Raw genomic sequence first — 54,974 nt, forward strand, 5'->3', positions numbered from 1 at the left:
ACCGACAACGGCCGGCGGATTCCCAGCGAGAGCCACGAACGCCTGCTGCAGCACCTGATCGAAGTGTCCGGCGACCCGCTGTTCGGCCTGCACTCCGCGCATTTCGTCCAGCCGGGCTCCTGGAGCGTGCTGGGCTACATCACCATGAACTGCGCCACCCTGGGCGAAGCCATGAGCCGCATCATTCCCTACGAGAAATTGGTGGGGGACATGGGCACCAGCCAGATCGAAGCCGGCGCGGACCACATCCGCCTGAGCTGGAACTGCCGCCACGAAGCCCCGGAGATCCGCCGGCACATGGTGGAGAACGTGCTCGCCTCCTGGCTGCTCTACGCCCGCTGGATCGCCGACATGGAGCGCTCGCCCCGCGAGGTGTGGTTCGAGCACGCGCTGCCAACGGGCACGCGCCAGGAGGACTACGAAGCGGTATTCGGCTGCCCGGTGCACTTCGAGCAGCCCTGCAGCGCCCTGCTGGTGCCCCTGGAATACCTCGCCGTGCCCCTGCGCCAGGCCGATGCCAACCTCCTGCGCACCCTGGAGGAACACGCCCTGGCGATGATGGCCGGGCTGGACCAGGACGAGCCGCTGCCGCAACGGGTGAAGAACGCCCTGCGCCTGCTGCTCAAGGACGGCCTGCCGCGCAAGGAGCGGGTGGCGGAGAAATTCCACATGACGGTGCGTACCCTGCAGCGCCACCTGCAGCAGGCCGGCACCAGCTACCAGCAGATCCTCGACGAGTTGCGCCAGGAACTGGCCGAGCACTACCTGCTGCGCAGCGACCTGGCGATCCAGGACATCGCCGCCTACCTCGGCTTCACCGAATCACGCTCGTTCCACCGCAGCTTCAAGGCCTGGACCGGCCAGACGCCCGGCGAATACCGGGAGGCCAAGCGCCAGGGCTGAGCGCGCCATCCCGGACTGAAGTCCGGGCTACAAATGCCCCCGCAAACACCGCACCGTAGCCTGGGCTTCAGCCCAGGGCTCTTGATCCCCGAATTGAAGCCCGGGGCTACGGGCTCGCCAGATCAGGCCTGCAGTTCGCTGAGGGGGATGAAGCGCAGCAGGTCGCCCTCGGCCAGGGTGGTGCCTTCCAGCACTTCCACCAGACCGTCTGCCCAGGCAGCACTGCGCAGCACGCCGGAGCTCTGGTTGCGGTAGATCACAGCCCGGCCATTCTCCAGCCGTGCCCGCAGGTACTCGCGGCGGTTGCCCGGTTTGCTCCAGGTGAACCCGGCCGGCACCGGGAAGCCCAGCGGCTCGATGCGCTCCACGCCCAGGCGACGCAGCAGGTAGGGCCGCGCCAGCAGGCCGAAGGTCACCAGGGTCGAGGCCGGGTTGCCCGGCAGGCCGATCACCGGCACACCCCGGAAATGCCCGAAGGTCAGCGGCTTGCCCGGCTTGATCGCCAGCTTCCACAGCGCCAGCTCGCCCTCCTCGCGCAGCGCCTGGCCGAGGAAGTCCGCCTCGCCCACCGACACCCCGCCCGTGGAGAGGATCAGGTCCACATCGCTCAGCGCTCCCAGGGCCTGGCGAGTCAGTTCCAGGTCGTCGGCGAGGATGCCACCGTCCACCACCTCGCAGCCCAGGCGACGCAGCCAGGCGCAGAGCAGCGTGCGGTTGCTGTTGTAGATCTGCCCGGGGCCAAGGGCCTGGCCCGGCTCCACCAGCTCGTCACCGGTGGAGAGCACCGCCACCCGTGCACGGCGGCGCACCGGCAGCACGGCCACGCCGAGGGTCGCGGCCAGCCCCAGTTCGATGGGGCCGAGCAGGGTGCCGGCATCCAGCACCGTCTCGCCCACCCGCGTTTCCTGGCCACGGGGGCGCACGTTCTGCCGGGCCTTGAGCGGCTGCAGCAGGCGCACCCGGCCATCGGCCAGCACCTCGACGTTCTCCTGCATCTCCACGCAGTCGGCGCCATCGGGCAGCGGCGCCCCAGTGAAGATACGCGCGCAGGTGCCGGGCTGCAGCGGTGCCGGGGCACTGCCGGCGAGAATCCGCTGGCTCACCACCAGCGGCTCGCCCTGCCAGTCGTCCAGGCGCAGGGCATAGCCATCCATGGCGCTGTTGTCCCAGGGCGGCAGGTCCAGGCTGGCCACCAGAGGCTCGGCCAGCACGCGGCCATCGGCCTGGGCCAGCGGCAGGGCTTCCACGCCGGCGATCCGCGCCGCATCGGCCAGCGCCAGCAGGCGCGCCTGGGCCGCCTCGACCGGCAGCAGCCCGGGGTGGTCGCAGCCGCTCATCCGCGGCTCTCGCAGGGGGCGGCGGCCTTCAGGTGCGGCACGAAGTTGCAGGGGCGGTGGCGGTTGTCCAGCTGCTCGCCGAGGATGCCGTCCCAGGCGGTGCGGCAGGCATTGGTGGAACCCGGCAGGCAGCACACCAGGGTGCCGTTGGCCAGGCCCGCCAGGGCGCGGGATTGCAGGGTGGAGGTGCCGATGTCGGCCACCGATATCTGCCGGAAGTACTCGCCGAAGCCGTCGACGCGCTTGTCCAGCAGGCAGGCCACCGCCTCGGGGGTGCTGTCGCGGCCGGTGAAACCGGTGCCACCGGTGATCAGCACCACCTGCACGGTGTCCTCGGCGATCCAGGTGGCCACCTGGGCGCGGATCTTGTACAGGTCGTCCTTCAGCAGGACGCGCGCAGCCAGGTTGTGGCCGGCAGCGGTGAGGCGATCGACGAACAGCTGGCCGGAGGTGTCGGTCTCCAGGGAGCGGGTGTCGCTGACGGTGAGCACGGCGATATTGAGCGGCACGAACACCGCCTCGGCCTTGTGGTTCATGGCTGGCTTCCAGTTGTAGGACAGGGAGGCCGGTGTTATATCACAGCGCCCGTTCGCCGAGACCTCGCCCATGCCCGCCGTGCCTGCCCTGCCCTGCTCCGTCCTGCTGCTGTCCGGTGGCCGGGGGCAACGCCTGGGCGGCCGCGACAAGGGCCTGGTGGAATGGCGCGGCCGTCCGCTGATCGACTGGCTGCACGCCGTGGCCCGGCCGATCACCGACGACCTGATCATCTCCTGCAACCGCAACACCGAACGCTACGCCGCCTGGGCCGACCGCCTGGTGCAGGACGACAGCCCCGACTACCAGGGCCCCCTGGCCGGCATCCGCGCCGGCCTGGCCGCCGCCCGCCACCCGCACCTGCTGGTGCTGCCCTGCGACGCCCCGCTGGTGGACGACGAGCTGCTGCAGCGCCTGCTCGAAGCCGCCGGCGAGCGCCCGGCGATGCTGCACCGGGGCGGCTTCTGGGAGCCGCTGTTCTGCGTCCTGCCACGCAGCGTGCTGCCGGTGCTGGAAGCTGCCTGGCAGGCCGGCGAGCGCAGCCCCCAGCGCGCCCTGCGCCCGCTCGACCCGCTGGCCATCCCCTGCGCCGACGACGACCCGCGCCTGGCCAACCTGAACACCCCGGAACTGCTTGAAAGCACGCCCCCGACGGCATGACACTGGCCCGGTTCCGGAACTTTGGCCGCGCTTCGTCCGTCAGAGCCTCCAGAACAACCCGTTCATTCATCAAGGAGATGGCAGATGAACCAGCGGATCCTTCCCGCTTTTGCGCTTGTACTGGGCCTGGCCGCCCTCGCCGGCTGCTCCACCCCCAGCGTGATCACCCTCAACGACGGCCGCGAACTGCAGACCGTGGACAAGCCGGACTACGACGACGACACCGGCTTCTACGAGTTCGAGCAACTCGATGGCAAGCGCGCCAAGGTCAACAAGGACCAAGTCCGCACCATCAAGGAACTCTGATCGTCCCGCGCCTCACCCGCGCCCAGCCCGCCACGGGTCCTGCCCGTCGCGGGCTTTGTTTCATCTGCACCCCCGCCAGAGCGCGAAAACCGTCGCCCCGCAAAATTTTTTTCGCTAACCCCTTGTCGACCAAAAAGTTTTCTGTAGAATGCGCGCCATCTCACGGAGCGTAGCGCAGCTTGGTAGCGCGTCTCGTTCGGGACGAGAAGGTCGCTGGTTCGAATCCAGTCGCTCCGACCAAATCCCGAAAAAACCCGCCTAAACGGCGGGTTTTTTATTGCCTGCCGAAAACCCCAGACCCATCACCCCGCCCTTTCTTCCAGCGCAACGGCTGCAGAACGCAGACCGGTTCACATCCTCACCAACGAACCGGGACGGCCATTGGCCAGCATGGTAGAAAGCCGCCCCCTTTCCCCCCGTCTACACTTCTCCGGGCACACGCCCGGGATAGCCAGTTCATGCCGAGCTTCAAGCCACTTGCCTGCCTCATCGCCTGCCTCCTCTGCCTACCAGCCCGGGCGGACTCCAACGGTCCACTGGTGTTCTGCTACGAGGACCAGGATTCCTGGCCCTGGGTGATGCTCGATGGCAGCGGCCTCAACCAGGCCCTGCTCAACCAGCTCGGCAAGGACCTGCACCTGGACATCCGCCAGGTGCCGATGCCCTGGAAGCGCTGCCTCGACGGCCTGTCCCGAGGGCTCTACGACGGCGCCTTCGCCGCGTCCTTCAACCCGGAGCGCCTGGCGCTGGGCCTCTATCCCGGCCTCAAGGACGGCCGACCGGACCGCGACTACCGCCTGCACGACGCCAGCTACTCGCTCTACCGCATCAAGGGCAGCGCCGCCGACTGGGACGGCCAGGCCTTCCACGGCATCCAGGGGCAGGTAGGCTCCCTCGGCGGCTTTTCCATCATCCCGATGCTGCTCAAGCACGGCCTGCAGGTAGAAGAAACCAGCCGCGACCCGGTGGCGCTGATGCGCATGCTCCACGGCCACCGCTTCGACGTGGCGGCCATGCAGACGCTGCGGGCGGACAAGGTCCTGGCGGACCACCCGGACCTGTCAGTCGATATCGAAAAGCGCCCCATCCCGCTGGAGCAGAAGGACTACTACCTGATGCTCTCCCACCAGCGGGTTCAGGGCTCGCCCCAGCTGGCCCAGTCGATCTGGGAGGAAGTGCGCCGCCAGCGCGAATCGGACGCCTACCGCCAGCGCCTGCAGAGCACCCTAGGCAAAGCCCCCTGAACCGTCTTCGCTAGCCCAGCAACTGGCTCAGCACCGCCCGCAGCTTGCCCGGCTTCACCGGTTTGTTGAGCATCGGCGCACCCAGCCCCTGCAACTCGCGGCGGCACTCGTCGCTGCGGTCGGCCGTGATCATCACCGCCGGGATGGGCCGCTCGAACTGCTCCCGCAGGGCCCGCACCACCTCGCAGCCGGTCACCCCGTGGTCCAGGTGGAAGTCCGCCAGGATCGCCTCGGGCGCCTGCCCCTGCAGCACCGCCCGTGCGGCGTCCAGGTCAGGCGCCACCAGCACCTCACAGCCCCACTGCCCGAGCAGCGCCGCCATGCTGTGGAGGATGCTCACCTCGTTGTCCACCACCAGCAGGCGTCGTCCCGGCAGCGGGTCACCGGCCAGCGGGCGCGCCACTGCGCTATCACGGGCCGGCACCTCCGGTAGCGGCGCCAGCGGCACGCGGATGGCGAAGACAGAGCCCCGCCCCGGCTTGGAGCGCACCTCCACCGGGCAACCGAGGATGCCGGCGATGCGGTCGACGATGGCCAGGCCCAGACCCACGCCCTTGCGCTCGGCCGCCCGGCCCCGGTCCAGCTGGTTGAACTCCAGGAAGATCGCCCGCAGTTGGTCCGCCGGAATGCCCCGGCCGCTGTCCCACACCTCCAGGCGCACGGTATCGCCCTGCCGGCGGCACCCCAGCAGCACACGGCCACGCTCGGTGTAGCGGCAGGCATTGCTGAGGAAGTTGCGCAGGATGCGCGTCAGCAGGCGGAAATCGGTGCGCACCGCCAGGTGCCGGGGAATGCGCGCGCGCAACTGCAACCCGGCGGACTGCGCCACCCCTTCGAACTCCGACACCAGCGGCGCCAGCAGGTCCTGCACGCGGTAGGCCTCCACGTCCGGGCGGATGGCGCTCTGGTCCAGCTTGGAAATCTCCAGCAGGTCGGTGAGCAGGTCCTCCGCCCCTTCCAACGCCAGGTGAGTGCGCTCCACCAGTTGCTGCTCGGCGCTCGGCAGGCGGCGCTCGCGCAGGGTCGCCACCAGCAGCCGCGCCGCATTGAGCGGTTGCAGCAGGTCGTGGCTGGCCGCCGCCAGGTACTTGTCCTTGCTCAGGTTCGCCGCCATGGCGGCATCCCGCGCTTCGCGCAGCTGGCCGTTGAGCGCCTCCAGCTCGGCGGTGCGCGCCGCCACCCGCTGCTCCAGCTCATCGTTGAGGTGCTGCAGGCGCTGCTGGGCGAGGATGCGCTCGGTGATGTCGGCGACGAAGCCCTCCACCAGCCCCTCCTCGTCCGGCTTGAGCAGCAGGTTCATCAATACGTCCACATGGCTGCCATCGCGCCGCCGCAGGCGCGTCTCGTAGCCGAACAGCCCCGGCTTGCCGCGCAGGCGGGCGCGGATGCGCTCCAGTTCCGCCGCACCGTCGGCGAACAGCAGCGCCGCGAAATCCGCCGGCATCGCCAGCAGCTCGTCGGCCTGGGCGTAGCCCAGCATCCGCGCCAGCGCCGGGTTGGCCGCGCGCAGCCCGTCCTGCAGGCTGGCCTGGAAGATGCCGTGCACTGCGTGCTCGAACAACCACTTGTAGCGGTTGCGCTCGGTCTCCAGCTCCTCCAGGCGGCTCAGCAGCTCGGGGTAATGGCTCTTGCGCGCGGAGTGGCTGCCCAGGCCCAGCAGGGCCTGGCGCTGCTCCTCAGAGTGCCTCGGCATACACCACTTCCACGTCCCGCTGGCTGGACTCGCGGGGGTTGGTGAGGATGCACGGGTCCTCCATGGCGTGGCGCGACAGGAAGGGGATGTCCGACACCGACACCCCGTGCAGGCTCAGGGTGTCGGCAAAGCCCACCGAGCGCTTGAAGGCCACCAGGTGTTCCACCAGGCGCTGGCGGGTCTGCGTCTGGTTCAGCCCGCGCACGTCCAGCCCCAGGGTCTCGGCCACCACGCGGAAGCGCTCCGGCGCGGCGTTGTAGTTGAAGGCCACCACGTGCTCCACCAGTGCCGCGTTGCACATGCCGTGGGGCAGGTCGAGGAAGCCGCCCAGGCTGTGGGACATGGCATGCACCGCCCCGAGGATGGCGTTGGAGAAGGCCAGGCCCGCCTGCATGCTGCCGAGCATGATCTTCTCCCGGCGGCCGATGTCGTCGGGGTTGGCGATCATCTCCACCAGGTTGCCGCTGATCAGCCGCATCGCCTCCAGGGCATGGGGGTCGGTGAGCGGGCCGCTGCCGGTGGAGACGAACGCCTCGATGGCATGCACCAGCGCATCGATGCCGGTACAGGCCGAGAGGAACGGGTCCATGCTCAGGGTGGTTTCCGGGTCGATCAGCGACACATCGGGCACCACCGCCTTGCTGACGATGGAGAACTTCATCCGCTCGGTCTGGTTGGAAATGATCACGAACTGCGAGACGTCCGCCGAGGTCCCGGCGGTGGTGGGGATCAGGATCAGCGGCGGGCTGGGCACGCGGATGGTGTCCACCCCCTCGAACTCCAGGATGCTGCGCCCGTGGGCCACCACGATGCCGATGCCCTTGGCGCAATCCATCGGGCTGCCGCCGCCGACGGCGACGATCACGTTGCAGCCCTCGGCGCGGTAGACGTCCGCGCCCTGGTGCACCTCCTCCACCCGGGGGTTCGGCGACACCTGGGTGAACAGCCGGTAGTCGATGCCCTGGGCCGCCAGGCTGGCCTCCACATCGGCCACCCAGCCGGCGGCGACCACACCGGGGTCGGACACCACCAGCACCTTGCGCGCGCCGAAGGTGCTGGCGTAGTTGCCGACGTTATGCCGGCAGCCGGCACCGAAGATGATTTCCGGGGAGACGAATTTACGCAGTTGGCTGATGTCGTGGCGCATGAAACCGCCTGATTCTTGTTGTTATGGAATGGGCTAGCAGACTACTGCAAAAGATAACGTTTTCAATCCGACCATCGGGTGTTGTCCGACAGAAAAAACCGACCACCACGCTTGTGTTTCGCCAACCAACCTGCAGGCGACTCCGCGACATTCCGCCACACCCACCCCGCTGCCCGTTTTACAGGCTCGCACGGCACCCTGCTGCGGCAGGCCGTCGCAGTTGTTGAAGCCCGGCCCGCTGCCTAAGGTGCGCCTCACTTCAGGCCGGAAGATCGCTGAAAAATGGGTTTCCACGGTTAGGCCTGAAGCTTTTTGGATCGGTTTGATCATGGATGGCCCTTCCCCGCAAAGGGCCTCTCTTTCAGCCACCGGCGCCGTACTCGCCCGGGTTCCGATCCCGCCCCGGCGGCCATGCCGCCCTCCCCTCGCCCATCGGTATCGACGAGGTCAACGTGCCCGACACAGGCGCCACCCGCAGCGGGTGGACATTGAACATTCCACTGCTCCTGCTCTGCGCCTGCCTGCACGGCTGCGATGGCTCGCCCCAGGCCCGCCTGGAGCCTGGCGAGAGCCACCCGGGCGGGGCCACCACCACCGCCCAGCAGGATGCCAACGCCTTCTCCATGCCCAGCAACAACCTGCGCCCGATCCGGCGCATGGACTTCTTCGTCGGCAATGCCTTCTTCCGCTCCGACTGGAAACCTGCAGGCAACGGCGCACAGGGCAAGAGCGGCCTCGGGCCGCTGTTCAACACCGACGCCTGCCAGAGCTGCCACATCAAGGACGGCCGTGGCCATCCGCCCCACGAGCAGAGCCTGGCGCCGGCGCTCTCCGCCCTGGTGCGGCTGTCGATCCCGGCAAGCGAGGAGGATGCCGCGAGCCTGGTGCGCAACGGCGTGATCGCCGAGCCGGTCTATGGCGGACAGCTGCAGGACAACGCCCTCGAAGGCCACCGCCCCGAAGGCCGTGTGTGGCTGGAGTACACCCGCAGCAGCGTGACCCTGGCCGACGGCACCGACGTGCACCTGCGCCAACCGAAGATCGAGATCCGCGACCTCGGCTACGGCCCGCTCCACCCCGACACCCTGATGTCATTGCGTGTCGCCCCGCCGATGATCGGCCTCGGCCTGCTGGAGGCCATTCCCGACGCAGAGCTCGAAGCCAACGCGCGCGACCAGGCGAGCCACGGCCAGGTGAGCGGCCGCCTCAACCGGGTCTGGGACGAAGCCAGTGCCCGCACGGTCATCGGCCGCTTCGGCTGGAAGGCCGGGCAACCCAGCCTGCGCCAGCAGAACGCCGCCGCCTTCGCCGGCGACATGGGCCTGAGCAGCAGCGTGTTCGCCCATGACGACTGCACCGGCGCGCAGTCCGCCTGCCGGGAAGCGCCCCAGGGCAGCCAGCCCGAGGTCAGCGAATCGGTCCTCGACAGCGTGCTGTTCTATACCCGGCACCTCGCCGTGCCCATGCGTCGCGAGGCGGGCAGTCCAGACGTCCTGCGCGGCAAGGCCGTGTTCGGCGAGCTGGGGTGCGCCGCCTGCCACCGACCCTCCTACACCACCGGCGAGGCCGCCGAAGCGGAACTCACCCAGCAGCACATCTACCCCTACACCGACCTGCTGCTACACGACATGGGGCCAGGCCTGGCCGACGGTCGCCCCGAGTTCCTCGCCAGCGGCAGCGAATGGCGGACACCGCCGCTGTGGGGCATCGGCCTCACCGCCACCGTCAGCGGGCACACCCAGTACCTGCACGACGGCCGCGCCGAAAGCCTGCTGGAAGCCATCCTCTGGCACGGCGGCGAAGCCCAGGGCTCGCGCGACAGGGTCGTGGCCCTGGCCACCGACGACCGCCTGGCCCTGCTGCGCTTTCTCGAATCGCTCTGAACCCGGCCAGCGAACAGCACCGCACAACAAAAACCCAACAAGGAATCGCGGATGAACAGCCCCCTACTGCGTCACGCCATGACCCTGGCCCTCACCGGCATCAGCGGCCTCACCCAAGCCGCCGCCCTGGAGCTGGACACCACCCAGGTGGTGGACTCGCCGGTGATCGACCAGAACGAAACCGACCGCTTCGGCAGCCTCGCCACCGTGGTCGGCCAGGAGCAGATCCGCGACCTGAATGCCCTCGACCTGTCCTCCGCCCTGCGTCGAACCCCAGGCGTCACCGTCTCGCGCTTCAACCCGGTAGGCGCCTTCGGGGGCGCCGAAGGGGGTGCGGTCTACATCCGCGGCATGGGCGCCAGCCGCCCGGGCAGCGAAATCAAGACCTACATCGACGGCGTGCCGTTCTACATGCCGGTCTGGAACCACCCGCTCCTCGACCTGCTGCCCATCCATGGCATGCAAAGCGTCACCGTCTACAAAGGGCCGCAACCACAGCGCTTCGGCAACACCTTCGCCGCCATCGACCTGGCCCCGCGCCTGGCCGGACCGGGTGACAACCATCACGGCGAACTGCAAGTGGCCGGCGGCAGCTTCCGCACCGTCACCGAACAGGCCGCCCTCAGCGGGCGCAGCGGCGACTGGGACTACACCCTGGCCCAAGGCAGTGCCCACTCCGACGGCGACCGTGCCGATGGCGACGGCCGGCTCAACAACGGCCTCGGCCAACTGGGCTACCGCCTGAATGAAAACTGGTCGACCCGCCTGCTGCTGCTGCACGCCGACAACGAAGCCTCCGATCCCGGCCAGTTGCACAAGCCGGAAACCCGCAACGGACGCTTCCGCACCCGAGGAACCCTCGCCGCCCTGACCCTCGCGCATGACTACGAGCAGGCCCAGGGCAGCCTCAAGCTGTACCGCAACGAAGGTCGCGGCAGCGCCCTGGAGCAGACCGGACTGGACGGCGACACCATCACCGACTTCGTCCTCCAGGGGCTGCGCTGGGAAGAAACCCTGCAACCCTGGTCCCAGGGCGAGCTGGCGCTGGGCCTGGACATCGACGAAACCCGGGGCGACGTCACCTTCCGCCGCGTCGCACCCGCCCCGCAGGACCAGTTCGACACCCCGACCTTGCGCCTGGTCTCCCCGCATATCGCAATCAGCCAGGCCATCGACCTGGGGCCGGACTGGACCCTCACCCCCTCCGCCGGCATCCGCACCTACGACCACAATGTCTACGCCAGCGAGCAGGCGCCCCATGCCGGGGTGGTGCTCTCCACCCGCAACCTGGAGCTGCGAGCCAACGTCTCCCGAGGGGTGAACTACCCCGGGCTGGAAACCTCGGTGCTCTCCCACCTGATCCCCGCCCTCGGGCAGACCTGGCGCGAGCTGGACCCCGAGCGCCTGGACCACCGCGAACTGGGCGTGAAGTTCAACCCCACCGACAGCGCCACCCTCGACCTGGCCGTGTTCCAGGACAAGCTCGAGAACCGCTACCTCTTCGCCTTCCCGCCTGCCGTGTCGCAACCGACCTACATCAACCTCGGCGACTACGAAGTGCGCGGCAGCGAGGCCAGCTGGCAGCAGCGCTGGAACGCCAACTGGAGCAGCTTCCTCGGCCTCACCTGGCTGGACCCGACCCTCAAGACCCTGCCGTATGCCCCCGAACGCTCCGTCTCCCTGGGAGTCACCTACGCACAGGGCCCCTGGCGCGTCAGCACCGATGCCCAGTACCAGAGCCGGATGTACGTCCTGCAGGAAGAGCGGGTCAACGGCGCCAGCAACACCGAGCAGGTGGACGCCTTCACCGTGGTCAACCTGCGGGTCGGCCATGCCGTGCCGGCCCTCGGCGAAGTGGGCGAGGTCTTCCTCGCCGTGGAAAACCTGTTCGACCGCGACTACGCCTACCGCACCGGCTACCCCATGCCCGGCACCTCGGCCCAGGTCGGCGTGAAGATGGGCTTCTGAAGCCCCATGAAAGGAGACGCCCCATGACCACCCTGCGAACGCTGGCCCTTCTGGGCCTGTTGAGCCTGGGCAGCCCGCTTGCCCTGGCCGACGAGACCCAGCAGATCGAGCACCTGATGAAACACACCTGGGAAAAGCCCGGCGCGCCGCTGGATGTCGGGCCGGTCAGCACGGTCGAGGATTACGCCATCGCCGGCTGGACCCAGGGCGAGCGTGGCGGCCGGGCACTGCTGCAGCGCACTGCCGAGGGCTGGCGCGTGGTGCTCTGTGCCGGCGACAGCCTGCTGGACAGCGCCACCCTGCGCGATGCCGGCGTACCCGAAGCCCGGATCGGCACGCTGCAAGGCAAGGCCCGCGAGGCGGAAGCCCGGCAACCGGCCGCCCGCATCCGCCAGTTCGCCCTGTTCCAGGGGCAGGTGCGGGTGGACGCCGGGCACGCCCACGGCACGCACTGAGGCCTCACAACCACCGCCGATAGAACCCGTACTCCGCCTCCAGCGCATGGGCCAGGTTGGCGGCCTGGCGGAAGCCGTGGCCTTCCGCCGGGTAGAGGTGCACCTGGGCCTCGCGGCCGAGGCGCTGCAGGGCGTCGGCCATGGCCCGGGTCTGCTCCGGCACCACCACCACGTCGCGGCCGCCCTGGAAGAACAGCACCGGCGCACGGATCGTCTCCGGGTGCAGGGCCGGGCTGCGGGCGTGGTAGCGGGCGGCATCGCGCACGGGGTCGCCGATCAGCCAGTCGAGGTAATCGGCCTCGAACTTGTGGGTCACCCGGCGCAGCGCCAGGGGCTCGCTGACGCCGTAGAGGCTGGTGCCGGCGCGGAACGGCGTGTCCCCGGCCAGGGCCAGCAGGGTGGTGAAGCCGCCGGCGCTGGCGCCACGGATGAAGGCCCGCGCCGGGTCGATGCGCCCGAGCCCGGCCAGGTGGGCGACCACCGCCCGCGCATCCGCCACATCCACCTCCCCCCAACGCCCCTGCAACCCCTGCCGGTAGGCACGGCCATAACCGCTGCTGCCCCGGTAGTTGAGGTCGAACACGGCAAAACCACGCTGGGTCCAGAACAGGATGCGCGGGTCGAACTGCGGGTAGCAGGCCGAGGTCGGCCCGCCATGGACGAACACCAGCAGCGGCGGCCGCTCGCCCGCCGGGCCCTCGCAGGCCGGGTTGCACGGTGGGTAGAAGAAGCCGTGGGCCGGCTCGCCACCGCTGGCGAAGGTGATGGCCTCGGGCCTGGGCACGGCCTCGGCCGGCAAGGGCCGCTCGCCCCCGGCCAGCACCTGCACCTCGCCCCCGATTCGGTCCACCGCCAGCACCGCCGGTGACCGGTCCGGTGCATGGGCGATGCAGTAGAAGGCCCGTGCATCCGCCGCCAGGGCACGGAAGCGGGTCCACTCCAGGGCCAGGCGCCGCTCGGCGTGGCCCTGCTGCTCCACCAGGTGGCCGAAGCCGCCTTCGAAGCGGCTCAGCAGCAGGTGGCCGGGTGCCAGCGACAGCCAGGTGCACAGCCCCAGCTGCCAGGGTGCCGGTGCGTGGTCCAGCCGTGCGCAGCCCGGCAGCGGCAGCCAGCCATCGGCCGTCTCGCCCCAGGGGCGCCAGGCCCCGTCGCGGTCGCTGAGGCAGAGCAGGCGCCGCCGGGCGTCAAAGCGCGGTTGCTGCAGGGATTCGCCACCGCCCTCCCCCGCCACCACGCGCGGCGCCGACCAGCCGCCCGAGGCTTCGCGCCAGGCGCAGCACAGGCGGGTGCTGGTCCAGGGCTGGGCGGGCCGGTCCCACTCGATCCAGGCCAGGCGCAGGCCGTCCTCGGAGAGGGTCGGCGCGGCGTAGAAGTCGGCCCCCTCGGCCACCACCCGGCGCTGGCCGTCGCCCAGGTCGAGGCTGACCAGGCGATTGCGCACCGGCCCATCACCGTGCTGCTCCTCCACAGCCAGCACCGCCCGGCCCTGGCGGTCGAAGGCCAGGTCACCCAGGCGGCTGCCCGGCGCGCCGGCAAGGCACAGCGGGTCGCCATCGAGGGGCTGCAGCCAGAGCTGCTGGTCGGCCTCGTCGACGAAGGCCACGGCGCCGTCCAGCACACAGAAGGCGCCCCCGCCGTACTCGTGCACGCGGCTGCGCACCGACTGCTCCGGCGGGGTCAGGCAACGGGGCGCGCCGCCCTGCCACAACCACAGGGTGGTGCGCGCATCGCGCGGGTCGAAACGGCTCCACAGCAGCCCCTCGGGCGCGACGCGCAACTCGCCGAAGTCACAACTGGCGGTGGCCGCATCGATCGCGCTGAAGGTGCTCGGCCAGGTCCCGAAAGGCAGGGCAGTTGACGGCATGACGGCCTCCGTTCAGGGCCTCGGCAAGGATCACGCCTTGGCGATCAGCCGGGCGTTGGCCGGGTTGCGGAACACCAGCTCGTCCAGCCCGCCGGGCGCCTCCTCGGCCTGGCGGCGGGCGTCGAGGATGAGGCCGTGGTGCTTCGACTTGCTGCACACCGGATCGGCATTGGCCGCATCCCCGGTGAGCATGAAGGCCTGGCAACGGCAGCCGCCGAAGTCGCGGTCCTTCTCGTCGCAGGAACGGCACGGCTCGGGCATCCAGGCATCGCCGCGAAAGCGGTTGAAGCCGAAGGACTCCTGCCAGATGTGGCGGATGCTGTGTTCACGCACGTTGGGGAACTGCACCGGCAATTGCCGGGCGCTGTGGCAGGGCAGCGCGGTGCCGTCGGGGGTGATGTCGAGGAACAGGTTGCCCCAGCCGTTCATGCAGGCCTTGGGGCGCTCCTCGTAGTAGTCCGGGGTGACGAAGATCAGCTTGCAGGGGTGGTTCTCGGCCGCCAGTTTTTCCCGGTAGGCGTGGGTCACCGCCTCGGCACGGGCCAGTTGCTCACGGGTCGGCAGCAGGCCGGCGCGGTTCAGCTCGGCCCAGCCATAGAACTGGCAGGTGGCGAGTTCGACGTAGTCCGCCTCCAGCGCCAGGCACAGCTCGATGATGCGTTCGATGTGGTCGATGTTGTGCCGGTGGGTGACGAAGTTGAGCACCATCGGGTAGCCCGCCGCCTTCACCGCCCGGGCCATGGCCAGCTTCTGGGCGAAGGCCTTGCGCGAGCCGGCCAGCAGGTTGTTCACCGCCTCGTCGGCGGCCTGGAAGCTGACCTGGATATGGTCCAGCCCCGCCTCGGCGAATTCGGCGATGCGCGCCTCGGTGAGGCCGATGCCGGAGGTGATGAGGTTGGTGTAGTAGCCCAAGCCACGCGCCGCGCGGATCAGCTCGGCCAGGTCCTGGCGCACCAGCGGCTCGCCGCCGGAAAACCCCAGCTGTGCCGCGCCCAGCTCGCGCGCCTGGCGGAACACCTCGATCCACTCGGCGGTGCTCAGTTCCTCGCCCTGGCGGTCGAAGTCCAGGGGGTTGGAGCAATAGGGACATTGCAGCGGGCAGCGGTACGTCAGCTCCGCGAGCAGCCACAGGGGCGGGCCGGGCGGGCTGGCCGTGCCGAGCGATTCAACGCAGCTCGATCCAGAACTGAGCACTGGCCACCTCCATGAAGGCGAGGATGTCCTCGTCCAGCCCCGGCACGCCGGGGAAGCGCTCGGCGAGCTGGTCGATGATGGTGGCGACGCTGCGCTGGCCGTCCACCCGTTCGAGGATCAGCCCGGCGCTCTCGTTGAGCTTCACCATGCCTTCCGGGTAGAGCAGCACGTGGCAGCCCTGGGCCGGCTCGAACTGGAAGCGGAAGCCCCGGCGCAGGGCCGGTACGCGGATGCGCAGGTCCTCGCTCATAGCCCCAGCCCCCGGTGCCAGACCCGCTCGCGGGTCACCGTGTGGTAGGGCGGGCGCTCCAGCTCGTAGGCCATGCTCATGGCGTCGAGCATGCTCCACAGCACATCGAGCTTGAACTGCAGGATCTCCAGCATCCGCGCCTGCTGCTCCGCCGTGCGGTAGTGCGCGAGGGTGATGCGCAGGCCGTGCTCCACGTCGCGCCGGGCCTGGGACAGGCGCGAGCGGAAGTAGTCGTAGCCGGCCGGGTCGATCCACGGGTAATGGGTGGGCCAGGCGTCGAGGCGCGACTGGTGGATCTGCGGCGCGAAGAGTTCGGTCAGCGAGCTGCTCGCCGCCTCCTGCCAGCTGGCGCGGCGGGCGAAGTTGACGTAGGCGTCCACCGCGAAACGCACCCCCGGCAGCACCAGCTCCTGGGACAGCACCTGCTCGCGGTCCAGCCCCACCGCCTCGGCCAGGCGCAGCCAGGCCTCGATGCCGCCGGCTTCGCCCGGAGCGCCGTCGTGGTCCTGGATGCGCTGGATCCACTCGCGGCGGGTGTCGCGGTCCGGGCAGTTGGCGAGGATCGCCGCATCCTTCAGCGGGATGCACACCTGGTAGTAGAAGCGGTTGGCCACCCAGCCCTGGATCTGCTCGCGGCTGGCGCGGCCCTCGTACATGGCGACGTGGAACGGGTGGTGGATGTGGTAGCAGGCGCCCTTGGCGCGCAGGGCCTGCTCGAATGCCGCCGGGGTCATGGCGTGCTGGCTCATGGGCAAGGCTCCTATAGCCGGATGTCCATTCCGTCCCGCGCCACCTCGATGCCATGGCGGGCCAGTTCGGCCCGCTCGGCGGAGCCGGCGTCGAGGATGGGGTTGGTGTTGTTGATGTGGATGAGCACCTTGCGCGGGCCGGGGATGCCGTCCAGCACCTCGATCATGCCGCCCGGCCCGCTCTGGGACAGGTGGCCCATCTCGCTGCCGAGCTTGTCGCCCACCTCGCACAGGCGCATCTCGTCATCGCGCCAGAGCGTGCCGTCCACCAGCAGGCAGTCGGCACGGCGCATCCAGCCCAGCAGGGCCTCGTCCACCTGCCCCAGGCCCGGCGCGTAGAACAGCGAGCCGCCGCTGCGCAGGTCCTCGATGAACAGGCCGATGTTGTCCCCCGGGTGCGGGTTGCCCCGGTGCGGCGAATAGGGTGGCGCGCTGCTGCGCAGGGGGATGGCGGTGAAGCGCAGCCCCGGGCAGGCGGGGATGACGAAGGGCTCGCCGTCCAGCGCAATGGGGTTCCAGGCCAGCCCGCCGTTCCAGTGCCGGAGCATCTCGAACAGCGGGAAGCCCCGGGTCAGGTCCTGGTGGACCATCTCCGTGCACCAGACCGCGTGCGGGCAGCCCTCGCGCAGGCTGAGCAGGCCGGTGACGTGGTCGATCTGGCTGTCCATCAGCAGCACCGCCGCGATGCCGGTATCCCGCAGGCGGCGGGCCGGGCGCAGCGGCGCGAAGGACTCGATCTGCGCGCGGATGTCGGGCGAGGCGTTGCACAGCACCCAGTTCACCCCGTCGTCACTCAGGGCGATGGACGACTGGGTGCGCGCCTCGGCGTCGAGGGTGCCGGCGCGCAGGCCGGCGCAGTTGCGGCAGTGGCAGTTCCACTGCGGGAATCCGCCGCCAGCGGCGGACCCGAGAATGCGGATATGCATGGGAGAACCCCCAGGACGCCCCGGCGGACCGGGGCGCTTCGGATCAGCGGTTGGCGAAGTACAGCGTCACTTCGAAGCCAATGCGCAGGTCGGTAAAGGCGGGTTTGGTCCACATGGGTCGATCCTCTTCTTATTGGGGGCCGGAGCATTCCGGCGCCTCGAGTTAAACACCGGCCCGGAGGGCTCCGAATGCTACTTTCGACGGAGTTCCGGTCCTGATTTGGTAGGGGTCGGCGAGCCCCTGCGCACCGGCCGATCGGGTGACCGAACCCGCCACGGCAAGGCCCCGCGTGCCCTACCCGGGATTGGAGGGTCCGAGCCCGCCCCGGGTTCGAAGAAAACGGCGACTGGTGCCCAGCCCTCTCTCACCAGGCCCGACCCGCGGCCCGCCAAGCCCCGACAGATGGGGCCTTGCCGCGCCCCAACCGCCGACCACGGGGCCCCGCTCTACTACTTTGGTACTGCTTCAATCCGTAGAACGTAGGATTTGCAAGGCTCCCGCCCTGGCATGTAATGGGCCGACAAGAACAATGAGAACCTCGCCATGCGCCTCATCCAGAAGGCCCTGCTGCTCTGCCTGCTGTCCGTCCCTGCCTGGGCGGCGGACACCACCGCCCCGCTGTTCTCCCCGGACGGCTACCGCATCACCCAGTACCGCAGCCCCACCCCGGCCCGGCACGAGCAGGCCCGCACCCTCGATACCGAGGGCCTGCGCCAGTTGCTGGCCCGCGAGCCGCGTACCCGCCTGGTGGACGTCTACCGGCGCACCTGGCTGAACGAGCGCTTCATCCCCGACGAGGTCCACGCCAACCTGCCCGGCAGCCTGTGGCTGGCCAACACCGGCGACGGCGCCCTGGCCCCGGACTGGCAGGCCTACTTCAGCCGCAACCTCGAACGCATCAGCCAGGGCGACAAGGACTGGCCCCTGGTGTTCTACTGCCGCTCCGATTGCTGGCTGGGCTGGAACGCCGCCCGCCGCGCCCACGCACTGGGCTACCGCAACCTCTACTGGTACCGTGACGGCATCGACGCCTGGCAGCAGGCCGGCCTGCCGCTGACACCGGCCGAACCGCAGCCCTTCCCCTGATCGCCGTCCACCCACAACCACAACAACGAGGTGACCTGGCCATGTACAAGATCCTGATCGCCGACGATCACCCCCTGTTCCGCGAAGCCATCCACAACGTCATCAGCGACGGCTTCCCCGACAGCGAAGTCATGGAGACCGCCGACCTGGACAGCGCCCTCGGCCTGACCCAGGAGCACGACGACCTCGACCTCATCCTGCTCGACCTGAACATGCCCGGCATGCACGGCCTCAACGGCCTGATCAACCTGCGCAACGAGGCGCCGACCATCCCGGTGGTGATCGTCTCCGCCGAGCAGGACAAGCAGGTGGTGCTGCAGGCCATCACCTACGGCGCGGTGGGCTTCATCACCAAGTCCTCGCCGCGCGCGCAGATGACCGAGGCCATCGAGCAGATCCTCAACGGCAACGTCTACCTGCCCTCGGACATCATCCGCACCCAGAAGGCCGCGCCGCGCCGGGGCCAGGACGAGCACGCCATCCCGCCGGAGCTGCTGCAGGCGCTGACCCGCAAGCAGCTGCTGGTGCTGGAACGCATGACCAAGGGCGAATCCAACAAGCAGATCGCCTACAACCTGGACATCGCCGAGACCACGGTGAAGGCCCACGTCTCGGCCATCCTGCGCAAGCTCAACGTGCACAACCGGGTGCAGGCGATCCTCTGCGCCAGCGACATCGACTTCTCGGCCTACCTGCGCCGCTGACCACGGCGCCCACGCCCGGAGGCCCATGCCCGCTCCACGCATCCTGCTGCTCACCGCCCTGGCCATGCTGGCCTTTGCCGGCAACTCGCTGCTCTGTCGCCTGGCCCTCAAGCACACCGCCGTGGACGCGGTGAGCTTCACCGTGCTGCGCCTGGTGGCCGGTGCCCTGGTGCTCGGCCTGCTGCTGCGCCTGCGCCGCCCGCCCCTGGCCCCCAGCGGCAACTGGCGGGCCGCCACTGCGCTGTTCGTCTATGCCGCCGCCTTCTCCTACGCCTACCTGCAACTGGATGCGGGCAGCGGCGCACTGCTGCTGTTCGGCGCGGTGCAGCTGAGCATGGGCGCAGTGGGCCTGCTGCGTGGCGAACGCCTGGGGCCGCTGCAGAGCCTCGGCTTCCTGCTGGCCGGCGGCGGGCTGGTGGTCCTGTTGCTACCCGGCGCCAGTGCCCCGCCCCTGGGCGGCGCCCTGCTGATGCTGCTGGCAGGCCTGGCCTGGGGCACCTACACCCTGCTCGGCCGCCAGGCCGGCCCGCCGCTGGCGGCCACGGCGGGCAACTTCATCCGCGCCCTGCCCCTGGCCGGGCTGTTGCTGCTGCCCTTCCTCGGCCAGTTGAGCTGGGACGGCCCGGGCCTGGCCTATGCGCTGCTCTCCGGCGCGCTCACTTCCGGCATCGGCTACGCCATCTGGTACAGCGCCCTCCCCGGTCTGGGCGCCTTGCAGGCCGCCAGCGTGCAGCTGAGCGTCCCGGTCCTGGCCGCCCTCGGTGGCGCCCTGCTGCTGGGGGAAGCCATCAGCCTGCGCCTGGCGCTGGTGTCGGTGGCGGTGCTGGGTGGTATCGCACTGGTGCTGCGGGGGCGGTTCCAGGCGAAGCCGGCAGGGGCCTGAGCCGAACCGCGAGACGCACGCCGACGTCATGCGGGCCGACGGGACAGCGACAAGGCCCTCTGCAGAAAGAACCCATTCCATGATCCACCCCACATTGACGCGGCCTTTCATGCCGCTAGAATGCGCGACCATGAGTACGTTAACGATCCGCCTCGCGGCCGCCTATTACGCCTACCCGACTCCTGATTCCAGGCGGTAGCCGCGTGCTCATCCGATCCGCCTGAGGCGGCTCGGAATCCCCGGTCTCCTCGGGCCCAACCAAGGAGACACCATGAACACCACCCCCGACCTCCTCGCCCTGCTGCAAGCCCGTGGCTTCGTGCACCAGTGCACCGACCTGGAAGGCCTGCGCCAGCACCTCGCCCAGGGCCCGGTCAGCCTCTACCTGGGCTTCGACGCCACCGCGGACAGCCTCCACGTCGGCCACCTGCAGGGCCTGATGCTGATGCGCTGGATGCAGCGCTTCGGCCACCACCCGATCCTGCTGATCGGCGGCGCCACCACGCGCATCGGCGATCCCAGCTTCCGTGACGAGAGCCGGCCGATGCTGAGCGAGGCACAGATCCAGGCGAACATCGCCGGCATCACCTCCGCCTTCGGCCGCTACGTCGACCTCGACGCCCCCGGCGCGCGGGTGGTGGACAATGCCGAGTGGCTCGACGGCATCGGCTACCTGGCCTTCCTCAACCAGGTGGGGCGGCATTTCTCGGTCAACCGCCTGCTGACCTTCGACGCGGTGCGCCAGCGCCTGGACCGCGAGCACTCGCTGTCCTTCCAGGAGTTCGGCTACACCCTGCTGCAGGCCCACGACTTCACCGAGCTGGCACGCCGGCATGGCTGCACCCTGCAGCTGGGCGGTGCGGACCAGTGGGCGAACATCATCAACGGCGTGGAGCTGGGGCGCCGCCAGGGCACCGCGCCGCTCTATGGACTGACCATGCCGCTGCTGACCACCAGCGACGGGCGCAAGATGGGCAAGTCCGCCAATGGCGCGGTGTGGCTCAACGCCGATCGCCTGGCGCCCTATGCCTTCTGGCAGTTCTGGCGCAACTGCGACGACCGCGATGTGGCCCGCTTCCTGGCCCTGTTCACCGAACTGGAGCTGGACGAGATCGCCCGCCTGGCAGCGCTCAAGGGCGCCGAGCTGAACGCTGCCAAAGTGGTGCTGGCCAACCACGCCACCGCCCTGGCCCACGGCGAGGCGGCGGCCCGTGAGGCGGAGGCCACGGCAGCGGCGCTGTTCGGCGGCGGCCAGGGCGACCTGGCGGCGGTGCAGCTGGAGCTGTCGGCCGAGGCGCTGGCGCGGGGCGCGACGCTGATCGACCTGTTGCTGGATGCCGGCCTGCAGCCCTCCCGCGGCGCGGCCCGGCGCCTGGCCGCCGGCGGTGGCGTGCGCCTGGACGGGGTGGAAGTGCGCGACCTCGACGCGCCGCTGCCGGCCGATGCCCAGGGCTGGACCCTGAGCCTGGGCAAGAAGCGCCACTACGCGATCCGCGTGACCCGGGACTGAGGGTCAGGCCGGGGCGCTCTCCGGCGCCTCGGCCTCGCGGGCCTGGGCGTCGAGCATGGCCTGGATCTCCTGGGTGGCCTGGCGGGTGTTGCCGGCGAGCTTCTTCACCTCGTCGGCGACCACCGAGAAGCCCCGGCCGACATCGCCGGCCCGCGCGGCTTCGATAGCGGCATTCAGGGCCAGCAGGTTGGTCTGCTCGGCGATGCCCTTGATCACCCCCACCACCTGGGCGATCTGCCCGTAGGCCTGCTGGTTGCGCCGCTGGCGCTGCTCGTGGGCCAGGTGCAGGGCGCGCTCGTCGCTGATGTCGCGCACGGCGCCGATCACCCGGTACAGCCGGCCGCCTTCGTCGCGCACCGCCCGCCCGCGCTCGCGGCACCAGATGTAGCCGCGCTGGCGATGGCGCATGCGGTACTCCACCACGTATTCGCCGCTGCCGGCGGGGTCGGCGATCTCCCGCTCGAACAGCCCCAGCACCCGGGGCAGGTCCTCGGGGTGGGTGATGCCCACCTGGCTGTCCCAGCCATCGGGCAGTTCGTCCGGGCGGTAGCCGAGCACGGCGCGGAACTGGTTGGAGATGCGCATCAGGCTGTGGGGGTCATCGAGGCGCCCGTTGGCCACCTGCAGGTCCCAGCAGCCCTCGGTGAGGGTGGCGCGGGTCTGCTCCCAGACATGGGTTTCCAGCGCCCAGTCGCGCTGGGCCTGGGCCCAGTGCCGGCGTTCGGCGTCGAAGGCCTGGAGGGTCTCGGCCTGCTGCCCTTCGAGCTGGGCGAGCTGCCGCGCAAGATCGGCGAGGCGGGCCCGGTCGGCCGCGTGCTCGCGCTGGCAGCGCGTTAGGTCGGCACCCAGGCGCTGCGCCTCCAGCAGGGCCTGGCGCAGGTCCTCCAGGGGTTCGGCGAGTGCGCGGTCGTGGAGTTGGGCGGGCGTTTGGCCGGGGTCGGCGAGCACCTGCCGCAGCAAGGTGTCGAGTTGGCGGACCCAGTCCTTTCGGGTGTCGCGGAACAGCATGCATCCTCCCGGGCGCCGCCCCGGCGAGGAAGGGGGGAAGGGCGACGTGCCGGGCACTCTAGGAAAGCCGCCGGGCAGGGTCTTGCACGACCCTGCCCGGCGCTTGACCGAGCCTGCCGGCACGGATCAGGCAGCGATGATGGCCTTGAGCACGCTGCGGAAGGTCTCCACCTGTTCGGCGCTGAACTGGCTGAAGACGCTGTCCTGCTGCTCCTGGGCGATGCTCCAGAGCGCTTCGGCCTGCTCCACGCCCAGCGGCGTGAGGGCGTAGCTGCCGCCCTGCTCCACCACCATGTCCTTGCGCCGGAGGATGGCGGCCGCTTCCTCGATCTCGCGCCTGGGCATCGCCACTTCGCGCTGCAGGCCGCACTCGTCGAGGCCGGCGTCGTTCTCCAGCACCATCAACATGCGCGCCTCGCTGGTGCGCAGGCCGGTGGACAGCTGGCGCGGCTGGTAGACGGCCTGGTAGCTGCGCAGGGCCTGGGTCATGAGGTAGTAGAGGTTGTGCCGCAGGCGGCCCTGGAAGGCGCTGGTGGCGGGACGCTCCTCTTCCTTGCGGGTCATCCGCGCATGGGGCAGGACCATGGAATAGGCGCCCTGGTGGTAGAGCAGCGGGGAGCGGCCGAAGTCGTCGAAGGCCACCACCTTGCCGATCAGGATCCAGTGGTCGCCGCCCTCGATCTGCGCCCACTTCTCGCACTGGAAGCGCGCCGAGCAGTCGGCGAACAGCGGGGAGCCGCCAAGGCCGACCTCGTGCTCGAAGCCGGCGAACTTGTCGTCCTTGGAGCGGGCGAAGCGGTTGGACAGGTCGATCTGGTCGGCGGCCAGGATGTTCACCGCGAAGTGGCTGGCCGCCTCGAACACCGGCAGGCTGCCGGAGCGCTTGTCGATGCTCCAGAGGATCAGCGGCGGGTCGAGGGACACGGAGTTGAAGCTGTTGGCGGTGACGCCGGCCTTCTCGCCCGAGGCGGTGGCGGCGGTGACGATGGTCACGCCGGTGGCGAAGTTGCCCAGCGCGCGACGGAAGTCGCGCGGGTCGAAGCACGCTTGGGTAGTCATAGTCGTCTCGCTGGCCGCCCTGCTGGCGAGGGCGGCGTTCTTGTTATCGGGTGGCGGGGTCAGACCATGCTCGGGTCCGGCTCCAGCCCCATCAGCTCGCGGCCGAGGATCTGCGCGCAGACGTCGTAGTCGGTGTAGGCGTGGGCGCCGGTCATGTGGGAGTCACGGAACAGGCGCTGCATCTCGTTGCCTTCGAACCAGGCGGTGCCGCCGGCGGCTTCGAACAGACGGTCCACGGCCTGGATGCACATCTTCACGGCGTAGGCCTGGTTGGTGCGCCAGTAGGCCAGCGTCTCGCGGCTCGGGTACTCGTGGCGCTCGCCGTGGGCGGCGTGGTCCTGCCAGGTCTTCTCCAGGAAGGCGCGGGCGGCGGCCACCTGGTGGGTCGACTCGGCCAGGCGCATCAGTGCCGGGGTGGCGGTGCCGACGCTGGCGCCGGTGTAGGCCCGCACGCGGTTTCTGGTCTTCTCCTTGAAGGCCTCCAGCATGCGCTCGGCGATGCCCAGGCTGATGGAGGCGAAGCCGCTGGCGAAGTACGGGCGGTACGGGGTGTAGAAGATCTTGCTGTCGGGGTACAGGCCGAAGCCGGCGGAGCGGCCTTCCATCATGTCCTTGGCGGCCTGGATGCGGTGGTTGGGGACGAAGGCGTCCTTGATCACCAGGGTCTTGGTGCCGCTGCCGCGCATGCCGGCGGCGAACCAGTCGTCACGGATCTCGTAGTCGCTGCGCGGCAGCACAGCGAAGCAGTAGACCAGCTCACCCTCGGCGTTCTGCCGGCGGCAGCCGACGATGGCCCACTCGGCGTGGTCGCAACCGCTGCTCCAGCCCATCTCGCCGTTGAAGCGCACACCGCCGTCCACTTCCTCGATGCGGCCGAAGGGGGCGATGGAGCTGCTGGCGGTGGCGTCCGGGTCCTTGCCCCAGATTTCGTCCTGCAGTTGCTTGGGGAACATCGCCAGCTGGTGGCTGTGGGTGCACAGCAGGCTGAAGGCCCAGGCGGTGCTGGCACAGGCGCCGGCCAGGGCGATGACGCACTCGGTGAATTCCGGCAGGGAGATCTCCAGGCCGCCATAGGCACGGGGCTGGAAGGCGCGGTGCATGCCGATGCCCTTGAGCATGGCGATGTTCTCGGCGGGGACCATGCGATCACGCTCGGCCTGGGCGGCATTGGCGGCGATGGCGGGGAGGATTTCCCGCAGTGCGTCGAGCAGGGGATTTGTCTTTTTCATCTGGAGGCCCTGGTTATTGTTGGTCGCAGGCAGGCGCTACCGCGAACGCTCCGGAACACCCGGCATGCGTGACATGCGGTCTGACTACCCGGTGGGGTTCGGGCACATTATGAAGATATGAACGATCCCCCTGAATGGACGTTCCACAGGGTCGATTGTACTTTCCATGGGATTTCCGCGATTTCATGCCCGGCTTTCCAAGCGCTGCCGACGCCCGGCCCCGCCCGCGCCGGGAGGCACCCGTTGCGACAGATATGAATATGTTAATGAACGGCGTTTTTCATTAGCATGGGCGCCCCGCCCTCCCTTGCCGCCGCCCGACCATGACCTGGCCCACCGCCCTGCGTGCCCTGCGCCACCGCAACTTCCGCCTGTACTTCTTCGGCCATGCCGTTTCCACCCTGGGCACCTGGATCCAGCAGGTGGCGCTGGCCTGGCTGGTGTACCGCCTTACCGGCTCCTCGGCGCTGCTGGGGCTGGTGACCTTCGTGGCGCTGCTGCCGCAGTTGCTGGTGGGCCCGCTGGCCGGCGCCTGGATCGACCGGCACGACAAGCGCCGCCTGCTGATCGCGGTGGAGGCGCTGCTCGGGGTGCAGGCCGCCACCCTGGCGGCGCTGACCGCCAGCGGCCTGATAGGGCCGGGGCTGATCGTATTCATGGCCGGGCTGCTGGGGGTGCTCAACGCGGTGGACACGCCGCTGCGCCAGTCGCTGCTCAGCCGCTTCGTCGACGAGCGCGAGGACCTGGCCAACGCCCTGGCACTGAACGCCATGCTCTTCACCCTCGCCCGCTTCGTTGGCCCGCCCCTGGCCGGGCTGCTGCTGGGGGTGGTCAGCGAGGCGCTGTGCTTCGCCCTCAACGCCCTCTCCTACGGCGCGCTGATGCTGGGTCTGTGGCGGGTGCGCATGGGGCCGATCCCGCGGGCCAGCGGCTCGTTCCGCAACGTGTTCGGCGAAGGGGTGGCCTATGCACGGGGCACGCCGACGGTGAAGGCGATGATGCTCAGCGTGATGGCGGTCAACCTCACCGCCTCCAGCTACGTGGTGCTGCTGCCGGTGTTCGCCAAGGACATCTTCGCCGGTGATGCCACCACCCTCGGCTGGCTCTGGGGGGCGGCCGGGCTCGGCTCGCTGGCCTCCAGCGTGCTGCTGGCCAGCCACCGGGCGCCGAGCGCCCTGCCCCGGGTCATCCTCGCGTCGGCGGCGGCCAGCGGGCTGGCCATGCTGGTGTTCGCCTGGAGCACGCAGCTATGGCTGTCGCTGGTGGCGATGGCGGTATTGGGCTTCGGCATCTCCAGCAGCAACGTCGGCACCAACATCGTGCTGCAGAGTTCGGCACCGGAGACCCTGCGCGGGCGGGTGGTGTCGCTGTACACCTCGGTGCGCTTCGGCTTCGACGCCATCGGCGGGCTGCTTGCCGGCCTGCTGGCGGCGCAGCTGGGCGCGCCGCCGGTGCTGGCCGCAGCCGGCGTGCTGTTGCTGCTCTATTGCCTGTGGGATGCGCGCCGGGCCAGCCGGTAGGCCAGCAGGCAACCGATGCCGGTGGCGCCGATCACCAGGCACATGGGCAGCGGGGTGCCGTCGTACAGGGCGCTGACCAGCGCGCTGCAGGCGGTGCCCAGACCGAACTGGGTGGCCACCGCCAGCCCGGCCGCCGCACCGGCCTGCCCCGGATAGGCCGCCAGCAGGCAGGCCAGGCAGTTGGCGCCGAGCAACCCGGTGACGCTGACGTACGCCACCACGCAGGCCACCACCATCGGCAACCCGCCGACCCCGGCGAGCCCCACGCCGGCCAGGGCCAGCCCGGCCACGGCGGCCACGGCGGTGCCCCAGGCCAGCATGCGCTCGGGCGACACGCGCCCCACCAGCCGGGCATTCAGGAAGGTGGCGACGATGATGCCGGCGATGTTCAGCCCGAACAGCCAGGCATAGCCCAGGGGCGAGACGCCGAAGTAGCCGATGTAGACGAAGGGCGAGGCGGTGATGAAGGCGAACATGCCGGCGAAGCACAGGCCCATGCAGAAGATGTAGCCCAGCGCCAGCGGCTGCAGCGCCATGCGCCCGTAGGCGCGGAAGGCCTCGCCCAGGGTGCGGCCACGGGCCTCCGGCAGGTGCGTCTCGGGGATCTTCCAGGCGGTGGCCAGCAGGCACAGCCCGGCGAACACCATCAGCACCACGAACAGCGAGCGCCAGCCGGCCACCAGCATCAGGTAGCCGCCCAGCAGCGGCGCCACCAGGGTGGCGAACATGGTCACCAGGTGCATCAGCGAGAGCACCCGGGCCGCATCGCGCAGGGGGAACAGGTCCCGCACGATGGCCCGCGCCAGCACCGAGGCCGCGGCCCCGCCGAGGGCCTGCAGCAGGCGCCAGGCGATCAGCGCCTCGACGCCGCTGGCCAGCACGCAGCCGAGGCTGGCCACCAGATACAGGGCGATGCCACCCAGCAGCAGGCGGCGCCGGCCGTAGCGGTCGGACAGCGGCCCGTAGGCGAGCATGCCCAGGCACAGCCCGGCGAGGAACACGCCGATGGTCAGCTGCACCGCCGACTCCGGCGCGCCCAGGTCGGCGGCGATGCGCGGCAGGCTCGGCAGGTACATGTCGATCGACAGCGGGGCGAAGGCCACCAGGGCGGCCAGCAGCACGATCAGGCGCTGGGGCTGGGCAACGGTCGGGGTCATGGGCGGGTTCCGCAGCGGCAGGAAGGAAACGGCCGCCCGCAGGCGGCCGGTTGGATCAGAGGCTGAGCAGCCACAGGCTGAGCCCGGGGAAGGCCACCAGCAGGGCGATGCGCACCAGGTCGGAACAGAGGAAGGGCACGATGCCCCGTGCCGTCTCGCCGTAGGGCACGTCGCCAGCGGCGCGCTGGACGATGAACAGGTTCATGCCCAGGGGCGGGTGGATCAGGCCGATCTCCACCACCATCAGCGCGAGGATGCCGAACCAGATGGACTTCTCCGTCTCGCCGAGGCCGAAGAAATCCAGGCCCATGATCATCGGGTAGAAGATCGGGATGGTCAGCAGGATCATCGCCAGCGAATCCATCACGCAGCCCAGCAGCAGGTACAGGGCGAGGATCAGGATCAGCACCAGCATCGGCGCCAGGCCGCTGCCGATCACCCAGGCCGCCAGCTCGCCGGGCATCTGGGTCAGCGCCAGGCCGGAGTTGAGCAGGTCGGCGCCCAGCAGCACGAGGAAGATCATCGCGGTGGTCTCGGCGGTGCCCAGCAGGCTGGCGCGCAGCCCGCTCCAGCGCATGCCGCCCTGCAGCACGGCGAGCACGCCACAGGCGGCGGCGCCGATGGAGGCGGCCTCGGTGGGGTTGGCCCAGCCGCCGTAGATGCCGACGATCACCACCAGGAACACGCCGATCACCGGGCTCACGCCCAGCAGCGCGCGCAGCCGCTCCGCCGTGCTGGCACGGGGGGAGACGGTGGCCTGGCTCTCGTCCCGCGCCACCATGATCCGCAGCACCAGCATGTAGCCGAGGATGGCGATCACCCCCGGCACGATGGCGGCGACGAACAGCTTGGCGATGGATTCCTGGGTCAGCACCGCGTAGATGATCAGCGGCACCGACGGCGGGATGAGGATGCCCAGGGTGCCGCCCGCCGCCACCGTGGCGGTGGCCAGGCGCCCGGAATAGTTGTGCCGGCGCAGCTCCGGCAGGGCCACGTGGCTCATGGTGGCGGCGGTGGCCAGGGACGATCCGCAGATGGCCCCGAAGCCGGCGCAGGCGCCGATGGCGGACAGGCCCATGCCGCCCTTCCAGTGGCCGATGAAGGCCGAGGCGCAGCGGAAGATGGCCCGCGACAGGCCGCCGTGGGTGGCGAACTGGCCCATCAGCACGAACAGCGGGATCACCGCCAGGTCGTAGTTGGACAGCCGCGAATAGGCCAGGTCGTTGAGGGTGAACAGCAGCGAGGACAGGTCACCGTCGTTGACCGCCCAGAAGCAGGCGGCGCCGCCCACCAGCATGGTGATGCCGATATGCACCCGCAGCAGCAGCAGGCTCATGGTGATGGCCAGGGCGATCAGCCCGAGGGCGAGGCCGCTCATGCCGCACCCCCGCCGCCCAGTACCCGCGCCGCCCGGGCCAGCGCGCACAGGGCGAGCAGGCCGAGGCTGGGCACGATCAGCGCCAGGGGGATCCACAGCGGCAGCGAGAGCAGCGTGGTGGCATCGCCGTATTCGCGGTTGTCGACCATCTGCAGCGCGGTGCGCCAGGCCAGCAGGCCGGCCGCGGCGGCGCACAGCAGGTGGGCCAGGGTGTCCAGGCCACGGCGGATGCCCGCCGGCAGCCAGTTGCTCAGGGCATCGACGCGGATGTGCATGCCGCGCAGCTCGCACAGCGGCAGGAAGGCGGCGATGGCGATGGCCGCGCCGACTTCCATCAGCTCCATGTCACCGCGCACCGGGGTGGAGAACAGCTTGCGGCCGATGATGGAGAGCATGGACATGCCCACCAGGGCGATCAGCACCAGGCCACCGGCCAGGGCGAAGGCCTCGGCCACCCGCAGCAGCCCCCGCTGCAGCGGACCGAGGTCCGCCGCCGGGGTGAAATCCAGGGATTCCTTCATGGCGCTTACCGGGCCTCGCTGGCGAGGGTGCGCACGCCGTCGACCAGGGCACGGCCGTCCAGGCCCTTGCCGTCGGCCTCGCTGATCCACTGCTCGACGGCACCGGCCGAGGCCTTGCGCAGGGCTTCGTAGTCGGCCTCGGCGAAGGTCACCCGCGCGTCGGCCGGGGTGGCGGCGACGGCGGCATCGGTGGCCTTGTCCCAGGCGCTGGCGAAGCGTTCCGACAGGGCCTTGCCACTGTTGCGCTCGATGATGGCCTGCAGGTCCGGCGGCAGGCTGTCGAACTTGCGCGGGTTCATCAGCATCGCCAGCACGGTGTAGCCCACGGCGGGCTGCCCTTCCGGCACGTCGGTGTGGAACTGGGTCACTTCGTCGAGCTTGGTGGCGGGCACCACTTCCCAGGCGGCCAGGGCGCCATCCACCACGCCCTTGGAGATGGCTTCGGTCATCTGCGCCGGCGGCATGCTCACCGGGGTCGCGCCCAGGCTTTCGACGGTCTTGGCGGCGGTGCGGCTGGAGGCCCGCAGCTTCAGCCCGGCCAGGTCCGCCAGGGTCTTCACCGGCTGGCCACGGGTGTGCAGGCTCATGCCGCCATCACCGTGGACCACCAGCACCTTGTAGCCCTTGAAGTCGTCCTTGGCGTAGCGCTCGTAGTAATCCCAGATGATGGCGTTGCCCCGCGCACCGCCGCTGGGCAGCACGAACGGCAGCTCCAGCGCCTCGACCCGGGGGAACTTGCCGGCGGAATAGGCCGGGGCGGTCCAGACGATGTCGGCCACGCCGTTGCGCGCCATGTCGGCGAGCTTGGCCGGCGTGCCGCCGAGCTGCATCGAGGGGTAGAGCTGGCAACGCAGGCGCCCGGCGGACTCCTCGGTCAGCTGCGCGCACCAGGGCTCGATGATGTTGGCCTGGGCGTTGGAGGTGGAAGGCAGGAAATGCGCCACCTTGAGGGTGATCACATCGGCGGCCTGGGCCAGGTGCGCCAGCGGCAGGGCCAAGCACAGGGTAGCGAGGGGAAGGATCTTCATCGGGGTGGCTCCTTGTTGTTCTTGTAGGGCAGGACGGGGAACGCAATTCTGTTAATAAGTTAATTTTATTGCGCGCACTGTCAACACCTCTTCGCGGGACCGCTGCGTCTCAGGCTGGGTCAACTCGCGTCCTTCATTCAATTAAATTCATGTAAATCAATTAGTTAAATAACAATTCACACACGCGAAGGTCACCTACCCCACCAAGGTCGATCCCCAGCCGTATTGTTAAAATATTAACTAAATGCCTAGAGTATGCCCGCCATCGCCCACCCGACGGCGATGGTTTCCCCTCAATCCTGGAGACAAGAACAATGATCAGGACCCCGAAACCGCTGGCACTCGCCTGCCTGCTGGGCCCCGCGCTGGGCCTCGGTGGCGTGGCACGGGCCGACTTCCTGGCCGACAGCAAGGCCAGCGTCGAAGCCCGCAACATGTACATGAACCGCGACTTCCGCCAGCACGGCGCCGCCCAGGCCAAGGCCGAGGAATGGGCCCAGGGCTTCACCCTGCGCTACGAGTCCGGCTTCACCGAAGGCACCGTCGGCTTCGGCCTGGACGCCATGGGCCAGACCGCCATCAAGCTCGACTCCGGCAAGGGCCGGCGCGGCACCGGCCTGCTGCCCTACGGCGCCCAGAGCCACGAGCCCGAGGACACCTACAGCGAGCTGGGCGTGACCGCCAAGCTGCGCCTGGCGCGCAGCGTGCTGAAGCTCGGCACCCTGCAGCCGCAGCTGCCGGTGGCCGCCTACAACGACGTGCGCCTGCTCTCCTCCACCTACTCCGGCGGCCTGCTGACCTCCCAGGACGTGGATGGGCTGACGCTGAACGTCGGCCGGCTGGAGAAGATCAACCTGCGTGACTCCTCCAGCAACGACGAGATGAACTACGGCGGCGTGGAAAGCGCACACCTGGACCTGATCGGCGGCAGCTACGCGGTCAACCCGGGGCTGACCCTCAGCTACTACGCCGCGCAGATGGAGGACATCTACCGCCAGCACTTCGTCGGCCTGGTGCACAACGCCACCCTCGGCGACGGGGTGACGCTGAAGACCGACCTGCGCTACTTCGACACCGGCGAGCACGGCGACCACCGCTACCGCAGCGCCAAGCGGGTGGACGGCGGGCGCATCGACAACCGCTTCTTCAACGGCATGCTCACCCTCGGCATGGGCGCCCACAAGGTCGGCCTGGGCTACCAGAACCTCTCCGGCGACGGCGACTTCGCCTACCCGGGGCTGGACCCGTACTCGGTCAACCTGGTGACCTTCAACGTCTTCACCAAGGCCGAGACGGACGCCTGGCAGGCGCGCTACGACTTCGACTTCGCCGCCCTGGGCATCCCCGGCCTGAGCTTCATGACCCGCTACGTGAGCGGTGAACACGTGCAGACGGCCAGCGTGCGCAACGGCAAGGAATGGGAGCGCGACACCGACCTGGCCTACGTCTTCCAGGACGGCCCGCTGAAGGGCTTCAACGTGCGCCTGCGCAACGCCACCTTCCGCTCCAGCAACGGGCTGACCACCGACGTGGACGAGAACCGGCTGATTCTCGGCTACACCCTGCCGCTGTTCTGAGCCCCGTCGCGTCTCCCCGATGGCCACACGGGCCGCCGGGGAGCCGGCATTCGGCGCGCCCCGGCGGTGGCTCGGTGCTGGCGTGAGCGTGGAGGGATCTAGACCGGAAGCGATAGGTGGGTGCGGATCGCCTCCAGCGCCGCGTCCACCGTCAGCCGGGCCGTGTCGACGGTGAAGGGCGGGCTCTCCCACGGGTCGAACGCGTGCCGCTGCACGGACGCCCAGGTGGGCGGCACCAGGCCCGGGATGTCGCCCTGGCGCGTCTCGACCCGGCGCCGGTGCTCGGCCGCGTCACTGCAGATCACCCGCACGTCGCACAGCCTCGCGCCGGCGTCGGCTGCCACCTGTGCCCAGGCCTGGCGGCTCTCGGCCACCGGGTTGACGCAATCCACCACCACCCGATGCCCCAGCCGCAGGTTGCCCAAGGCCAGGCCGTTGGCCACGCGGTAGCCACTGGTGCCCACGTCGGCGGCGATGCCGGCATCGCGGATGGCCTGCTCGATCACGTCGAGCCGCAGGTACACCGCGCCCAGCTCGCGGGCCAGGCGCGATGCGAGCGTGGTCTTGCCGGTGCCCGGCAGACCCGTGAAGACGATCAGCACGCTCATTTCATTCCGTCCCTCGGCTGCTGCGGTAGGCCCCCGGGGTCATCCCGGCGTGGCGGGTGAAGAAGCGGCTGAAGTAGGCCGGGTCCTTGAAGCCCAGGCGGTAGCCGATGCCGTTCACCGACTCCCCGGTGAACAGCAGCAGGCGCCGCGCTTCCTGCATCAGCCGTTCGAACACCAGACGCTTGGAGGGCATGCCGGCGATGCGTCGGCACACCTCGTTGAGCCGTGCCTCGGTCACGCCCAGGGCATCGGCGTACTGGCCCAGGCCCCAGTGCTCGGGGTAGCGCTGTTCGATCAGCACGTTGAAACGCTGGAAGATGTGCAGGTCCTCGCGGCGGGCCGGCTGGGCGGCCAGGGAGCGGCTGGAGAGGCGCAACAGGCTGATGAAGATCAGCTCGGTCAGCGCCACCAGGCTCAGGGCGCGGCCCGGTCGGCTGTCGGCGAATTCCTGGCGCAGTTCGTCGAACAACAGGTTCAGGCGCGCCACCTCCCCTTCGTAGCGCTGCTCCAGCGCCCCCACCGACACGCACAACGGCGCGATGCGCGGGCCGCTGGCGAGCCCGGCGTGGGCCTCCAGCAGCGGCCACACCAGTTGCTGGCGCACGGTCAGCACATGGCCGTCGCTTTCCGCATCGGTGACGAAGGCGTGGGTGATGGTGGGCGGGGTGAGGAAGAACATCGGCCCTTCCTGGACGAAGCCCTCGTCGTCGAGGAACACCCGCACGGTGCCGCTCTTGACGTAGTGCACCTGGAAGAAGCGGTCGTGGCGGTGCACCGGCATGTTGCGGCCGAAGAAGTCGGCGAGCTTGCCGAGTGCCTCGTAGTGCACGTCGGCATCGGCGTAGCGCTGGTCATAGACCTGGCCGATGTCGATGTTGGGGATGGGCGAGGACACCGCCATCGTGGCCGCCTCCGCGGGGCTCAGGGCTTGATCTGCTTCAGCTCGTTGAGCAGGTCCAGGAGCTGCTGCAGCTTGGCCTCGCCGAACTGCTGGTGGATCTTCTGGTAATTGCGCTCCATGCCATCGCTCATGGACACGAAGCACTGCTGGCCCTTCTCGGTCAGGCCGACGAAGACCCGGCGCTGGTCCTGGGCGGACTTCCAGCGGCGCACCACGCCATCACGCTCCAGGCGCGCCAGCACGCCGGTCATGCTCGGCTTGAGGATGCAGGCCTGCTGCGCCAGCTGGTGGCTTTCCATCTCGCCGGACTGGCGCAGGATGCGGATGACCCGCCACTGCTGCTCGGTCAGCCCGTGCTGGTTGAGCAGCGGCCTGAAGAAGGCCATGGCGGCCTCGCGGGCCTGCAGCAGGGTCAGGGTCAGGGACGGTCGTGGGGTCGACATCAGGCGGTCTCGGTGGGAAGTGAAGGTGAAGAATTTAATCAACAACCGCCGAACCGAGGCAATTACCTTCCTGCTGCCACAGCCTGTAAGCCCCCGCCTGGCAACCCGGTGCAACTCGGTTTGGCAGCCAGCGACAAGTCCCGTTTGCCCTCCGCGCTTTAAATAGCCACAGCCCGATCGCACGACCAAGGCTTGATTGTAGTTAACATATTAACTATAAAAGTTAACCTGTTAATGAGTTAACGGTTTTCAGGTGCTGCGCTCCCACCGTCGAGCCCACCTGGTTTTTTCATCGGGGCCCTGCCCCACCTGCGTCAGGAGTGAACAGATCCATGCGTCGCGCCACTAGCGAAGTCGCCCAAGGCACCCTGTTCGGCGTCGCGCTGAACTACAGGGGGCTGCTGGAAAGCCGACTGCCCGAGTTCAACGAGCCGCCCTACCAGAAGCCGCCGGTCAAGCCGGTGCTCTTCATCAAGACCCCGAACACCCGCAACCACGACGGCGGTGCCGTGCCCTTCCCGGCCGGCGAGCGCCTGCAGCCGGGCCCGGCCCTGGGCGTGGTGATCGGCCGCGACGCCAGCCGCGTCAGCGCCGAGGACGCCCTGGCCCACGTGGCCGGCTACGTCATCGTCAACGAGTTCAGCCTGCCGGAAACGAGCTACTACCGCCCGGCGGTGAAAGCCAAGTGCCGCGACGGCTTCTGCGCCCTCTCCGACGAGCTGGTGCCGGCCGAGAGCATCGGCAACCCGCACGCCCTGGGCATTCGCCTGCGGGTGAACGGCGAGCTGCGCCAGGAGAACAGCACCGCCAACCTGGTGCGCAGCATCCCCCAACTGATCGCCGAGATCAGCGAGTTCATGACCCTGCACGAAGGCGACGTGCTGATCACCGGCACCCCGGAAGGCCGCGTCGACGTGCAGCCCGGCGATGAGGTGGTGGTTGAGATCGACGGCCTCGGCCGCCTCGCCAACACCGTGGTTGCGGAATAAGGAGCCCCTGATGAAACACGCACGCATCCGATACCAGGGCGACATCCACGCCGTGACCGTCGAAGACGGCAACGCCGTCCGCCTCGCCGATGGCCGCCTGCTGGCCGAAGACCAGGTCGAGTGGCTGCCCCCGGCCACCGGCAGCATGTTCGCCCTCGGCCTGAACTACGCCGACCACGCCGCCGAACTGGCCTTCAAGGCGCCCACCGAGCCGCTGGCCTTCATCAAGTCCCCCGGCACCTACACCGGCCACAACCAGGTCACCTGGCGCCCGGACAACGTCGCCTACATGCACTACGAGTGCGAGCTGGTGGCGGTGATCGGCAAGCCCGCGCGCAACGTTAAGCGCGAGGACGCCCTGCAGTACCTGGCCGGCTACACCGTCTGCAACGACTACGCCATCCGCGACTTCCTCGAGAACTACTACCGCCCCAACCTGCGGGTGAAGAACCGCGACTGCACTACCCCGGTCGGCCCCTGGATCGTCGACGCCGCCGACGTGCCGGACCCGTCGAAGCTCAGGCTGCGCACCTGGATCAACGGCGAGCTGAAGCAGGAAGGCACCACCGCCGACATGATCTTCGACATCCCCTACCTGATCGAATACTTCTCCAGCTTCATGACCCTGCAGCCGGGCGACATGATCGCCACCGGCACGCCGGAGGGCCTGGCCGACGTGGTGCCGGGCGATGAAGTGGTGGTGGAAGTGGAAGGCGTCGGCCGCCTGGTCAACCGAATCGTCAGCGAAGCCGAGTTCTTCGCCCGCAAACAAGAGGCATGAGCAGCATGATCAAGCACTGGATCAACGGCCAGGAAGTCGAAAGCAAAGAGACCTTCGTCAACTACAACCCGGCCACCATGGACGCCATCGGCGAAGTCGCCAGCGGCGGCGCCGAAGAGATCGCCGCGGCCGTCGCCGCCGCCAAGGACGCCTTCCCCAAGTGGGCCAACACCCCAGCCAAGGAGCGCGCCAAGCTGATGCGCAAGCTGGGTGAGCTGATCGACCAGAACGTGCCCAAGCTGGCCGAGCTGGAGACCCTGGACACCGGCCTGCCGATCCACCAGACGAAGAACGTGCTGATCCCCCGCGCCTCGCACAACTTCGAGTTCTTCGCCGAGGTCTGCACCCGCATGGACGGCCACAGCTACCCGGTGGACGACCAGATGCTCAACTACACCCTCTACCAGCCGGTGGGCGTGTGTGGCCTGGTCTCCCCGTGGAACGTGCCGTTCATGACCGCCACCTGGAAGACCGCGCCCTGCCTGGCCCTGGGCAACACGGCCGTGCTGAAGATGAGCGAGCTGTCGCCGCTGACCGCCAACGAACTGGGTCGCCTGGCGCTGGAAGCCGGCATCCCCAAGGGCGTGCTCAACGTGGTGCAGGGTTACGGCGCCACCGCCGGCGACGCCCTGGTCCGCCACCCGGACGTGCGCGCCATCTCCTTCACCGGCGGCACCGCCACCGGCCGCAAGATCATGCAGACCGCCGGCCTGAAGAAGTACTCCATGGAGCTGGGCGGCAAGTCCCCGGTGCTGATCTTCGATGACGCCGACCTCGACCGCGCCCTCGACGCCGCGCTGTTCACCATCTTCTCGCTCAACGGCGAGCGCTGCACCGCCGGCAGCCGCATCTTCATCCAGGAAACCGTCTACGACTGCTTCGTCGCCGAGTTCGCCGCCCGCGCCAAGCGCCTGATCGTCGGCGACCCGCAGGACCCGAAGACCCAGGTCGGCTCGATGATCACCCAGGCCCACTACGACAAGGTCACCGGCTACATCCGCATCGGCATCGAGGAAGGCGCCACCCTGCTGGCCGGCGGCCTGGAGCGCCCGGCGGGCCTGCCCGCGCACCTGTCCAGGGGCCAGTTCATCCAGCCCACCGTCTTCGCCGACGTGGACAACCGCATGCGCATCGCCCAGGAAGAGATCTTCGGCCCGGTGGTGTGCCTGATGAAGTTCAAGGACGAGGCCGAGGCCCTGCGCCTGGCCAACGACACCGAATACGGCCTGGCCTCCTACATCTGGACCCAGGACATCGGCAAGGCCCACCGCCTGGCCCGTGGCATCGAAGCCGGCATGGTGTTCATCAACAGCCAGAACGTGCGAGACCTGCGCCAGCCGTTCGGCGGTGTGAAGGGCTCCGGCACCGGCCGCGAAGGCGGCCAATACAGCTTCGAAGTGTTCGCCGAGATCAAGAACGTGTGCATTTCCATGGGGAGCCACCACATTCCCCGCTGGGGCGTGTAGCCACGCCGGGTACTCATGCAGAACGCCCAGGTGCCGGAACCCGGCACCCAGGGCGTCGTATCAGCTGGCGTGCATCCACAACCACAAGAATCCCGGCCGCCCCACCAGGCGCCCGCCACCAGGAGAACCGTCATGGGCAACGTTGCTCTGGCTGCCAAGATCACCCACGTCCCCTCCATGTACCTGTCGGAGCTGCCCGGCCCGCGCCACGGCTTCCGCCAGGCCGCCATCGACGGGCACATCGAGATCGGTCGCCGCTGCCGCGAACTGAACGTCGACACCATCGTGGTGTTCGACACCCACTGGCTGGTCAACGCCAACTACCACGTCAACTGCGCCGCCCAGTTCGAAGGGCTCTACACCAGCAACGAACTGCCGCACTTCATCAGCAACATGGACTACGCCTTCCCAGGCAACCCCGAGCTGGGCCGCCTGCTGGCCGAGGAATGCAACCGCCTGGGCGTGGAGACCATGGCCCACGACGCCACCACCCTCGCCCCCGAGTACGGCACCCTGGTGCCCATGCGCTACATGAACACCGACCGCCACTTCAAGGTCATCTCCGTCTCCGCCCTGTGCACCTCCCACTACCTCAACGACAGCGCCCGCCTCGGCTGGGCCATGCGCCAGGCCGTGGAGAAGCACTACGACGGCAACGTCGCCTTCCTCGCCAGCGGCTCGCTGTCCCACCGCTTCGCCCAGAACGGCCAGGCCCCCGAGTTCGCCACCAAGGTCTGGAGCCCCTTCCTGGAGACCTTCGACCACCGCGTGGTGCAGATGTGGCAGGACGGCGAATGGGAAGACTTCTGCGCCATGCTCCCCGAGTACGCCGTCAAGGGGCATGGCGAAGGCTTCATGCACGACACCGCCATGCTGCTCGGTGCCCTCGGCTGGTCGAAGTACGACGGCAAGGCAGAGGTCGTGACCCCCTACTTCGGCTCCTCCGGCACCGGCCAGATCAACGCCATCTTCCCGGTCACCCCCCAGGACGGCTCGGCCATTCCCGCCGCCCAGGCCTCCAACCCCGGCGGCAACCCCACCGGCAGCCGCCTCTGAGGACCGCCCCATGCCGCACTTCATCGCCGAATACACCCACAACATCGAAGCCGAGGCCGACCTGCCCGGCCTGTTCGAGAAGGTCCACGCCTGCCTGGGTGCCTCCGGGGTCTTTCCCCTCGGCGGCATCCGCAGCCGTGCCGTGCGCCTGGACACCTGGCGCATGGCCGACGGCGAGCACGACTATGCCTTCGTCCACATGACCCTGAAGGTAGGCGCCGGCCGCGACCTGGCCACCCGCCGCCAGGTGGCCGATGCGCTGTTCGAGGTGATCAGCGGCCACTTCGCCGCGCTCCAGGCCCGGCGCCTGCTGGCCCTCTCCTTCGAGATGACCGAGTTGGACGCCGAGCTCAACTACAAGCTCAACAACGTGCACGCCTTCCTCAAGGGCCAGGCCGGCTGACCCCCGGCCCACCGCCAGCGCGGGGTGGCAACGCCCCGCGCCCCCCGACGCGACTCCCAACAAGAAGTACAAGACCATGAGCACCGCCCACACCGCCTGCCCCACCGGCGCTGACCACGCCACCCGCGACACCACCCACCACACCGTCACCTGGCGGCTCATGCCGCTGCTGCTGGTGTGCTACCTGTTCGCCCACCTGGACCGCATCAACATCGGCTTCGCCAAGATGCAGATGAGCGCCGACCTGCAGTTCAGCGACACCGTCTATGGCTTCGGCGCCGGCCTGTTCTTCATCGCCTACGCGCTGTTCGGCGTGCCCAGCAACCTCGCCCTCGACCGCGTCGGCCCGCGCCGCTGGATCGCCACCCTGATGGTGGTCTGGGGCGTGCTCTCCACCAGCATGTTCCTGGTGCAGGGCGCCACCGGCTTCTACGTCCTGCGCTTTTTGCTGGGTGTCGCCGAGGCCGGCTTCTTCCCCGGCATCCTCGTCTACCTCAACCGCTGGTACCCGGCCCGCCGCCGCGCGCAGATCACCGCCATGTTCGCCATCGCCGTGCCCATGGCCGGGGTGATCGGCGGGCCGCTGTCCGGCGCCATCCTCGAAGGCTTCCACGACGCCCTCGGCCTGCGCGGCTGGCAGTGGATGTTCCTCCTCGAAGGCGCCCCCGTGGTGCTGCTCGGCCTGCTGGTCTGGGCGCGCCTGCCGGAGCGCTTCGATGACGTCGCCTGGCTCGACGACGCCCAGAAGCGCCAGCTGCGCGAAGACATGGCCCAGGAGGAACAGCGCAAGCCGATCACCTCCTTCGCCGGCATCCTGCGCGACCGCCACGTCTGGCTGCTGGTGGCCATCTACTTCGCCGTGATGCTCGCGGTGAACACCCTGGCCTTCTGGATGCCCACCCTGATCCACGGCGCCGGCGTCGCCCGCGACAGCCAGGTCGGCCTGCTCAGCGCCGTGCCCTACCTCGCCGGGGTGTTCTTCATGCTCGCCTGCGGCCGCTCCTCGGACCGCCACCGCGAACGCCGCTGGCACCTCAGCGTGCCGCTGCTGATGTGCGCCGTGGGCATCGCCAGCAGCGGCCTCGCGCCCACCAGCGCGATCCCCGTGCTGGCCGGCCTGATCATCGCCGGCATGGGCGCCAGCGCCGCCCTGCCGATGTTCTGGCAGTTACCGCCGGCCTTCCTCTCCGACAAGGCCCAGGCCGCCGGCATCGGCCTCATCAGCTCCTTCGGCAGCATCGCCTCGTTCCTCGCGCCCTACCTCATCGGCTGGATGCGCGACACCACCCAGAGCGCCAGCCTCGCGCTGTTCGTCCTGGCCTTCTTCATCGCCCTCGGCGCCGGACTGGTGCTGCGCACCCCCGCCGCCCTGGTCAACCCACGCTAAGAGAGACCCCACCATGCTCGACGCCACCCTGATCCAGCAGGCCGCCGCCCGACTCGACGCCGCCGAACGCTCGCGGCAGCAGATCCGCCAGTTCTCCCTGGACCACCCCGGCATCACTATCGAAGACGCCTACGCCATCCAGCGCGCCTGGGTGGCGCAGAAGATCCAGGACGGGCGCAAGCTGGTGGGCCACAAGATCGGCCTCACCTCCCGCGCCATGCAGGTGTCCTCCAACATCACCGAGCCGGACTACGGCGCGCTGCTGGATGACATGTTCTTCGACGAAGGCACCGACATCCCCTTCGAGCGCTTCATCGTCCCCCGCGTGGAAGTGGAGCTGGCCTTCGTCCTCGGCAAGCCGCTGCGCGGGCCGAACGTCACCCTGTTCGACGTGCTCGACGCCACCGAGTGGGTCATCCCCGCCCTGGAGATCATCGACGCCCGCATCCAGCAGGTGGACCCGGAGACCCAGGCCACCCGCAAGGTCTTCGACACCATCTCCGACAACGCCGCCAACGCCGGCGTGGTGATGGGCGGACGCGCCGTGCGCCCCACCGAGATCGACCTGCGCCGCGTGCCCGCCGTGCTCTACCGCAACGGCGTGATCGAGGAATCCGGCGTCTCCGCCGCCGTGCTCAACCACCCGGCCAAGGGCGTCGCCTGGCTGGCCAACAAGCTGGCGCCCTACGACGTCACCCTGGAAGCCGGGCAGATCATCCTCGGCGGCTCCTTCACCCGCCCGGTGGCCGCCCGCCCCGGCGACACCTTCCATGTCGACTATGACCAGCTGGGCTCGATTGCCTGCCGCTTCGTCTGAACCACCGCCCACGAGGAGTCCTCATGGACATGCCCGTCAACACCTTCAAGCAACGCCTCCTGGCCGGTGACGCCCAGGTCGGCCTGTGGCTCGGCCTGGCCGACCCGTACTGCGCGGAGCTGGCCGCCAACGCCGGCTTCGACTGGCTGCTGATCGACGGCGAGCACGCCCCCAACGACCTGCGCAGCCTGCTCGGCCAGTTGCAGGCCGTGGCGCCCTACCCTGCCCAGCCGATCATCCGCCCACCCATCGGCGACCCGGTGCTGATCAAGCAACTGCTGGACATCGGCGTGCAGACCCTGCTGGTGCCCATGGTGGACTCCGCCGCCCAGGCCGCCGAACTGGTGCGTGCCATGCGCTACCCGCCATTCGGCATCCGGGGTGTCGGCAGCGCCCTGGCCCGTGCCTCGCGCTGGAACAGCATCCCCGGCTACCTGGACAAGGCCGACGAACAGATGTGCCTGCTGGTGCAGATCGAGAACCTCGACGGGCTGGCCAACCTCGACGCCATCGCTGCCGTGGAGGGTGTCGACGGCGTGTTCATCGGCCCAGCCGACCTCTCCGCCGCCATGGGCCATCGCGGCAACCCCGGCCATCCCGAGGTGCAGGCCGCCATCGAAGACGCCATCGCCCGCATCCGCCGCGCCGGCAAGGCCGTCGGCATCCTCAGCGCCGACGAGGCCCTGGCTCGCCGCTACCTGGAGCTGGGCTGCAGCTTTGTCGCCGTCGGCGTCGACACCAGCCTGCTGATGAAGGCCCTGCAAGGCCTCGCCGGCCGCTTCAAGGGCACTCCCGCGCCGCCACCCAGCGCCGGCAGCGTCTACTGACCCGCATTCCCGACCCGCTCCCCCATCAACGTCCGCCCCGGTGCTGCACGCAGCAACGGGAACGGGCGACGACCGTCCGAAAGAAGGCAGACCGATGACCCTCGATGACCTCAACCTGCTGCGCGAACAGGCCTACGTGAACGGCCAGTGGATCGAAGCCGACGACGACGCGCGCTTCGCCGTGACAAACCCCGCCAACGGCGAGCTGATCGCCGAAGTCGCCTCCCTCGGCCGGGTGGAAACCGCCCGCGCCATCGACGCCGCCCAGGCCGCCCTGCCCGCCTGGCGCACCCGCACCGCCAAGGAGCGCAGCACCATCCTGCGTCGCTGGTACGAGCTGATCATGGCCAACCAGGAGGACCTGGCCCGCTTGCTCAGCTGGGAACAGGGCAAGCCCCTGGCGGAAAGCCGGGGCGAGATCGCCTACGGCGCCAGCTTCATCGAGTGGTTCGCCGAAGAGGCCAAGCGCGTCTACGGCGACGTCATCCCCCACGACAAGCCCGGCCGCCGCCTGGTGGTGATCAAGCAGGCCATCGGCGTCGTCGCCGCCATCACCCCGTGGAACTTCCCCAACGCCATGATCACCCGCAAGGTCGGCCCGGCCCTGGCCGCCGGCTGCACCGTGGTGCTCAAGCCCGCCTCGGAGACGCCGCTGTCCGCCCTCGCCCTGGCCGCGCTCGGCGAGCGCGCCGGGATTCCCGCCGGGGTGCTGAACATCGTCCCCGGCACCCGCTCGCGGGAGATCGGCGCCGAACTGACCGGCAACCCGCTGGTGCAGAAGCTCTCCTTCACCGGCTCCACCGGCATCGGCAAGCTGCTGATGGCCCAGTGCGCCGAGACCATCAAGAAGGTCAGCCTGGAACTGGGCGGCAACGCGCCCTTCATCGTCTTCGACGACGCCGACCTCGACGCCGCCGTGCAGGGCGCCCTCGGCTCCAAGTTCCGCAACACCGGGCAGACCTGCGTGTGCACCAACCGCCTGCTGGTGCAGCGCGGCGTCTACGACGAATTCGCCCGGCGCCTGGTGGCGGCGGTCAACGCCCTCAAGGTGGCCCCGGCCGACGACGACGGCGCCCAGCAAGGCCCGCTGATCAACGCCAAGGCCGTGGCCAAGGTGGAGGAACACATCGCCGACGCCGTCGCCAAGGGCGCCCGCGTCCTGGCCGGCGGCAAGCCCCACGCCCTGGGCGGCAACTTCTTCGAGCCCACCGTGCTCGGCGAGGTGACCCCGGAGATGCTGGTGGCCCGCGACGAAACCTTCGGCCCGCTGGCACCGATCTTCCGCTTCGACACCGAGGAGCAGGCCATCGCCATGGCCAACGACACCGAATTCGGCCTCGCCTCCTACCTCTACACCCGCGACCTCGGCCGCGCCTGGCGGGTCAGCGAAGCCCTCGAATACGGCATGGTCGGCGTCAACGAAGGCCTCATCTCCACCGAAGTCGCCCCCTTCGGCGGCATCAAGCAATCCGGCCTCGGCCGCGAAGGCTCCAAATACGGCATCGACGACTACATCGAGCAGAAGTACATGTGCCTGGGCATCGCCTGATGCCCTCAGCGTTGATCAGCGTGGGCTGAAGCGGAACGCCGCCCGGCCCACCGGGCAACACCCTGCGGGAGCGAATTCATTCGCGACGCTCTTCGCGGTTGAAACCGCTCCCACACCTTCCCCGTACCTCGGCGCGTGTGGCGCTCGCGTAGGGTCCGTAGGATGCGGTGAGCTCGGCGAACCGCATCACCCCGTGCCCTGGCCCCGCAATGATGGGCTTCGCACAGCTCAGCCCATCCTACGTTTGTCGCCGCGACCCGGTGCGTGTGGGGGCTGGCTGAAACGAAAAAACGCGGCCGAGGCCGCGTTTTTCGTGGAGCGGGTGGGGTCAGAAGAAGCCCAGGGGGTTGATGTCGTAGCTGACCAGGAGGTTCTTGGTCTGCTGGTAGTGGTCGAGCATCATCTTGTGGGTTTCGCGGCCGACGCCGGACTTCTTGTAGCCACCGAAGGCGGCGTGGGCCGGGTACAGGTGGTAGCAGTTGGTCCAGACGCGGCCGGCCTTGATGCCGCGCCCCATGCGCCAGGCGCGGTTGATGTCGCGGGTCCAGAGGCCGGCGCCGAGGCCGAACTCGGTGTCGTTGGCGATGGCGAGGGCTTCGGCTTCGTCCTTGAAGGTGGTGACGCCGACCACCGGGCCGAAGATCTCTTCCTGGAAGACGCGCATCTTGTTGTGGCCTTTGAGCAGGGTCGGCTGGATGTAGTAGCCGGTGGCGAGGCTGCCTTCGAGCTTCTCGGCGGCGCCGCCGGTGAGCACTTCGGCGCCTTCCTGCTGGGCGATGTCGAGGTAGCTGAGAATCTTCTCGTACTGCTGCTGGGAGGCCTGGGCGCCGACCATGGTGTCGGTGTCCAAGGGGTCGCCGCGCTTGATGGCTTTCACCTTCTTCATCACTTCGGCCATGAAGGCGGGGTAGATGGATTCCTGCACCAGGGCGCGGGAGGGGCAGGTGCAGACTTCGCCCTGGTTGAAGAAGGCGAGGACCAGGCCTTCGGCGGCCTTTTCGATGAAGGCCGGTTCGGCCTGCATGATGTCTTCGAAGTAGATGTTGGGGCTCTTGCCACCCAGTTCGACGGTGCTGGGGATGATGTTCTCGGCGGCGCACTTGAGGATGTGCGAGCCGACGGGGGTGGAGCCGGTGAAGGCGATCTTGGCGATGCGCTTGCTGGTGGCGAGCGCTTCGCCGGCTTCCTTGCCGAAGCCCTGGACGACGTTGAGTACGCCGGGCGGCAGCAGGTCGCCGATCAGTTCCATGAGTACGGTGATGCCCAGCGGGGTCTGTTCGGCGGGCTTGAGGACGATGCAGTTGCCGGCGGCGAGGGCCGGGGCGAGCTTCCAGGCGGCCATGAGCAGCGGGAAGTTCCAGGGGATGATCTGGCCGACCACGCCGAGGGGTTCGTGGATGTGGTAGGCGACGGTGCCGTCGTTGATTTCGGCGGCGCCGCCTTCCTGGGCGCGGATGCAGCCGGCGAAGTAGCGGAAGTGGTCGGCGGCGAGCGGGATGTCGGCGTTGAGGGTTTCGCGCACGGCCTTGCCGTTGTCCCAGGTTTCGGTGACGGCGAGGACTTCGAGGTTCTGTTCGATGCGGTCGGCGATCTTCAGCAGGATGTTGGAGCGGTCCTGCACGGAGGTGCGACCCCAGGCGTCGGCGGCGGCGTGGGCGGCGTCGAGGGCCTTGTCGATGTCTTCGGCGGTGGAGCGGGGGAATTCGGCGATGGGCTGGCCGTTCACCGGGGAGGTGTTGGTGAAGTACTGGCCTTTGACCGGGGGCACGAATTCGCCGCCGATGTAGTTGCCGTAGCGGTCCTTGAAGGAAACGACGGCGCCGGGGGTGCCGGGTTGTGCGTAACGCATGCGATGGGCTCTCCTGACGGGGCCTGGCGCCGATACGGGCCAGGGGGTGAGTGGATGCTAGTGGCCGCGCCGCCCCCATCGGTATGCGCCCATGGGTGCGGTGGCCTCCTCATTTGGTAGTAGCGCCTTGCAGCACGGCCTGTTCGTAGCGGGGGTAGAGGTGGCTGACGCTGCGCACCAGCTCGAAGCGGCTGAGGCTGACGGCGGCGAAGCGCTCGGGAATCGGCGCGCGGATCAGCTCGTTCATGTCCGCGCCCTGGGCGGCACCCTCGCGCAGCAGGCCGTCGAGCCAGCCCAGGTAGTCGCGCATCTGCTCGAAGGCGGCGGCGTCTTCGGTGACCGGCCCGTGGCCGGGCACCAGGTGCTTCCAGGGCAACGCCTGTAGCTGGCGCAGGTCGTCGAGCCAGACCTCCAGCCCCGGGCTGTTGGGGGTGGTGAGGGCACGCTGGTAGAACACCAGGTCGCCGGCGAACAGCACGCCGGTGCGCTCGTCGAGGATGGCCAGGTCGGCCCCGGTGTGGCCGCGCAGGGGCAGCAGGCGCAGCGGGTGGCCGCCAACGGTGCGGGTGCCCGCCTGCACGGCCTGGTCCGGCAGGCGCACTTCGGTGCCGCGCATCCAGTCGCCCACCAGGCGGTACATGTTCTCGGCCATGGCGTCGCCCTGCTGGCGCAGCAGTTCGGTGGTGCCGGGCAGCGCGGCGATGGGCACGTCGGCGAAGGCCTGGTTGCCCAGCACGTGGTCGGGGTGGTGGTGGGTGTTGAACACCAGCACCACCGGGCGCTCGGTGACCCGGGCGATGGCGCGGCGCAGGCTTTCGCCGTAGCGCCGCGAGGGGCCGGTGTCGATCACCACCACGCCGGCATCGGTGACGATGAAGGCGCTGTTGACCACGTTGCCGCCGTTGGCGCTGCTGAAGTTCTCGGTGCTGCCTTCCAGCAGCCAGGTGTCGTCGGCGATGCGCCGGGGTTCCAGGGGGTATTCCGGCTCGGCACGGGACAGCAGCGGCAGCAGGATCAGGAACACCAGCACCAGCAGGCCCATCGCCGGGCGGGTGGCCACGGGCCGTGGTTCGCGGGGATGGGGCTCGTGATGGCGCACGTCTATCTCCTTGAGCGCACGGTTCAGAAGTCGGCCTCGAACTCGTTGCCGTTGTTGTCCCTCAGCCACAGGTGGGTCGGCTCCGGGGTGCGGGTCTCCAGGCTGAGGGTGGGGTTCTCGGCCACGGCGGGGAACAGCTCCAGGCTGGCGAGAACCTCGCCGGTAGGGCTGCGCAGTTCGGCCTGGTTGAGGAAGAACTCGGGCACGCCGCCGACCAGGCCGTTGTCCATGGGGTGGTCGATGCGCAGGCGCAGGCGGCTGGCACCGTCGTGGGCGAAGCGGGCGCCCTGGATGTGCCCGAGGCGCTGCTCCCAGCCCGGCTGGGCGCGCACCACGCTGGGCGCGGTGCAGCCACCGCCGGCGGCGTCGACCCAGGCGGAGCCGACATGCCAGACACCGTCATCGGTGAGCGCGGCAACCCGCACGGCGGTGGCTTGCTCGACACGGATGCGCACGGCCACCACCGGCAGCACCCGCTCGCCGGGGCGAAAATCGAAGATCCGCGGGATGGGATTCAGCTCGGCCCAGGCCACCAGCCGCCGCACTGGGCCGGGCAGCCCCCGGGCGTCGACCTGGATCGGCACCTGCCGGGCGTCCTCGGCGAAGGGCGGGGCCTGCAGCACCACGCGCGAGTCGAAGACGAAGGGGGCGCCTTCGAGGATGCGCTGGTGGTGGTAGGCCCACATCACCGAGGGCACCGGGTCCGGGCCCGGATCGGGAGCGGCCTGGACGTTCAGGCACACCCCCAGGGCCAGTGGCAGCCAGCGGCGCATGGCTCACTCGTCCACGTGGACGCTTTCCAGGTAGGAGCGGATGGCCCAGAGCGCTTCCTGGCTGAGGAAGTCGGCCATCTTCGGCATGTACACGGCCCCATCGCGAACGGCGCCGTTGATCACCCGCTCCTTGAACCACTCGTCACCGCTGGCATCGGTCTCCAGGTAGCGCAGGTCGGGGGCGATGCCGCCGGACTTGGCTTCCAGGCCGTGGCAGCGGGCGCAGTTCTGGTTGTAGGCCGAGGCGCCGATCTCCACCGCCAGGGCATTCTTCTCGTAGGGCGCGCGGTAGGGGTTGGTTTCGCGCCATTCCCTGCCCAGGGGCTCGAGGCCTTCGGTGTTCACCGCCTGGGGCACCACGTCGCCGTGGGCCAGGGCCAGGCCGGACAGGCCCATGCCGGCGAGCAGCAGCAGACCGCGCAGGGTGTTCTTGTTGTTGTGCATGACTTCCATCCTCATCGAGATGCTGGGCAAGGCAACGCTCGCCTGGAGCGTGGTGCCGAGGATGGTAAGGAGGCCCCCAGGGGCCCCGAATGCTGCTTTGGTGGGCGCGCTCTACTCCCTTGGTAGCAGGCCCCGGGGAGGTGCCAGGGGAGGCTTTGGCAGCAAGTCCAAGTCATGTCCGGACTGGGAATTTTTCCCGGCCATCGCGGGAGTTTTTCCGTATCCCGGCAAGGGGGTCGCTTCCACTATGCGATACGCCAGGACGCCAGGTGGCGCACTGGTCCTCAACGACCACGGGAACCACAAAGATGACAACAAGATCGCTCCCCCACTCCCCGCTGGCCCTCGCCGTCAAGGGTCTGCTCCTCGCCGGCGGCCTGGCTGCCACCAGCGCTGCCTTCGCCAAGAACGTCACCTGGGAAGACATCGCCAACGACCATGTCTCGGTCAAGGACGTGCTGCAGTACGGCATGGGCACCAATGCCCAGCGCTGGAGCCCCCTGGCCCAGGTGAACGACAAGAACGTGTTCAAGCTGGTGCCGGCCTGGTCCTTCTCCTTCGGTGACGAGAAGCAGCGCGGCCAGGAGTCCCAGGCCATCGTCAACGACGGGGTGATCTACGTCACCGCTTCCTATTCCCGCGTGTTCGCGCTGGACGCCAAGACCGGCAAGCGCCTGTGGGTCTACAACCACCGCCTGCCGGCCGACATCCGCCCGTGCTGCGACGTGGTCAACCGGGGCGCCGCGATCTTCGGCGACAAGATCTTCTTCGGCACCCTGGACGGCCGCCTGGTGGCGCTGAACAAGGACACCGGCAAGGTGGTGTGGAACAAGAAGTTCGGCGACCACACGGCGGGCTACACCATGACCGGCGCGCCGACCCTCATCAAGGACCAGAAGACCGGCAAGGTGCTGCTGATCCACGGCAGCTCCGGTGACGAATTCGGCGTGGTCGGCCAGCTGTTCGCCCGCGACCCGGACACCGGCGAGGAAGTCTGGATGCGCCCCTTCGTCGAGGGCCACATGGGCCGCCTGAACGGCAAGGACAGCACCCCCACGGGCGATGTGAAGGCCCCCTCCTGGCCGGACGACAAGGACTCCCCCACCGGCAAGGTGGAAGCCTGGAGCCACGGCGGCGGCGCCCCCTGGCAGAGCGCCAGCTTCGACGCCGAGACCAACACCATCATCGTCGGCGCCGGCAACCCCGGCCCCTGGAACACCTGGGCGCGCACCGCCAAGGGCGGCAACCCCCACGACTACGACAGCCTCTACACCTCCGGCCAGGTGGGCGTGGACCCGAGCACCGGCGAGGTGAAGTGGTTCTACCAGCACACCCCGAACGACGCCTGGGACTTCTCCGGTAACAACGAGCTGGTGCTGTTCGACTACAAGGGCAAGGACGGCAAGACCGTGAAGGCCACCGCCCACGCCGACCGCAACGGCTTCTTCTATGTGGTGGACCGCACCAACGGCAAGCTGCAGAACGCCTTCCCCTTCGTCGACAACATCACCTGGGCCAGCCATATCGACCTGAAGACCGGTCGCCCGGTGGAGAACGAAGGCCAGCGTCCGCCGCTGCCCGAGCCGGGCCAGAAGCACGGCAAGCCGGTGGAGGTCTCCCCGCCCTTCCTCGGCGGCAAGAACTGGAACCCGATGGCCTACAGCCAGGACACCGGCCTGTTCTACGTGCCGGCCAACAACTGGAAGGAGGACTACTGGACCGAGGAGGTGAACTACAAGAAGGGCTCCGCCTACCTGGGCATGGGCTTCCGCATCAAGCGCATGTACGACGACCACGTCGGCAGCCTGCGCGCCATGGACCCGACCACCGGCAAGGTGGTGTGGGAGCACAACGAGCACCTGCCGCTGTGGGCCGGCGTGCTGGCCACCAAGGGCAACCTGGTGTTCACCGGCACCGGTGACGGCTTCCTCAAGGCCTTCGATGCGAAGACCGGCAAGGAGCTGTGGAAATTCCAGACCGGCAGCGGGATCGTCTCCCCGCCCATCACCTGGGAACAGGATGGCGAGCAGTACATCGGCGTGACCGTCGGCTACGGCGGTGCCGTGCCCCTGTGGGGCGGCGACATGGCCGAGCTGACCAAGCCGGTCGCCCAGGGCGGTTCCTTCTGGGTGTTCAAGCTGCCCAGCTGGGACAACAAGACCGCCAGCCGCTGACCATCCTCACCGGCGCGCCCTCGGGTGCGCCGGTTCTCGTTCCGGGAGCTGCCATGAACTACCTGCCCATGTTCCTTCCCCTGCTCATGCTGGTCTTCGGCCTCGCCTGGGCCCAGCCCGAACCCACCCAGCCCGCCGCCGACGACAGCGATGCCGACGCCGTGCGCGTGATCGACGGTTGCCGCCTGGAACCCGGCGCCCACTGCCCGGGGGCCAACCTGTCCAACGCCGACCTGAGCAACCTGGACCTGCGCCGCATCGACCTGTCCGGGGCCAACCTGGCCGGTGCCAACCTGCGCCACGCCAACCTCGACCTGGCCAACCTGGAGAAGGCCCGGCTGGTAGGCGCCAACCTCACCCGCGCCAGCCTGCAGCAGACCAACCTGCGCCTGGCCGACCTCAGCGATGCGCACCTGATGGCCGTCCAGGGCTGGGGCCTGTTCGGCCAGGGCGCGCAGTTCAAGGGGGCCGACCTGACCGGTGCCTACCTGGAATTCGCTCGCCTCTCCGGCGCCAAGCTGCACGACGTGAACCTGCAGGCGGCCGACCTGGAGATGACCTTCCTCAGCCGCGCCGACCTCAAGGGTGCCCGCCTCAACGACGCCAACCTGCAGGAGGCCAAGCTCGCCGACGCCAACCTGGAGAACGCCGACCTCAGCGGCACCCGCCAGCACTACGCCTCGTTCCAGGGCGTGAACATGGAAGGCTGCACCGCCTGCCCCCAGGATTGGGAGAAGTAACCGGCACTCCACACGCGTTTCTGCAAGGGGCCAGGGATGGCCCCTTTTTTATGTCCTGGTACACCAGGATCGATTAAGCACACAGCCCGCAACGATGGGCTTCGCACAGCTCAGCCCATCCTACGAACCGAGCCGCCGCAGGATGCGGTGAGCTGTGCGAACCGCATCAATCCGAGGCGCCCGGTGCGGCGGCGGGAGTGGATCGGTGGAACGCGATCCCCCTGCGCCACCTGCACATCCCCGTAGCCCGGACTTCAGTCCGGGAATGGCTGCACCGGCTTCCTGGGCTGAAGCCCAGGCTACGGGCGGAGCGCCCCGCAAACGAAAAGAGGCGCACAGGTGCGCCTCTCCGTGCCCGCTGCCGGGGTCAATCCTGGCTGGTCGCGCCGATGCGGTGGATCGACAGGTCGGCGCCGTAATACTCCTGCTCCTGGCTGAGGCGGATGCCCAGGGTCTTCTTCAGCAGGCCATACACGGCGAAGCCCCCCACCAGCGCCACCACCAGGCCCAGCGCGGTGCCGATGAACTGGCTGGCGAGGCTGACGCCGCCGAGGCCGCCCAGGGCCTGCTGGCCGAAGACACCGCAAGCGATGCCGCCCCAGGCGCCGCACAGGCCGTGCAGGGGCCAGACGCCGAGGACGTCGTCGATCTTCCATTTCACCTGGGTGGCGGTGAAGGCCCAGACGAACAACCCGCCGGCGATGGCGCCGGTGGCCAGGGCGCCCACCGGGTGCATCAGGTCGGAGCCGGCGCACACCGCCACCAGGCCGGCCAGCGGCCCGTTGTGCAGGAAGCCGGGGTCGTTGCGGCCCACCAGCAGCGAGGCCGCCGTGCCGCCCACCATGGCCATCAGCGAGTTGACCGCCACCAGGCCGCTGACGCCCTGCAGGGTCTGGGCGCTCATGACGTTGAAGCCGAACCAGCCGACGATGAGGATCCACGAGCCGAGGGCCAGGAACGGGATGTTCGACGGGGCGAAGGCGATCAGCCGGCCGTCACGATAGCGGCCGTCGCGGCGGCCCAGCAGCACCACCGCGCCGAAGGCCAGCCAGCCGCCCACGGCATGCACCACCACCGAGCCGGCGAAGTCATGGAAGCTGGCGCCGAAGCTGGCTTTCAGCCAGTCCTGCAGGCCGAAGTTGCCGTTCCAGATCAGCCCCTCGAAGAAGGGGTAGACGAAGGCGACGATCAGCGCGGTGGCGCACAGCTGCGGGCCGAACTTGGCACGCTCGGCGATGCCGCCGGAGATGATCGCGGGGATGGCGGCCGCGAAGGTCAGCAGGAAGAAGAACTTCACCAGCGCGTAGCCGTGGTCCTCCGCCAGGACGGCGGCCGGCTGCAGGAAGTTGACCCCGTAGGCCACCCAGTAGCCGATGAAGAAGTAGGCCAGGGTGGAGACGGCGAAGTCCGAGAGGATCTTCGACAGGGCGTTGACCTGGTTCTTCTGCCGCACGGTGCCGACTTCGAGGAAGGCGAAGCCGGCGTGCATGGCCAGGACCATGACCGCACCCATCAGGATGAACAGGGTATTGGAGCCGTGGATCAGGGTTTGCACGGCGCTGTTGAGGTTTTCCATCGAGAGGGGGCTCTCCGGCAGTGAAAGGGCACCAAGAAAGGTCACAGCACCATCACAGCGCACCAGACTGATGCCACCCCACCGGGGACCGCTCCCTGGCGATGCCCCGCAACGGGGCGAAAGGCAGTGTGAAGCATCAGCTGACTCATGACTTTTTCTTTATTTATCAGTCGCTTGACCAATCAAGCGCGCACCTCGGCAGACCGCCTTGCCGCTCGATAACGGGGCGTTTTCCAGCCGGGCGCACCAGGGCAAAGCAAGCCGCATACCAAGGCACGGCGGGTGTTGGCGGACGGCCGGGCAAATTTCCCCTGAACCCTTTGCGCCAGGCAGGACTCAGAACCCCTGAGCCTTTCAAGGAGAACCGCCATGCCCCGCAACAACGCCTCCCGCGCCCAGGATGACCTGATCGCCGAATTCCAGGCCCTCGTCGGCGACACCGAGAAACTGCTGCAGCACACCGCGAGCCTGGCCGGCGAGCAGGCCGAGGACCTCCGCCTGCAGATCCACGATTCCCTCAAGCGCGCCCGGGAAACCCTGAACCTCGCGGAAGAACGCCTGGTGGACAAGGGCAAGGCCGCCGTCGCCGCTACCGAGGGCTACGTGCAGGAGCACCCGTGGCAGACCATCGGCCTCGCCGCCGGGGTCGGCTTCCTGCTCGGCCTGCTGGCCAACCGTCGCTGACATGCAGGCGGACGCGCCCAACCCCGAGGCCGGCGAGCCCGGCCCGTCGCCGCGCCGCCTCGGCGCGGCCGTGCTGGGGCTGCTGCACAGCCATGTGGAGCTGTTCGGCATCGAGCTGCAGGAGCAGAAGGCCAACAGCCTGCGCCTGCTGCTGTTCGCCGGGCTGGCGCTGGTCTTCGCCCTGCTGCTGCTGATGAGCCTGTCGGCGCTGGTCCTGGTGCTGTGCTGGGACACCTGGCGCTTGCAGGCCATCGGCGGGCTCTGCCTGTTCTACGGGCTGCTCACCGTCTACTGCGCCTGGCGCCTGAAGCAGGCCGTGGACGACGAAGCCTCCCCCTTCGCCGGCACCCTCGAAGAGCTGGCCCTTGACCGCGAGCGCCTGCTGCCATGACCCAGCCGCCCCTGCCCTCCTCCCGCCGTGAACTGCGCAAGGCGCTGGTCCGCCTGCGCCTGGAGATGCACCGCCAGGAGATCCGCCACGAAGCCCAGGTGATCACCCGGCCCCTGCGCCGGGTGAAGGGCCTGGCGCAAGGCCTGCAACATCCCCTGGGCCAGGGGCACGCACCACTCTGGGGCATTGCCGGCATCGCCGCGCTGGGTTTCTTCGCGGCCCGCGGCGGCTCGCTGGCGCGCTGGGTCCGACTGGGTGGCACCCTGCTACCGCTGCTGGGCGCCCTTTGGAAGCAACACAGCCAGGCCGTGGACCGCCCGCCCCGCTCCTGATCGTCGGACAAACTGGCCACGTTCTTGCTAATGGAACGGTCCGGGCATCGCCCGTCGTTCCCGCGCTGGCTTGCGCGGACCCTGGGGTCATTACAACAAGGAGCCGCCCGTGATCGAGGGGCAACCACTCGCCTCTTTCCAGCCCTTCATCGATACCGCCACCGGCCGGATCGCGGGGGTCGAGGCCCTGGGGCGGCTGCGCATGGAGGACGCCACCCTGCGTTCGGTGGGCCCGCTGTTCGTCGACCCGCGCATCCCGCCCGCCGCCCTGCGTCGTCTGGACCGGGAGATCCGCGAGGACGCCCTGCGCCGCCTGCACGAAGCGCCGGCCGACTGGTTCCTCAGCCTCAACATCTCGCCCCGCTGGATCAGCCGGCTGCGCCCCGGCCAGGCCCTGCCCAGCCTCAAGCAACTGCAGCGCAACGGGGTGAGCCCCGAGCGCATCGTCTTCGAGATCACCGAACTGGGCGGCGCCAGCCAGCGCCTGCCGGACGTGGTGGCGCGCTACCGCGAGGCCGGTGCACGCATCGCCATCGATGATTTCGGCGCGGGCTATTCGCAGCTCGACCGGGTGCTGGCGTTGCAGCCGGACATCCTCAAGCTGGACATGCAGCTGTTCCAGGCCGCCGCCCGGGGTGGGCCGAGCGGCGAGGTGGTGAAGGCGCTGACACAGATGGCGGAGAAAACCGGCTGCTGGATCATCGCCGAGGGCGTGGAGACCGAGGCCGAGCTGGACTTCGCCCTGGAGTGCGGCGCCCGCTACGTGCAGGGCTACCTGTTCGCCGCGCCGCACCTGGCGTTCTTCCCGGCGGATGCCTTCGTCGCGCGCTTCGCCGAGCTGCGCGATCGCTACGTGAAACGCAAGCTGGCCGAGCGCTCGCAACTGATGGACATGCGCCAGCAACTGAACCGCTTGATGAACCAGCTGAAGACCTGGGCCGAGGCCGGCGGTAGCCACCAGGCGCTGCCGAACCCCGCCGAGTTCCCCTGGCTGCTGCGCATCTACCAGTGCGATCGCACCGGCACCCAGCTGACCCCCAACCTGGAATGGCACCAGGGCGCGTGGCGGGAGGACGCCCGCTACCAGGGCCACAACTGGTCCTGGCGGCCGTACTTCTACCAGTTGCTGGCCGAGGGCTGGGAGGAGCGCCGCCTGACGCTCTCCACCACCTACCGCGACGCCACCACCAACCAGTACTGCCTGACCGCCGGCCAGTTCATCGACAACGGCCGCCGCCTGCTGCTGGTGGACATCGACGCCGCCGGGCTCTGAGCCAGGCGCGGAACTCCCGCGGCCGTCCCAAGGTCCACTTGCCTCGCCCGGGCTTAACCGGGAAGCTAGCCTCCCATTAAGCCACTGAAGGCGAGGACAGGCATTGGACTGGCAGACACTGCTTACCCGGGAACGGCTCGGCAAGCCGGTGCACAGCACCGAGGAGCTGGGCCGCAGCCCGTTCCACAAGGATCACGACCGCATCATCTTCTCCGGCGCCTTCCGCCGCCTGGGCCGCAAGACCCAGGTGCACCCGGTCTCCAGCAACGACCACATCCACACCCGCCTGACCCATTCCCTGGAGGTGGGCTGCGTCGGCCGCTCCCTGGGCATGCGCGTGGGCGAAGTGCTGCGCGAGGCGCTGCCGGACTGGTGCGAGCCCTCGGACCTGGGGGTGATCGTGCAGTCCGCCTGCCTGGCCCACGACATCGGCAACCCGCCGTTCGGCCACTCCGGCGAGGACGCCATCCGCCACTGGTTCCAGCAGGCGGCCGGGCGCGGCTGGCTGGATGCGATGAGCGACGTCGAGCGCGCCGACTTCCTCAGCTTCGAGGGCAATGCCCAGGGCTTTCGCGTGCTCACCCAGCTGGAATACCACCAGTTCGACGGCGGCACGCGCCTGACCTACGCCACCCTCG

General features: G+C 69.1%; 54 protein-coding genes, 1 tRNA gene and 1 pseudogene (2 of these 56 running past the window's edge). 30 read left to right on the forward strand and 26 right to left on the reverse strand.

The genetic code is table 11. The features are described from left to right. Positions 1-903 carry the 3' portion of an AraC family transcriptional regulator gene (locus FBY21_RS11515; protein ID WP_074968581.1) on the forward strand. Its footprint begins 120 nt before the window's first position, so the window shows 903 of its 1,023 coding nt (coding positions 121-1,023); its start codon lies beyond the left edge, outside the window; its stop codon occupies positions 901-903. 122 nt (positions 904-1,025) lie between these two features. On the opposite strand, the gene glp is transcribed toward FBY21_RS11515, so the two are convergent. Together glp and moaB are read right to left on the reverse strand one after the other, a co-directional pair. Further along, complete coding sequence (gene glp, locus FBY21_RS11520; protein ID WP_142011121.1) at positions 1,026-2,240, reverse strand: gephyrin-like molybdotransferase Glp; 1,215 nt, start codon at positions 2,238-2,240, stop codon at positions 1,026-1,028. Continuing rightward, on the reverse strand, positions 2,237-2,776 hold the full coding sequence (gene moaB, locus FBY21_RS11525) for a molybdenum cofactor biosynthesis protein B (RefSeq protein ID WP_044405115.1): 540 nt from the start codon (positions 2,774-2,776) through the stop codon (positions 2,237-2,239). The genes glp and moaB overlap by 4 nt, the downstream gene beginning before the upstream one ends. 70 nt (positions 2,777-2,846) lie before the next feature. Here moaB and mobA point away from each other — a divergent pair, with 70 nt between their 5' ends. The 4 genes from mobA (at position 2,847) to FBY21_RS11545 (ending at position 4,984) form a co-directional block, all read left to right on the forward strand. After that, positions 2,847-3,434 (forward strand): molybdenum cofactor guanylyltransferase MobA, encoded by a 588-nt coding sequence (gene mobA, locus FBY21_RS11530; protein ID WP_142011123.1) that lies wholly within the window; start codon positions 2,847-2,849, stop codon positions 3,432-3,434. A gap of 84 nt (positions 3,435-3,518) precedes the next feature. Next, positions 3,519-3,740, forward strand: coding sequence for a YgdI/YgdR family lipoprotein (locus FBY21_RS11535; RefSeq protein ID WP_044405121.1), 222 nt, complete (start codon positions 3,519-3,521; stop codon positions 3,738-3,740). Positions 3,741-3,903: 163 nt separating this feature from the next. Continuing rightward, a tRNA-Pro gene (locus FBY21_RS11540) sits at positions 3,904-3,980 on the forward strand. Positions 3,981-4,198: 218 nt separating this feature from the next. Further along, the gene (locus tag FBY21_RS11545; RefSeq protein ID WP_142011125.1) at positions 4,199-4,984 is read left to right on the forward strand and encodes a substrate-binding periplasmic protein; all 786 of its coding nucleotides are present in this window, start codon (positions 4,199-4,201) and stop codon (positions 4,982-4,984) included. A 10-nt stretch (positions 4,985-4,994) separates the two neighbouring features. Here FBY21_RS11545 and FBY21_RS11550 read toward each other — a convergent pair whose 3' ends face one another. Genes FBY21_RS11550 through FBY21_RS11560 form a run of 3 tightly spaced genes read right to left on the reverse strand, consistent with a single transcriptional unit; the run spans position 4,995 to position 8,154 of the window. After that, a complete protein-coding gene (locus tag FBY21_RS11550) occupies positions 4,995-6,677 on the reverse strand; it encodes a NahK/ErcS family hybrid sensor histidine kinase/response regulator (RefSeq protein ID WP_142011127.1) in 1,683 nt (560 codons plus the stop codon). Beyond that, positions 6,661-7,824, reverse strand: a complete 1,164-nt coding sequence (ercA, locus tag FBY21_RS11555) for an alcohol dehydrogenase-like regulatory protein ErcA (protein WP_044405130.1) — start codon at positions 7,822-7,824, stop codon at positions 6,661-6,663. The genes FBY21_RS11550 and ercA overlap by 17 nt, the downstream gene beginning before the upstream one ends. Before the next feature lie 33 nt (positions 7,825-7,857). Further along, on the reverse strand, positions 7,858-8,154 hold the full coding sequence (locus FBY21_RS11560) for a hypothetical protein (RefSeq protein WP_142011129.1): 297 nt from the start codon (positions 8,152-8,154) through the stop codon (positions 7,858-7,860). A gap of 122 nt (positions 8,155-8,276) precedes the next feature. On the opposite strand from FBY21_RS11560, the gene FBY21_RS11565 reads away from it, so the two are divergent. The 3 genes from FBY21_RS11565 to FBY21_RS11575 are packed head-to-tail and all read left to right on the forward strand — an operon-like array spanning position 8,277 to position 12,130. Continuing rightward, a complete protein-coding gene (locus tag FBY21_RS11565; protein ID WP_409563793.1) occupies positions 8,277-9,707 on the forward strand; it encodes a di-heme oxidoredictase family protein in 1,431 nt (476 codons plus the stop codon). A gap of 51 nt (positions 9,708-9,758) precedes the next feature. Beyond that, complete coding sequence (locus tag FBY21_RS11570) at positions 9,759-11,675, forward strand: TonB-dependent receptor plug domain-containing protein (protein WP_142011133.1); 1,917 nt, start codon at positions 9,759-9,761, stop codon at positions 11,673-11,675. A 23-nt stretch (positions 11,676-11,698) separates the two neighbouring features. Then, positions 11,699-12,130, forward strand: a complete 432-nt coding sequence (locus FBY21_RS11575) for a copper uptake system-associated protein (RefSeq protein WP_074968569.1) — start codon at positions 11,699-11,701, stop codon at positions 12,128-12,130. 4 nt (positions 12,131-12,134) lie between these two features. On the opposite strand, the gene FBY21_RS11580 is transcribed toward FBY21_RS11575, so the two are convergent. The 6 genes from FBY21_RS11580 to pqqA are packed head-to-tail and all read right to left on the reverse strand — an operon-like array spanning position 12,135 to position 17,228. After that, positions 12,135-13,994, reverse strand: coding sequence for an alpha/beta hydrolase family protein (locus FBY21_RS11580; protein WP_142011135.1), 1,860 nt, complete (start codon positions 13,992-13,994; stop codon positions 12,135-12,137). 30 nt (positions 13,995-14,024) lie between these two features. Then, positions 14,025-15,188 (reverse strand): pyrroloquinoline quinone biosynthesis protein PqqE, encoded by a 1,164-nt coding sequence (pqqE, locus tag FBY21_RS11585; RefSeq protein WP_142011137.1) that lies wholly within the window; start codon positions 15,186-15,188, stop codon positions 14,025-14,027. Next, on the reverse strand, positions 15,160-15,438 hold the full coding sequence (gene pqqD, locus FBY21_RS11590; RefSeq protein WP_074968563.1) for a pyrroloquinoline quinone biosynthesis peptide chaperone PqqD: 279 nt from the start codon (positions 15,436-15,438) through the stop codon (positions 15,160-15,162). The genes pqqE and pqqD overlap by 29 nt, the downstream gene beginning before the upstream one ends. Beyond that, positions 15,435-16,187 carry a pyrroloquinoline-quinone synthase PqqC gene (gene pqqC, locus FBY21_RS11595; protein WP_074968561.1) on the reverse strand — a complete coding sequence of 251 codons (753 nt, stop codon included), beginning with the start codon at positions 16,185-16,187 and terminating at the stop codon, positions 15,435-15,437. The genes pqqD and pqqC overlap by 4 nt, the downstream gene beginning before the upstream one ends. 11 nt (positions 16,188-16,198) lie before the next feature. After that, entirely contained in the window at positions 16,199-17,113 is a 915-nt protein-coding gene (gene pqqB, locus FBY21_RS11600; RefSeq protein ID WP_142011139.1) for a pyrroloquinoline quinone biosynthesis protein PqqB, read from the reverse strand. Between the two features lie 43 nt (positions 17,114-17,156). Next, complete coding sequence (gene pqqA, locus FBY21_RS11605; protein WP_072432761.1) at positions 17,157-17,228, reverse strand: pyrroloquinoline quinone precursor peptide PqqA; 72 nt, start codon at positions 17,226-17,228, stop codon at positions 17,157-17,159. 429 nt (positions 17,229-17,657) lie between these two features. Between pqqA and FBY21_RS11610 the strand changes: the two genes are divergently transcribed. The 4 genes from FBY21_RS11610 (at position 17,658) to tyrS (ending at position 21,297) form a co-directional block, all read left to right on the forward strand. Next, entirely contained in the window at positions 17,658-18,200 is a 543-nt protein-coding gene (locus FBY21_RS11610) for a PQQ-dependent catabolism-associated CXXCW motif protein (RefSeq protein WP_142011141.1), read from the forward strand. 41 nt (positions 18,201-18,241) lie between these two features. Continuing rightward, positions 18,242-18,904, forward strand: coding sequence for a response regulator transcription factor (locus FBY21_RS11615; RefSeq protein WP_044405153.1), 663 nt, complete (start codon positions 18,242-18,244; stop codon positions 18,902-18,904). A 25-nt stretch (positions 18,905-18,929) separates the two neighbouring features. Beyond that, the gene (locus FBY21_RS11620) at positions 18,930-19,787 is read left to right on the forward strand and encodes an EamA family transporter (RefSeq protein ID WP_142011143.1); all 858 of its coding nucleotides are present in this window, start codon (positions 18,930-18,932) and stop codon (positions 19,785-19,787) included. 271 nt (positions 19,788-20,058) lie between these two features. Further along, positions 20,059-21,297, forward strand: coding sequence for a tyrosine--tRNA ligase (tyrS, locus tag FBY21_RS11625; RefSeq protein ID WP_142011146.1), 1,239 nt, complete (start codon positions 20,059-20,061; stop codon positions 21,295-21,297). 51 nt (positions 21,298-21,348) lie between these two features. Here the strand turns inward: tyrS and FBY21_RS11630 are convergent. The 3 genes and pseudogenes from FBY21_RS11630 to FBY21_RS11640 form a co-directional block, all read right to left on the reverse strand. Continuing rightward, a pseudogene (locus tag FBY21_RS11630) lies at positions 21,349-22,305 on the reverse strand (methyl-accepting chemotaxis protein); the annotation flags it as partial. Between the two features lie 126 nt (positions 22,306-22,431). Continuing rightward, entirely contained in the window at positions 22,432-23,364 is a 933-nt protein-coding gene (locus FBY21_RS11635; protein WP_142011150.1) for a p-hydroxyphenylacetate 3-hydroxylase reductase component, read from the reverse strand. 59 nt (positions 23,365-23,423) lie between these two features. Further along, complete coding sequence (locus FBY21_RS11640) at positions 23,424-24,593, reverse strand: p-hydroxyphenylacetate 3-hydroxylase oxygenase component (protein WP_044405165.1); 1,170 nt, start codon at positions 24,591-24,593, stop codon at positions 23,424-23,426. Between the two features lie 323 nt (positions 24,594-24,916). On the opposite strand from FBY21_RS11640, the gene FBY21_RS11645 reads away from it, so the two are divergent. Next, positions 24,917-26,113 carry an MFS transporter gene (locus tag FBY21_RS11645; protein ID WP_142011152.1) on the forward strand — a complete coding sequence of 399 codons (1,197 nt, stop codon included), beginning with the start codon at positions 24,917-24,919 and terminating at the stop codon, positions 26,111-26,113. Here the strand turns inward: FBY21_RS11645 and FBY21_RS11650 are convergent. From FBY21_RS11650 to FBY21_RS11665, 4 genes are read right to left on the reverse strand one after another with little or no spacing between them, the layout of a single operon-like run. Next, positions 26,077-27,270, reverse strand: coding sequence for a Bcr/CflA family multidrug efflux MFS transporter (locus FBY21_RS11650; RefSeq protein WP_069563642.1), 1,194 nt, complete (start codon positions 27,268-27,270; stop codon positions 26,077-26,079). The two genes, FBY21_RS11645 and FBY21_RS11650, sit on opposite strands and share 37 nt — an antisense overlap. A 55-nt stretch (positions 27,271-27,325) precedes the next feature. Continuing rightward, positions 27,326-28,648 (reverse strand): TRAP transporter large permease, encoded by a 1,323-nt coding sequence (locus tag FBY21_RS11655; RefSeq protein WP_044405176.1) that lies wholly within the window; start codon positions 28,646-28,648, stop codon positions 27,326-27,328. Beyond that, positions 28,645-29,169 carry a TRAP transporter small permease gene (locus FBY21_RS11660; RefSeq protein ID WP_044405178.1) on the reverse strand — a complete coding sequence of 175 codons (525 nt, stop codon included), beginning with the start codon at positions 29,167-29,169 and terminating at the stop codon, positions 28,645-28,647. Before FBY21_RS11660 ends, FBY21_RS11655 begins: the two co-directional genes overlap by 4 nt. 5 nt (positions 29,170-29,174) lie before the next feature. Continuing rightward, positions 29,175-30,197: a TRAP transporter substrate-binding protein gene (locus FBY21_RS11665; RefSeq protein WP_044405181.1), complete on the reverse strand. Its 1,023-nt coding sequence runs from the start codon at positions 30,195-30,197 to the stop codon at positions 29,175-29,177. Between the two features lie 314 nt (positions 30,198-30,511). Here FBY21_RS11665 and FBY21_RS11670 point away from each other — a divergent pair, with 314 nt between their 5' ends. Next, positions 30,512-31,774 carry an OprD family porin gene (locus FBY21_RS11670; protein ID WP_074968540.1) on the forward strand — a complete coding sequence of 421 codons (1,263 nt, stop codon included), beginning with the start codon at positions 30,512-30,514 and terminating at the stop codon, positions 31,772-31,774. A gap of 98 nt (positions 31,775-31,872) precedes the next feature. Here FBY21_RS11670 and FBY21_RS11675 read toward each other — a convergent pair whose 3' ends face one another. From FBY21_RS11675 to hpaR, 3 genes are read right to left on the reverse strand one after another with little or no spacing between them, the layout of a single operon-like run. Then, positions 31,873-32,376 carry an ATP-binding protein gene (locus FBY21_RS11675; protein ID WP_160158633.1) on the reverse strand — a complete coding sequence of 168 codons (504 nt, stop codon included), beginning with the start codon at positions 32,374-32,376 and terminating at the stop codon, positions 31,873-31,875. 7 nt (positions 32,377-32,383) lie between these two features. Then, on the reverse strand, positions 32,384-33,283 hold the full coding sequence (gene hpaA / locus FBY21_RS11680; RefSeq protein WP_142011156.1) for a 4-hydroxyphenylacetate catabolism regulatory protein HpaA: 900 nt from the start codon (positions 33,281-33,283) through the stop codon (positions 32,384-32,386). 20 nt (positions 33,284-33,303) lie between these two features. Beyond that, a complete protein-coding gene (gene hpaR / locus FBY21_RS11685; protein ID WP_044405190.1) occupies positions 33,304-33,726 on the reverse strand; it encodes a homoprotocatechuate degradation operon regulator HpaR in 423 nt (140 codons plus the stop codon). A 332-nt stretch (positions 33,727-34,058) separates the two neighbouring features. On the opposite strand from hpaR, the gene FBY21_RS11690 reads away from it, so the two are divergent. The 9 genes from FBY21_RS11690 (at position 34,059) to FBY21_RS11730 (ending at position 43,001) form a co-directional block, all read left to right on the forward strand. Then, positions 34,059-34,715 (forward strand): fumarylacetoacetate hydrolase family protein, encoded by a 657-nt coding sequence (locus tag FBY21_RS11690; RefSeq protein ID WP_107331043.1) that lies wholly within the window; start codon positions 34,059-34,061, stop codon positions 34,713-34,715. A gap of 10 nt (positions 34,716-34,725) precedes the next feature. Beyond that, positions 34,726-35,496, forward strand: a complete 771-nt coding sequence (locus FBY21_RS11695) for a fumarylacetoacetate hydrolase family protein (RefSeq protein WP_074968526.1) — start codon at positions 34,726-34,728, stop codon at positions 35,494-35,496. A gap of 5 nt (positions 35,497-35,501) precedes the next feature. Further along, complete coding sequence (hpaE, locus tag FBY21_RS11700; protein WP_142016406.1) at positions 35,502-36,962, forward strand: 5-carboxymethyl-2-hydroxymuconate semialdehyde dehydrogenase; 1,461 nt, start codon at positions 35,502-35,504, stop codon at positions 36,960-36,962. Positions 36,963-37,094: 132 nt separating this feature from the next. After that, positions 37,095-38,018 carry a 3,4-dihydroxyphenylacetate 2,3-dioxygenase gene (hpaD, locus tag FBY21_RS11705; protein ID WP_142011159.1) on the forward strand — a complete coding sequence of 308 codons (924 nt, stop codon included), beginning with the start codon at positions 37,095-37,097 and terminating at the stop codon, positions 38,016-38,018. A 10-nt stretch (positions 38,019-38,028) separates the two neighbouring features. Next, positions 38,029-38,421: a 5-carboxymethyl-2-hydroxymuconate Delta-isomerase gene (locus FBY21_RS11710; RefSeq protein WP_142011161.1), complete on the forward strand. Its 393-nt coding sequence runs from the start codon at positions 38,029-38,031 to the stop codon at positions 38,419-38,421. Positions 38,422-38,497: 76 nt separating this feature from the next. Further along, positions 38,498-39,808 (forward strand): MFS transporter, encoded by a 1,311-nt coding sequence (locus tag FBY21_RS11715; RefSeq protein WP_142011163.1) that lies wholly within the window; start codon positions 38,498-38,500, stop codon positions 39,806-39,808. 13 nt (positions 39,809-39,821) lie between these two features. Beyond that, positions 39,822-40,625, forward strand: a complete 804-nt coding sequence (gene hpaH, locus FBY21_RS11720) for a 2-oxo-hept-4-ene-1,7-dioate hydratase (RefSeq protein WP_111264611.1) — start codon at positions 39,822-39,824, stop codon at positions 40,623-40,625. Between the two features lie 23 nt (positions 40,626-40,648). Continuing rightward, complete coding sequence (gene hpaI, locus FBY21_RS11725; RefSeq protein ID WP_142011165.1) at positions 40,649-41,452, forward strand: 4-hydroxy-2-oxoheptanedioate aldolase; 804 nt, start codon at positions 40,649-40,651, stop codon at positions 41,450-41,452. A 94-nt stretch (positions 41,453-41,546) separates the two neighbouring features. Next, on the forward strand, positions 41,547-43,001 hold the full coding sequence (locus FBY21_RS11730) for an NAD-dependent succinate-semialdehyde dehydrogenase (RefSeq protein WP_142011168.1): 1,455 nt from the start codon (positions 41,547-41,549) through the stop codon (positions 42,999-43,001). Positions 43,002-43,329: 328 nt separating this feature from the next. Here the strand turns inward: FBY21_RS11730 and FBY21_RS11735 are convergent, their stop codons facing one another. The 4 genes from FBY21_RS11735 to pedF all read right to left on the reverse strand — a co-directional run bounded on the left by FBY21_RS11735 (position 43,330) and on the right by pedF (position 47,166). After that, the gene (locus tag FBY21_RS11735; RefSeq protein ID WP_107329478.1) at positions 43,330-44,850 is read right to left on the reverse strand and encodes an aldehyde dehydrogenase family protein; all 1,521 of its coding nucleotides are present in this window, start codon (positions 44,848-44,850) and stop codon (positions 43,330-43,332) included. A 109-nt stretch (positions 44,851-44,959) separates the two neighbouring features. Further along, positions 44,960-45,892 carry a quinoprotein relay system zinc metallohydrolase 1 gene (locus FBY21_RS11740; protein ID WP_142016411.1) on the reverse strand — a complete coding sequence of 311 codons (933 nt, stop codon included), beginning with the start codon at positions 45,890-45,892 and terminating at the stop codon, positions 44,960-44,962. A gap of 80 nt (positions 45,893-45,972) precedes the next feature. Beyond that, positions 45,973-46,722 (reverse strand): quinoprotein dehydrogenase-associated SoxYZ-like carrier, encoded by a 750-nt coding sequence (locus FBY21_RS11745; protein ID WP_083422351.1) that lies wholly within the window; start codon positions 46,720-46,722, stop codon positions 45,973-45,975. Positions 46,723-46,725: 3 nt separating this feature from the next. Next, positions 46,726-47,166, reverse strand: a complete 441-nt coding sequence (gene pedF / locus FBY21_RS11750) for a cytochrome c-550 PedF (protein WP_142011170.1) — start codon at positions 47,164-47,166, stop codon at positions 46,726-46,728. A gap of 308 nt (positions 47,167-47,474) precedes the next feature. Here pedF and exaA point away from each other — a divergent pair, with 308 nt between their 5' ends. Both exaA and FBY21_RS11760 read left to right on the forward strand, forming a co-directional pair. Then, complete coding sequence (gene exaA / locus FBY21_RS11755; protein WP_142011172.1) at positions 47,475-49,340, forward strand: quinoprotein ethanol dehydrogenase; 1,866 nt, start codon at positions 47,475-47,477, stop codon at positions 49,338-49,340. Between the two features lie 53 nt (positions 49,341-49,393). Further along, positions 49,394-50,080, forward strand: a complete 687-nt coding sequence (locus tag FBY21_RS11760) for a pentapeptide repeat-containing protein (RefSeq protein WP_142011174.1) — start codon at positions 49,394-49,396, stop codon at positions 50,078-50,080. 367 nt (positions 50,081-50,447) lie between these two features. On the opposite strand, the gene FBY21_RS11765 is transcribed toward FBY21_RS11760, so the two are convergent. Next, a complete protein-coding gene (locus FBY21_RS11765) occupies positions 50,448-51,656 on the reverse strand; it encodes an ammonium transporter (protein WP_069564856.1) in 1,209 nt (402 codons plus the stop codon). A 369-nt stretch (positions 51,657-52,025) separates the two neighbouring features. Here FBY21_RS11765 and FBY21_RS11770 point away from each other — a divergent pair, with 369 nt between their 5' ends. The 5 genes from FBY21_RS11770 to FBY21_RS11785 form a co-directional block, all read left to right on the forward strand. Next, complete coding sequence (locus FBY21_RS11770) at positions 52,026-52,340, forward strand: YqjD family protein (RefSeq protein ID WP_044406086.1); 315 nt, start codon at positions 52,026-52,028, stop codon at positions 52,338-52,340. A 1-nt stretch (position 52,341) separates the two neighbouring features. Further along, positions 52,342-52,731, forward strand: a complete 390-nt coding sequence (locus FBY21_RS11775; RefSeq protein WP_142011176.1) for a phage holin family protein — start codon at positions 52,342-52,344, stop codon at positions 52,729-52,731. Continuing rightward, on the forward strand, positions 52,728-53,063 hold the full coding sequence (locus tag FBY21_RS29570) for a hypothetical protein (protein WP_174244710.1): 336 nt from the start codon (positions 52,728-52,730) through the stop codon (positions 53,061-53,063). The genes FBY21_RS11775 and FBY21_RS29570 overlap by 4 nt, the downstream gene beginning before the upstream one ends. Before the next feature lie 109 nt (positions 53,064-53,172). Continuing rightward, complete coding sequence (locus tag FBY21_RS11780; RefSeq protein ID WP_142011178.1) at positions 53,173-54,336, forward strand: EAL domain-containing protein; 1,164 nt, start codon at positions 53,173-53,175, stop codon at positions 54,334-54,336. 103 nt (positions 54,337-54,439) lie between these two features. Then, a protein-coding gene (locus tag FBY21_RS11785; protein ID WP_074968910.1) for a deoxyguanosinetriphosphate triphosphohydrolase crosses the window boundary here: on the forward strand, positions 54,440-54,974 show its start. 797 nt of this gene lie beyond the right edge of the window; only the first 535 of its 1,332 coding nucleotides appear in the window; it begins with the start codon at positions 54,440-54,442; its stop codon lies off the right edge, out of view.

This window comes from Pseudomonas sp. SLBN-26, from assembly GCF_006715895.1.
GTDB lineage: Bacteria > Pseudomonadota > Gammaproteobacteria > Pseudomonadales > Pseudomonadaceae > Metapseudomonas > Metapseudomonas otitidis.

Excerpts from the sequence above, each read along its gene's own strand:
- FBY21_RS11570 (WP_142011133.1), top strand. The coding sequence starts at position 9,759 with ATGAACAGCCCCCTACTGCGTCACGCCATGACCCTGGCCCTCACCGGC.
- FBY21_RS11610 (WP_142011141.1), top strand. The coding sequence starts at position 17,658 with ATGCGCCTCATCCAGAAGGCCCTGCTGCTCTGCCTGCTGTCCGTCCCT.
- pqqD (WP_074968563.1), bottom strand. The coding sequence starts at position 15,438 with ATGAGCGAGGACCTGCGCATCCGCGTACCGGCCCTGCGCCGGGGCTTC.
- ercA (WP_044405130.1), bottom strand. The coding sequence starts at position 7,824 with ATGCGCCACGACATCAGCCAACTGCGTAAATTCGTCTCCCCGGAAATC.
- pqqC (WP_074968561.1), bottom strand. The coding sequence starts at position 16,187 with ATGAGCCAGCACGCCATGACCCCGGCGGCATTCGAGCAGGCCCTGCGC.
- mobA (WP_142011123.1), top strand. The coding sequence starts at position 2,847 with ATGCCCGCCGTGCCTGCCCTGCCCTGCTCCGTCCTGCTGCTGTCCGGT.
- tyrS (WP_142011146.1), top strand. The coding sequence starts at position 20,059 with ATGAACACCACCCCCGACCTCCTCGCCCTGCTGCAAGCCCGTGGCTTC.
- FBY21_RS11690 (WP_107331043.1), top strand. The coding sequence starts at position 34,059 with ATGCGTCGCGCCACTAGCGAAGTCGCCCAAGGCACCCTGTTCGGCGTC.
- FBY21_RS11695 (WP_074968526.1), top strand. The coding sequence starts at position 34,726 with ATGAAACACGCACGCATCCGATACCAGGGCGACATCCACGCCGTGACC.
- FBY21_RS11670 (WP_074968540.1), top strand. The coding sequence starts at position 30,512 with ATGATCAGGACCCCGAAACCGCTGGCACTCGCCTGCCTGCTGGGCCCC.
- FBY21_RS11715 (WP_142011163.1), top strand. The coding sequence starts at position 38,498 with ATGAGCACCGCCCACACCGCCTGCCCCACCGGCGCTGACCACGCCACC.
- hpaI (WP_142011165.1), top strand. The coding sequence starts at position 40,649 with ATGGACATGCCCGTCAACACCTTCAAGCAACGCCTCCTGGCCGGTGAC.
- hpaE (WP_142016406.1), top strand. The coding sequence starts at position 35,502 with ATGATCAAGCACTGGATCAACGGCCAGGAAGTCGAAAGCAAAGAGACC.
- FBY21_RS11635 (WP_142011150.1), bottom strand. The coding sequence starts at position 23,364 with ATGACTACCCAAGCGTGCTTCGACCCGCGCGACTTCCGTCGCGCGCTG.
- FBY21_RS11650 (WP_069563642.1), bottom strand. The coding sequence starts at position 27,270 with ATGACCCCGACCGTTGCCCAGCCCCAGCGCCTGATCGTGCTGCTGGCC.
- FBY21_RS11740 (WP_142016411.1), bottom strand. The coding sequence starts at position 45,892 with ATGGGCCTGCTGGTGCTGGTGTTCCTGATCCTGCTGCCGCTGCTGTCC.
- FBY21_RS11655 (WP_044405176.1), bottom strand. The coding sequence starts at position 28,648 with ATGAGCGGCCTCGCCCTCGGGCTGATCGCCCTGGCCATCACCATGAGC.
- exaA (WP_142011172.1), top strand. The coding sequence starts at position 47,475 with ATGACAACAAGATCGCTCCCCCACTCCCCGCTGGCCCTCGCCGTCAAG.
- pqqB (WP_142011139.1), bottom strand. The coding sequence starts at position 17,113 with ATGCATATCCGCATTCTCGGGTCCGCCGCTGGCGGCGGATTCCCGCAG.
- FBY21_RS11660 (WP_044405178.1), bottom strand. The coding sequence starts at position 29,169 with ATGAAGGAATCCCTGGATTTCACCCCGGCGGCGGACCTCGGTCCGCTG.
- FBY21_RS11710 (WP_142011161.1), top strand. The coding sequence starts at position 38,029 with ATGCCGCACTTCATCGCCGAATACACCCACAACATCGAAGCCGAGGCC.
- FBY21_RS11550 (WP_142011127.1), bottom strand. The coding sequence starts at position 6,677 with ATGCCGAGGCACTCTGAGGAGCAGCGCCAGGCCCTGCTGGGCCTGGGC.
- pedF (WP_142011170.1), bottom strand. The coding sequence starts at position 47,166 with ATGCACAACAACAAGAACACCCTGCGCGGTCTGCTGCTGCTCGCCGGC.
- FBY21_RS11615 (WP_044405153.1), top strand. The coding sequence starts at position 18,242 with ATGTACAAGATCCTGATCGCCGACGATCACCCCCTGTTCCGCGAAGCC.
- FBY21_RS11765 (WP_069564856.1), bottom strand. The coding sequence starts at position 51,656 with ATGGAAAACCTCAACAGCGCCGTGCAAACCCTGATCCACGGCTCCAAT.
- FBY21_RS11620 (WP_142011143.1), top strand. The coding sequence starts at position 18,930 with ATGCCCGCTCCACGCATCCTGCTGCTCACCGCCCTGGCCATGCTGGCC.
- FBY21_RS11745 (WP_083422351.1), bottom strand. The coding sequence starts at position 46,722 with ATGCGCCGCTGGCTGCCACTGGCCCTGGGGGTGTGCCTGAACGTCCAG.
- hpaA (WP_142011156.1), bottom strand. The coding sequence starts at position 33,283 with ATGGCGGTGTCCTCGCCCATCCCCAACATCGACATCGGCCAGGTCTAT.
- hpaD (WP_142011159.1), top strand. The coding sequence starts at position 37,095 with ATGGGCAACGTTGCTCTGGCTGCCAAGATCACCCACGTCCCCTCCATG.
- FBY21_RS11735 (WP_107329478.1), bottom strand. The coding sequence starts at position 44,850 with ATGCGTTACGCACAACCCGGCACCCCCGGCGCCGTCGTTTCCTTCAAG.
- FBY21_RS29570 (WP_174244710.1), top strand. The coding sequence starts at position 52,728 with ATGACCCAGCCGCCCCTGCCCTCCTCCCGCCGTGAACTGCGCAAGGCG.
- glp (WP_142011121.1), bottom strand. The coding sequence starts at position 2,240 with ATGAGCGGCTGCGACCACCCCGGGCTGCTGCCGGTCGAGGCGGCCCAG.
- FBY21_RS11665 (WP_044405181.1), bottom strand. The coding sequence starts at position 30,197 with ATGAAGATCCTTCCCCTCGCTACCCTGTGCTTGGCCCTGCCGCTGGCG.
- moaB (WP_044405115.1), bottom strand. The coding sequence starts at position 2,776 with ATGAACCACAAGGCCGAGGCGGTGTTCGTGCCGCTCAATATCGCCGTG.
- FBY21_RS11770 (WP_044406086.1), top strand. The coding sequence starts at position 52,026 with ATGCCCCGCAACAACGCCTCCCGCGCCCAGGATGACCTGATCGCCGAA.
- FBY21_RS11640 (WP_044405165.1), bottom strand. The coding sequence starts at position 24,593 with ATGAAAAAGACAAATCCCCTGCTCGACGCACTGCGGGAAATCCTCCCC.
- FBY21_RS11580 (WP_142011135.1), bottom strand. The coding sequence starts at position 13,994 with ATGCCGTCAACTGCCCTGCCTTTCGGGACCTGGCCGAGCACCTTCAGC.
- FBY21_RS11545 (WP_142011125.1), top strand. The coding sequence starts at position 4,199 with ATGCCGAGCTTCAAGCCACTTGCCTGCCTCATCGCCTGCCTCCTCTGC.
- FBY21_RS11645 (WP_142011152.1), top strand. The coding sequence starts at position 24,917 with ATGACCTGGCCCACCGCCCTGCGTGCCCTGCGCCACCGCAACTTCCGC.
- FBY21_RS11760 (WP_142011174.1), top strand. The coding sequence starts at position 49,394 with ATGAACTACCTGCCCATGTTCCTTCCCCTGCTCATGCTGGTCTTCGGC.
- hpaR (WP_044405190.1), bottom strand. The coding sequence starts at position 33,726 with ATGTCGACCCCACGACCGTCCCTGACCCTGACCCTGCTGCAGGCCCGC.
- FBY21_RS11575 (WP_074968569.1), top strand. The coding sequence starts at position 11,699 with ATGACCACCCTGCGAACGCTGGCCCTTCTGGGCCTGTTGAGCCTGGGC.
- FBY21_RS11775 (WP_142011176.1), top strand. The coding sequence starts at position 52,342 with ATGCAGGCGGACGCGCCCAACCCCGAGGCCGGCGAGCCCGGCCCGTCG.
- FBY21_RS11730 (WP_142011168.1), top strand. The coding sequence starts at position 41,547 with ATGACCCTCGATGACCTCAACCTGCTGCGCGAACAGGCCTACGTGAAC.
- hpaH (WP_111264611.1), top strand. The coding sequence starts at position 39,822 with ATGCTCGACGCCACCCTGATCCAGCAGGCCGCCGCCCGACTCGACGCC.
- FBY21_RS11535 (WP_044405121.1), top strand. The coding sequence starts at position 3,519 with ATGAACCAGCGGATCCTTCCCGCTTTTGCGCTTGTACTGGGCCTGGCC.
- FBY21_RS11560 (WP_142011129.1), bottom strand. The coding sequence starts at position 8,154 with ATGATCAAACCGATCCAAAAAGCTTCAGGCCTAACCGTGGAAACCCAT.